Source organism: Arthrobacter sp. AOP36-C1-22, from assembly GCF_052377515.1.
In the GTDB taxonomy this organism is placed as follows: domain Bacteria; phylum Actinomycetota; class Actinomycetes; order Actinomycetales; family Micrococcaceae; genus Arthrobacter_H.
In genome coordinates this window covers 1-55954 of record NZ_JBQSWW010000023.1, presented here as the reverse complement: position 1 = coordinate 55954, position 55954 = coordinate 1, and the positions used below count along the sequence as shown (strand labels likewise).

56 protein-coding genes and 1 riboswitch are annotated in these 55954 nt (G+C 67.2%); of the genes, 31 read left to right on the top strand and 25 right to left on the bottom strand.

The window, feature by feature from the left end; all coding sequences use genetic code 11:
• Positions 1–91 precede the first annotated feature (91 nt).
• Both ACT3S6_RS12510 and ACT3S6_RS12505 read left to right on the top strand, forming a co-directional pair.
• A complete protein-coding gene (locus ACT3S6_RS12510) occupies positions 92–466 on the top strand; it encodes an SIP domain-containing protein (RefSeq protein ID WP_180993131.1) in 375 nt (124 codons plus the stop codon).
• A gap of 7 nt (positions 467–473) precedes the next feature.
• Positions 474–1067, top strand: a complete 594-nt coding sequence (locus ACT3S6_RS12505) for a TetR/AcrR family transcriptional regulator (protein WP_165770476.1) — start codon at positions 474–476, stop codon at positions 1065–1067.
• Positions 1068–1536: 469 nt separating this feature from the next.
• On the opposite strand, the gene ACT3S6_RS12500 is transcribed toward ACT3S6_RS12505, so the two are convergent.
• The 3 genes from ACT3S6_RS12500 to ACT3S6_RS12490 form a co-directional block, all read right to left on the bottom strand.
• Positions 1537–2220 (bottom strand): hypothetical protein, encoded by a 684-nt coding sequence (locus tag ACT3S6_RS12500; protein ID WP_096157945.1) that lies wholly within the window; start codon positions 2218–2220, stop codon positions 1537–1539.
• A 28-nt stretch (positions 2221–2248) separates the two neighbouring features.
• Entirely contained in the window at positions 2249–3253 is a 1005-nt protein-coding gene (dprA, locus tag ACT3S6_RS12495) for a DNA-processing protein DprA (RefSeq protein ID WP_165770477.1), read from the bottom strand.
• 82 nt (positions 3254–3335) lie between these two features.
• Positions 3336–3632: a helix-turn-helix domain-containing protein gene (locus ACT3S6_RS12490; RefSeq protein WP_096157947.1), complete on the bottom strand. Its 297-nt coding sequence runs from the start codon at positions 3630–3632 to the stop codon at positions 3336–3338.
• A 350-nt stretch (positions 3633–3982) separates the two neighbouring features.
• Between ACT3S6_RS12490 and ACT3S6_RS12485 the strand changes: the two genes are divergently transcribed.
• Both ACT3S6_RS12485 and ACT3S6_RS12480 read left to right on the top strand, forming a co-directional pair.
• Entirely contained in the window at positions 3983–4681 is a 699-nt protein-coding gene (locus tag ACT3S6_RS12485; RefSeq protein ID WP_443383808.1) for a dienelactone hydrolase family protein, read from the top strand.
• A gap of 60 nt (positions 4682–4741) precedes the next feature.
• On the top strand, positions 4742–5173 hold the full coding sequence (locus ACT3S6_RS12480; RefSeq protein ID WP_086994058.1) for a universal stress protein: 432 nt from the start codon (positions 4742–4744) through the stop codon (positions 5171–5173).
• 90 nt (positions 5174–5263) lie between these two features.
• On the opposite strand, the gene ACT3S6_RS12475 is transcribed toward ACT3S6_RS12480, so the two are convergent.
• The gene (locus ACT3S6_RS12475; protein ID WP_443383811.1) at positions 5264–5665 is read right to left on the bottom strand and encodes a DUF5997 family protein; all 402 of its coding nucleotides are present in this window, start codon (positions 5663–5665) and stop codon (positions 5264–5266) included.
• A 45-nt stretch (positions 5666–5710) separates the two neighbouring features.
• On the opposite strand from ACT3S6_RS12475, the gene ACT3S6_RS12470 reads away from it, so the two are divergent.
• A complete protein-coding gene (locus tag ACT3S6_RS12470; protein WP_443383814.1) occupies positions 5711–6469 on the top strand; it encodes a substrate-binding domain-containing protein in 759 nt (252 codons plus the stop codon).
• 57 nt (positions 6470–6526) lie between these two features.
• Here ACT3S6_RS12470 and ACT3S6_RS12465 read toward each other — a convergent pair whose 3' ends face one another.
• Together ACT3S6_RS12465 and ACT3S6_RS12460 are read right to left on the bottom strand one after the other, a co-directional pair.
• Positions 6527–7927, bottom strand: a complete 1401-nt coding sequence (locus ACT3S6_RS12465) for a GntP family permease (protein WP_443383817.1) — start codon at positions 7925–7927, stop codon at positions 6527–6529.
• A 24-nt stretch (positions 7928–7951) separates the two neighbouring features.
• Positions 7952–8494 carry a gluconokinase gene (locus tag ACT3S6_RS12460; RefSeq protein WP_443383820.1) on the bottom strand — a complete coding sequence of 181 codons (543 nt, stop codon included), beginning with the start codon at positions 8492–8494 and terminating at the stop codon, positions 7952–7954.
• A gap of 130 nt (positions 8495–8624) precedes the next feature.
• Here ACT3S6_RS12460 and ACT3S6_RS12455 point away from each other — a divergent pair, with 130 nt between their 5' ends.
• A complete protein-coding gene (locus tag ACT3S6_RS12455; RefSeq protein ID WP_443383823.1) occupies positions 8625–9350 on the top strand; it encodes a FadR/GntR family transcriptional regulator in 726 nt (241 codons plus the stop codon).
• Positions 9351–9367: 17 nt separating this feature from the next.
• Here ACT3S6_RS12455 and ACT3S6_RS12450 read toward each other — a convergent pair whose 3' ends face one another.
• Both ACT3S6_RS12450 and ACT3S6_RS12445 read right to left on the bottom strand, forming a co-directional pair.
• Positions 9368–9514, bottom strand: coding sequence for an MFS transporter small subunit (locus tag ACT3S6_RS12450; RefSeq protein ID WP_443383826.1), 147 nt, complete (start codon positions 9512–9514; stop codon positions 9368–9370).
• Entirely contained in the window at positions 9511–10902 is a 1392-nt protein-coding gene (locus tag ACT3S6_RS12445) for an OFA family MFS transporter (protein WP_443383829.1), read from the bottom strand. Before ACT3S6_RS12445 ends, ACT3S6_RS12450 begins: the two co-directional genes overlap by 4 nt.
• 129 nt (positions 10903–11031) lie before the next feature.
• On the opposite strand from ACT3S6_RS12445, the gene ACT3S6_RS12440 reads away from it, so the two are divergent.
• From ACT3S6_RS12440 to ACT3S6_RS12420, 5 genes are all read left to right on the top strand, one after another.
• Positions 11032–12297, top strand: coding sequence for a carboxylate--amine ligase (locus tag ACT3S6_RS12440; protein ID WP_444555219.1), 1266 nt, complete (start codon positions 11032–11034; stop codon positions 12295–12297).
• 57 nt (positions 12298–12354) lie between these two features.
• Positions 12355–13164, top strand: a complete 810-nt coding sequence (locus ACT3S6_RS12435) for an enoyl-CoA hydratase/isomerase family protein (protein WP_444555218.1) — start codon at positions 12355–12357, stop codon at positions 13162–13164.
• 3 nt (positions 13165–13167) lie between these two features.
• Complete coding sequence (locus tag ACT3S6_RS12430; RefSeq protein WP_444555217.1) at positions 13168–13992, top strand: alpha/beta hydrolase family protein; 825 nt, start codon at positions 13168–13170, stop codon at positions 13990–13992.
• Between the two features lie 82 nt (positions 13993–14074).
• Entirely contained in the window at positions 14075–14989 is a 915-nt protein-coding gene (locus ACT3S6_RS12425) for a carbohydrate kinase family protein (RefSeq protein WP_444555216.1), read from the top strand.
• Between the two features lie 28 nt (positions 14990–15017).
• A complete protein-coding gene (locus ACT3S6_RS12420) occupies positions 15018–15827 on the top strand; it encodes a Cof-type HAD-IIB family hydrolase (protein ID WP_444555215.1) in 810 nt (269 codons plus the stop codon).
• Between the two features lie 22 nt (positions 15828–15849).
• Here ACT3S6_RS12420 and ACT3S6_RS12415 read toward each other — a convergent pair whose 3' ends face one another.
• A complete protein-coding gene (locus ACT3S6_RS12415) occupies positions 15850–16533 on the bottom strand; it encodes a nitrilase-related carbon-nitrogen hydrolase (protein WP_444555214.1) in 684 nt (227 codons plus the stop codon).
• A 32-nt stretch (positions 16534–16565) separates the two neighbouring features.
• Between ACT3S6_RS12415 and ACT3S6_RS12410 the strand changes: the two genes are divergently transcribed.
• Positions 16566–17411, top strand: a complete 846-nt coding sequence (locus tag ACT3S6_RS12410; RefSeq protein ID WP_444555213.1) for a glycerophosphodiester phosphodiesterase — start codon at positions 16566–16568, stop codon at positions 17409–17411.
• On the opposite strand, the gene ACT3S6_RS12405 is transcribed toward ACT3S6_RS12410, so the two are convergent.
• From ACT3S6_RS12405 to thiE, 4 genes are all read right to left on the bottom strand, one after another.
• On the bottom strand, positions 17408–18406 hold the full coding sequence (locus tag ACT3S6_RS12405; protein ID WP_444555212.1) for a phosphotransferase: 999 nt from the start codon (positions 18404–18406) through the stop codon (positions 17408–17410). The genes ACT3S6_RS12410 and ACT3S6_RS12405 overlap by 4 nt on opposite strands.
• Positions 18407–18415: 9 nt before the next feature.
• Positions 18416–19732 carry a uracil-xanthine permease family protein gene (locus tag ACT3S6_RS12400; RefSeq protein ID WP_444555211.1) on the bottom strand — a complete coding sequence of 439 codons (1317 nt, stop codon included), beginning with the start codon at positions 19730–19732 and terminating at the stop codon, positions 18416–18418.
• Positions 19733–19853: 121 nt separating this feature from the next.
• The gene (gene thiD / locus ACT3S6_RS12395; RefSeq protein WP_444555210.1) at positions 19854–21353 is read right to left on the bottom strand and encodes a bifunctional hydroxymethylpyrimidine kinase/phosphomethylpyrimidine kinase; all 1500 of its coding nucleotides are present in this window, start codon (positions 21351–21353) and stop codon (positions 19854–19856) included.
• Entirely contained in the window at positions 21350–22024 is a 675-nt protein-coding gene (gene thiE / locus ACT3S6_RS12390; RefSeq protein WP_444555209.1) for a thiamine phosphate synthase, read from the bottom strand. The genes thiD and thiE overlap by 4 nt, the downstream gene beginning before the upstream one ends.
• A 56-nt stretch (positions 22025–22080) precedes the next feature.
• A riboswitch (TPP riboswitch) is annotated at positions 22081–22181 on the bottom strand.
• Between the two features lie 79 nt (positions 22182–22260).
• On the opposite strand from thiE, the gene ACT3S6_RS12385 reads away from it, so the two are divergent.
• A complete protein-coding gene (locus ACT3S6_RS12385; RefSeq protein ID WP_444555208.1) occupies positions 22261–23700 on the top strand; it encodes an aldehyde dehydrogenase family protein in 1440 nt (479 codons plus the stop codon).
• Between the two features lie 105 nt (positions 23701–23805).
• Here the strand turns inward: ACT3S6_RS12385 and ACT3S6_RS12380 are convergent, their stop codons facing one another.
• From ACT3S6_RS12380 to ACT3S6_RS12350, 7 genes are all read right to left on the bottom strand, one after another.
• Entirely contained in the window at positions 23806–24720 is a 915-nt protein-coding gene (locus ACT3S6_RS12380) for a glycine betaine ABC transporter substrate-binding protein (RefSeq protein ID WP_444555207.1), read from the bottom strand.
• Positions 24721–24765: 45 nt separating this feature from the next.
• A complete protein-coding gene (locus ACT3S6_RS12375; protein ID WP_444555206.1) occupies positions 24766–25617 on the bottom strand; it encodes an ABC transporter permease in 852 nt (283 codons plus the stop codon).
• The gene (locus ACT3S6_RS12370) at positions 25618–26907 is read right to left on the bottom strand and encodes a quaternary amine ABC transporter ATP-binding protein (protein ID WP_444555205.1); all 1290 of its coding nucleotides are present in this window, start codon (positions 26905–26907) and stop codon (positions 25618–25620) included.
• A 316-nt stretch (positions 26908–27223) separates the two neighbouring features.
• On the bottom strand, positions 27224–28888 hold the full coding sequence (gene pgm, locus ACT3S6_RS12365) for a phosphoglucomutase (alpha-D-glucose-1,6-bisphosphate-dependent) (protein WP_444555204.1): 1665 nt from the start codon (positions 28886–28888) through the stop codon (positions 27224–27226).
• Positions 28889–28997: 109 nt separating this feature from the next.
• Positions 28998–30452, bottom strand: a complete 1455-nt coding sequence (locus ACT3S6_RS12360) for a peptide MFS transporter (RefSeq protein ID WP_444555203.1) — start codon at positions 30450–30452, stop codon at positions 28998–29000.
• 63 nt (positions 30453–30515) lie between these two features.
• Positions 30516–31925 (bottom strand): amidase, encoded by a 1410-nt coding sequence (locus tag ACT3S6_RS12355; protein ID WP_444555202.1) that lies wholly within the window; start codon positions 31923–31925, stop codon positions 30516–30518.
• Positions 31922–33955: an ABC1 kinase family protein gene (locus ACT3S6_RS12350; protein WP_444555201.1), complete on the bottom strand. Its 2034-nt coding sequence runs from the start codon at positions 33953–33955 to the stop codon at positions 31922–31924. Before ACT3S6_RS12350 ends, ACT3S6_RS12355 begins: the two co-directional genes overlap by 4 nt.
• A 101-nt stretch (positions 33956–34056) precedes the next feature.
• On the opposite strand from ACT3S6_RS12350, the gene ACT3S6_RS12345 reads away from it, so the two are divergent.
• Both ACT3S6_RS12345 and pheA read left to right on the top strand, forming a co-directional pair.
• Positions 34057–34383 (top strand): rhodanese-like domain-containing protein, encoded by a 327-nt coding sequence (locus ACT3S6_RS12345; RefSeq protein WP_444555200.1) that lies wholly within the window; start codon positions 34057–34059, stop codon positions 34381–34383.
• Positions 34380–35315: a prephenate dehydratase gene (pheA, locus tag ACT3S6_RS12340; protein WP_444555199.1), complete on the top strand. Its 936-nt coding sequence runs from the start codon at positions 34380–34382 to the stop codon at positions 35313–35315. The genes ACT3S6_RS12345 and pheA overlap by 4 nt, the downstream gene beginning before the upstream one ends.
• Before the next feature lie 16 nt (positions 35316–35331).
• Here the strand turns inward: pheA and ACT3S6_RS12335 are convergent, their stop codons facing one another.
• Positions 35332–36384 carry a diacylglycerol/lipid kinase family protein gene (locus ACT3S6_RS12335; RefSeq protein WP_444555198.1) on the bottom strand — a complete coding sequence of 351 codons (1053 nt, stop codon included), beginning with the start codon at positions 36382–36384 and terminating at the stop codon, positions 35332–35334.
• A 40-nt stretch (positions 36385–36424) separates the two neighbouring features.
• Here ACT3S6_RS12335 and serS point away from each other — a divergent pair, with 40 nt between their 5' ends.
• Together serS and ACT3S6_RS12325 are read left to right on the top strand one after the other, a co-directional pair.
• Positions 36425–37711, top strand: coding sequence for a serine--tRNA ligase (serS, locus tag ACT3S6_RS12330; RefSeq protein ID WP_444555197.1), 1287 nt, complete (start codon positions 36425–36427; stop codon positions 37709–37711).
• A 148-nt stretch (positions 37712–37859) separates the two neighbouring features.
• Positions 37860–38696 carry an HAD family hydrolase gene (locus ACT3S6_RS12325; protein WP_444555196.1) on the top strand — a complete coding sequence of 279 codons (837 nt, stop codon included), beginning with the start codon at positions 37860–37862 and terminating at the stop codon, positions 38694–38696.
• Here the strand turns inward: ACT3S6_RS12325 and ACT3S6_RS12320 are convergent.
• Positions 38693–39358, bottom strand: a complete 666-nt coding sequence (locus ACT3S6_RS12320; RefSeq protein WP_444555195.1) for a hypothetical protein — start codon at positions 39356–39358, stop codon at positions 38693–38695. The two genes, ACT3S6_RS12325 and ACT3S6_RS12320, sit on opposite strands and share 4 nt — an antisense overlap.
• 89 nt (positions 39359–39447) lie before the next feature.
• Positions 39448–39936, bottom strand: a complete 489-nt coding sequence (locus tag ACT3S6_RS12315) for an inorganic diphosphatase (RefSeq protein ID WP_444555194.1) — start codon at positions 39934–39936, stop codon at positions 39448–39450.
• 128 nt (positions 39937–40064) lie between these two features.
• Between ACT3S6_RS12315 and dacB the strand changes: the two genes are divergently transcribed.
• The 14 genes from dacB (at position 40065) to panC (ending at position 53694) form a co-directional block, all read left to right on the top strand.
• Positions 40065–41603 carry a D-alanyl-D-alanine carboxypeptidase/D-alanyl-D-alanine endopeptidase gene (gene dacB, locus ACT3S6_RS12310; protein ID WP_444555193.1) on the top strand — a complete coding sequence of 513 codons (1539 nt, stop codon included), beginning with the start codon at positions 40065–40067 and terminating at the stop codon, positions 41601–41603.
• A 94-nt stretch (positions 41604–41697) separates the two neighbouring features.
• Positions 41698–42843, top strand: coding sequence for a zinc-dependent metalloprotease (locus tag ACT3S6_RS12305; RefSeq protein WP_444555192.1), 1146 nt, complete (start codon positions 41698–41700; stop codon positions 42841–42843).
• 2 nt (positions 42844–42845) lie between these two features.
• Positions 42846–43895 carry a tRNA lysidine(34) synthetase TilS gene (gene tilS / locus ACT3S6_RS12300; RefSeq protein WP_444555191.1) on the top strand — a complete coding sequence of 350 codons (1050 nt, stop codon included), beginning with the start codon at positions 42846–42848 and terminating at the stop codon, positions 43893–43895.
• Between the two features lie 60 nt (positions 43896–43955).
• Positions 43956–44507 carry a hypoxanthine phosphoribosyltransferase gene (hpt, locus tag ACT3S6_RS12295; protein WP_444555190.1) on the top strand — a complete coding sequence of 184 codons (552 nt, stop codon included), beginning with the start codon at positions 43956–43958 and terminating at the stop codon, positions 44505–44507.
• Positions 44508–44657: 150 nt separating this feature from the next.
• Positions 44658–46778 carry an ATP-dependent zinc metalloprotease FtsH gene (gene ftsH / locus ACT3S6_RS12290; protein WP_444555189.1) on the top strand — a complete coding sequence of 707 codons (2121 nt, stop codon included), beginning with the start codon at positions 44658–44660 and terminating at the stop codon, positions 46776–46778.
• 25 nt (positions 46779–46803) lie between these two features.
• Complete coding sequence (gene folE / locus ACT3S6_RS12285; RefSeq protein ID WP_444555188.1) at positions 46804–47415, top strand: GTP cyclohydrolase I FolE; 612 nt, start codon at positions 46804–46806, stop codon at positions 47413–47415.
• A 6-nt stretch (positions 47416–47421) separates the two neighbouring features.
• Positions 47422–48363, top strand: coding sequence for a dihydropteroate synthase (folP, locus tag ACT3S6_RS12280; RefSeq protein WP_444555187.1), 942 nt, complete (start codon positions 47422–47424; stop codon positions 48361–48363).
• A gap of 2 nt (positions 48364–48365) precedes the next feature.
• Positions 48366–48761, top strand: coding sequence for a dihydroneopterin aldolase (folB, locus tag ACT3S6_RS12275; protein WP_444555186.1), 396 nt, complete (start codon positions 48366–48368; stop codon positions 48759–48761).
• Entirely contained in the window at positions 48758–49264 is a 507-nt protein-coding gene (gene folK / locus ACT3S6_RS12270) for a 2-amino-4-hydroxy-6-hydroxymethyldihydropteridine diphosphokinase (protein ID WP_444555185.1), read from the top strand. Before folB ends, folK begins: the two co-directional genes overlap by 4 nt.
• Positions 49265–49270: 6 nt before the next feature.
• Entirely contained in the window at positions 49271–49774 is a 504-nt protein-coding gene (locus ACT3S6_RS12265; protein ID WP_444555184.1) for a DUF3180 domain-containing protein, read from the top strand.
• Positions 49755–50267: a PH domain-containing protein gene (locus tag ACT3S6_RS12260; protein ID WP_444555183.1), complete on the top strand. Its 513-nt coding sequence runs from the start codon at positions 49755–49757 to the stop codon at positions 50265–50267. The genes ACT3S6_RS12265 and ACT3S6_RS12260 overlap by 20 nt, the downstream gene beginning before the upstream one ends.
• Positions 50264–51826, top strand: coding sequence for a PH domain-containing protein (locus ACT3S6_RS12255; RefSeq protein ID WP_444555182.1), 1563 nt, complete (start codon positions 50264–50266; stop codon positions 51824–51826). Before ACT3S6_RS12260 ends, ACT3S6_RS12255 begins: the two co-directional genes overlap by 4 nt.
• Positions 51819–52694 carry a Rossmann-like and DUF2520 domain-containing protein gene (locus ACT3S6_RS12250; protein ID WP_444555181.1) on the top strand — a complete coding sequence of 292 codons (876 nt, stop codon included), beginning with the start codon at positions 51819–51821 and terminating at the stop codon, positions 52692–52694. The genes ACT3S6_RS12255 and ACT3S6_RS12250 overlap by 8 nt, the downstream gene beginning before the upstream one ends.
• 34 nt (positions 52695–52728) lie before the next feature.
• Positions 52729–53694, top strand: a complete 966-nt coding sequence (panC, locus tag ACT3S6_RS12245; RefSeq protein WP_444555180.1) for a pantoate--beta-alanine ligase — start codon at positions 52729–52731, stop codon at positions 53692–53694.
• 2 nt (positions 53695–53696) lie between these two features.
• Here the strand turns inward: panC and ACT3S6_RS12240 are convergent, their stop codons facing one another.
• Positions 53697–54581 (bottom strand): phosphotransferase family protein, encoded by an 885-nt coding sequence (locus tag ACT3S6_RS12240; protein WP_444555179.1) that lies wholly within the window; start codon positions 54579–54581, stop codon positions 53697–53699.
• A complete protein-coding gene (locus tag ACT3S6_RS12235) occupies positions 54578–55606 on the bottom strand; it encodes an NAD(P)H-dependent flavin oxidoreductase (protein WP_444555178.1) in 1029 nt (342 codons plus the stop codon). Before ACT3S6_RS12235 ends, ACT3S6_RS12240 begins: the two co-directional genes overlap by 4 nt.
• Positions 55607–55954: the final 348 nt, after the last annotated feature.

The window sequence follows — 55954 nt, the reverse complement described above, 5'->3', positions numbered from 1 at the left end:
GGTCAGAAACCTGCAACTCGGAGACGAAATCACCTGGTGCGGACTGGAAGCGCCACGCTCGTTCCGCTGGGCACCCCATCCGCGAATCCTAGTGCTGGGAGATGCCACTACGCTCGGCCTGTGGCGATCATTCCTAGAACACCCTTCAGTCACAGCTGGCCGCACACAGGTAGTTGGTGCCGTCGAAGTCCCAGATGGTGACCAACACGGCGCAAAAATCATCACACCCGGTCTGGAGGTCATCACCGCCATAGATGTTCCCGGAGCAGCGCTCGATACATGGCTAGAGCAACACCTTGCCGACCAGGAAGACCAGTTGTCACTCGATACGACGCATGCGTATCTGGCTGGACATGGGCGTAGCCTCCAACGTTTGCGTAGTGCCCTGCAACGCGCAGGAATGCGGCGCGCCCACATCCATACTCACGCATACTGGACAGACAAGACCCCCGCTATGCCAAGGTAGATGCATCATGCCGAAAATCTCAGACAGTTATCGAACCAGTCGGCAGAAGGTCATTCTTGACGCTGCCGTACGCTGTTTTGCTCGCAGCGGTATCGCGGGCACCACGATGGCCGACATCCAACGCGAATCTGGTATTTCGATTGGAGGCATCTACCGGTACTTTCCAGGAAAACAGGACATTCTCCTTGAAATTACCCGGCAGGATCAAGAATACCTCAATGCCACTCTCATCGACGCCATCACTATCGCCGAAAGCCCTCGTGAGTGCTTACCTGCACTTATGAAGGCACTGACCCAGTATCGCGACGAGCACCCCGTTGATGTCAACCGACTTGCCGTATCAAGCTGGCTCGAAGCCTCCAGCAACAATGAGTTGCAGGAACTACTCGCCACATCATTCCGCACCGTCACAGACGTGTTCTCCCAACGCCTCACCGACTGGAGCTTTCCAGAAGACGATCATCCCACACTCATTAACACCATTCGTGTCTTCGTGTTTGGTCATATCGCATTGAATGTTCTCGACGGCAAGTCAGCAGGCCCGGTGTCACTTGATGTCCTGAGTATGTTGCCATCTTTCCTGCCCGATCGCGCCATATGATTCCGAAGCCTCACCTAACCGTTCTATACTTCGGGATCATTTGGGTTTCGGCTATCCCCTCCCAGTGAAGATGTAACAGGTCGCAATACTCCCGCTGGGCTAGGGGCATACTCCCAGCGGGAGCGCGGCAGCGGCCGTCTAAGGCGGGGTTCCTTCTGCCTGAGGTCCGTCGGAGAAAAGATGAGCAAACAAGGCGACTTTCAAATGTGTGTCGCCGTCACCCGAGCGTGACGGCATGACCGTCCGGCAGCATCTTGGGTAGTCCTTCAAGGTTCTTTGTCGCCAGACCTGAAAGAGGGCTGCCGTCATGTGCCGACTACTCTGGGCCGCAAGCGTTCACTGAACCGCCCTGTTTGATGGAGGGGTATGACTTAACACGAAGGAGAGAATGAAGTCATGCCCGCAATGAAGAGGTACGACGATGTTACCCGTCCGCAGTTCACCGACCTGCAGACTCGAACATCCGAGGCTACTGGTCTGTCGGACGCGGCCGGTCGCCCTCTTCCAGGAGGTGCTCCCACACGGCGGGCTCCACAATGTCAGGGATGACCCGGTCGAGGCGACCAGTGTCAATGACGTACTCGTGTTCGCTGCGAGTCTTATGGAAGCTGGCGAGCACCGCCTCCCGCTGCACCGTCGCCTCATAGATTTCGTGGTGGCGACCGCCGATCGCACCGAGCCGGGTGGCGAACCAGTGCGCCCGCTCGAAACTCGTTGTCCACGACAGTCCCGTCTGGTGACCCTCCGCAGCGGCACGAAACAGCTGCACCGTCCCCGGCAGCCGTGCCCGATCGCGCACCTCGGTCTCGTGCAAATAGTGATCCTCGTCGACACCCGCGAGCTCGAACAGTTGCACCCACACCTCATGATCCGCAGCCCGCCCCGGCCACTCACACGTCGTCCACGTATCCTCAAGCCCCCTACGAAGCTCCCGGTCAGAGAGCGCCCCAGTGATCACCGCGGCGAACAGCACTCCCGGTTTGTCGTTGCGGCCGATCCTCGCCGAAAGATCCGCCCAACCCACCCGTGGGGCATGCGCGTTACCGAGTCGTCTCATGAGGCCGCCCCCTTCCAGCAGTTGCGACACGTGGTCTTCGAACAACTCTTGCCCATACGGGCCGAAATGTCGCCCGTCATTCAATGATCGATCCATCACCGTCAGCTCATCCCTTCGACCTTGTTTAACGGCTGGGTCCAGTAGTGCGGGCGGGAGAAGACGAGCTTGAAACCTGCGCCGACGCGGTATCAGGTGTCAGAGTTCTCCCAGGGTGGGCTCCGGCGCGTTGCAGCATCATGGTGACGTCGTCGACCCTCGTGACGATTTCTGCGATCCCATCACGCATCAGACGGTGGCTGCCTGCCGACGAAGCGCTGGTGATCGGCCCCGGTACCGCGCCCACGCACCGCCCGAATTCTGCTGCCTGCGCTGCCACCGACAAGGCGGACGATCTCACACCCGCTTCCACAACCACGACAGCCGACGACAGTGCAGCGATCACCCGTCCTCGCTGCAGCAGCCTCCACCTCGTCGGAGTCGCCTCCGGCGGCACTTCGCTGACCAACGCGCCAGTTGTGGCGATCCGCTCAAACAGTTGCTTGTGCCCCGATGGGTACAAGCGGTCAAGCGCGCCAGGGAGAACAGCGACGGTCGGCCCACCTGCCATCAGCGCGGCACGATGCGCGACAGCATCGATGCCATAAGAGCCGCCCGACACCACGACCTGACCCTGCTCAGCGACACCATCGGCAAGCTCCCCAGCCACATGCGAGCCATAACCGGTCGCTGCCCGCGCGCCAATGATCCCTACCGAGGCCTCAGCAGACAGATGCTCCGCGTTGCCCAGCACCCACAGTGCCAGCGGCGCGTGATCACCCAAAATGTTCATCTCTTCTGGCCATTTTGAATCATCTGGAGTCAGGAGCTGGGCACCGATCTGCTCGGTAGTCTCAAGCGCATCACGGGCGCGATCCATATTCAAACGAGGGCTGACCCGTTTGCGCCAATGATCCACAGCACCACCCTCCGAACCATCGGCCCCGGGAGCTACCAGCGCGAGTTGCACTGTCTCGGAGGCCCCAAAGTCATTCACCAACCGTCCAGTGACACGATCCCCAGGCTCAGATGCGTACGCGAGCATCACCCTCGCCAGATGTTCGTCATTCGGCGCCTCTGTCAAAGCAGTCATGATCATCCTTTCCTCGCAGCGACCTCTACAAAGGAGGTGCGGATGATGCACAACGAGATCGACTGGCCTGCTATGGCTCTTATCACTGGCTCGAGAGTTTTCGACCAACCCGTCGGACGTTGTCGCGAAGTTCAACACCAGCCTTCTTCAATGCTCGCCACACCATTGAATGACCGACGCCAAGGTCGGCGGCTACTTCTCGGATGGTCTGTCCCGATTCGTATCCACTGACGGCACGTACCACCTGTTCATCATCAAGCCCCTTCCGCCGGATTCTGACTCCGGCTTCATCGAGCTTGCGCCGCACAGTCTGCTTGCCGAGCTTCCATTCACACGCGATGGTGTAGAGCGACGCACCTGCTTTATACGCCGCAATCATTTGCTGTAAGTCCTCAGCGGGGAACGGGGTTACAGCCGTCCCAATTGGCGTCACCACTGGGCCACGATTGTCACTCCGAGGTACAGATACACTTGAATCACACCAATCTTCTCCATCAGAAGATCCGCGTGAAATCAACGATTTCAAGGTGGCGAACGAGGTTACAGTTTCGTCCCGCTTGGGGCACGAGTTTGGATGAAATGTCCTCCTCCCGGAATCCCGGGAGGAGGACATTTTTCGTGGAGGGGACCACCGGGGCCTGGACTTGTACGCCCGGGGAGGAGACCCGGAGGCATGATCTGCATAGACTGGGAAAGCGAACCAGATCGTCGACGAGCAGGAGTGCATCCGTGGCTGAACCGTCAGCTCATCAGAATGTCGCGTTCCCTTCCAACGGGCAGGACGCCCATGGCTATCTGGCCGAGCCCGCTTCGGGGAGCGGACCGGGGGTCATCGTCATCCAGGAATGGTGGGGCCTGACGGATCATGTTCGCGACGTCGCGGATCGTCTGGCAGCCGAGGGTTTCGTCGCCCTCGCCCCCGATCTGTATGGAGGCTGGATCACCCACGACGGTGCCGAAGCCGGGGAGATGATGCAAAAGCTGCCCGAGGCCGAGGGCGCCCGGTTGCTGGCCGGGGCCGTCGACTACCTGTCGGGGTTGGAGAAGGTCACCAGTGAGAAGGTCTCGGCCATCGGCTTCTGCATGGGTGGTGGCTTCGTGTTGGCGCTCGCGGCGCAACAGGGGGAACGGATCGCTGCGGCCGTCCCGTTCTACGGCGTGGGCCAGGCGGTGCCCGAGTCGTTCACCGGCGTGAAGGCGGCCGTCCAGGGACATTATGCGACCGAGGACGGGCTCTTCCCGGTGGAGCAGGCCAAGGAGCAGGAAGAGCAGCTCCGCGCCGAATCCGAGTCCGAAGTCACATTCCACTACTATGAAGCGCCTCACGCGTTCCATAATGATGAGGACCCCCAGGGGAACTATCGTCCGGAAGCGGCACGATTGGCTTGGGAACGGGCCGTTGGTTTCCTGCGGCAGAAGACCAAGTAGACCAAGCAGGACCAAGGGGTGTCGGCGCCAACGGCGTCACACCAGACAGGGAGGAAACACATGTCAGGAACAGTCATCGTCGGTGTCGACGGCAGCGAGACCGCGAATAAGGCGGCCACGCGTGCTGCGACCGTTGCGGCCGGCCTGGGCGCGAACCTCGTGGTGATCACCGCCCACACCAAGGACAACACCGAAGTCGTCCAGATCGGCAGTGATACGTGGATCCTCGACGACGCGGAACAGGCACAGAAGCTGGCGGAGAAGTCCGCCACCAAGCTGCGTGAACTGGTCCCGGGGGCCACGATCAAGGCCTCCGCCGTCAAGGGCAAGCCGCAGGATGCCCTCGTGGAGGAAGCCAGCAGGCTGGGAGCCCAGCTCATCGTCGTGGGCAACGTCGGGATGAAGGGCCTGGGGCGAGTGCTCGGAAGCGTGGCCTCCAGTGTGGCCCTGAACGCCCCGTGCGATGTCTACATCGTGAAGACCGCCAACTAGGCACCGTCTGGTTCGCCCGAAAACGGCGCCCTCCCCCTCTGGGGATGGGCGCCGCTTTTTGTTAAGGGTCGACCACGACGATGGGTCCGGTCAGCTGCCCGGGGTCTCGCGTGCCGCCGCCTTGCGGGCGTCGGCTTCCTTGATGCGGGCTTCTTCGGCGCGGACCTCGGCCATGTTGGTGCGCTCGGCCTGCAGCCATTCGGGCCGGTCGGCCAGCAATTCGTCGATCTGCGCGGTGGTCAGTGCTTCGTCGATGCCGCCCCGGGCGAGCCCGGAGATGCTGACGTTGAGTTTGCGGGCGATGACCGGGCGCGGGTGCGGTCCGGTCCGACGCAACTCGACCAGCCATTCGGGCGGTTCATTCATCATGTCGTCCAGGGCGTCCCGGGTGAGGGGACCATCCTGGAACTCGGCAGGCGTGGCGGGAAGATACACACCAAGCTTCTTGGCGGCAGTGGCCGGTTTCATGCTCTGCGAGGATTTCTGGGTCATGGTCCCAGCCTACCGGGCGCGGAGGGTGCCGGTAGGCTAGCGGTCGTGGCTGAACTGAGAATTGCGTTCGTGCCGGGCGTGACCCCGGATAAGTGGCTGGATCGTTGGCGGGAGCGTCAACCCGGGGTTCCGGTCCAGGCGACGATGCATGACATCGGGGACGATCCGCGGGGGCTGCTGGCCACCGGTGACGCGGACCTGGTGTTCATGAGGTTCCCCGACGGAGTGAACCCCGCGGACGGGATGACCCACGTCATCCCGCTCTACGAGGAGCTGCCCGTGGTGTGTGCCCCGCGTGAACATGCCTTGGAGTTGTACGACGACGAGGTGCCGTTGGAGGAGCTGGCCGAGGAGACCTGGTTGGACCTGGCCGACTATCCGCCACGGGTCGGGGGAACGGCGATGGCCCTGGAGGTCGTCGGTGCCGGGACCGGCTTGGTGATCGTCCCCCAATCCGTCGGACGCCTGTACCGGCGCAAGGACGTCGTGCAGAAGATCGTGACGGGGGCCCCGTCCACCCGGATCGGGGTCGCCTGGCTCAAGCCTGTCGGTGATGAGCCGGAGGACCCCCGCGTGGAGGAGTTCATCGGCATCGTCCGTGGACGTAGGGCCAATTCCTCCCGGCAGCCCTCGGTGCAGGAGCGGGAACGTTCCGCGGCCGCCCAAGCCCAGCGACGCCGGCAGCGCGGCGACCAGTCCGCCGCGGGTGCGCCGCGACCCGGAAGCGGGAAGAAAGGTGGAGGTCCCGGCGGGAAATCCTCCGGCGGCAAGCGCCGCGGCGGCCCGGCCCGGGGGCGTCGCTAGCACCTCGGGTCCGGCCATCCCGGCGGAGTGGCCGGGATGGCCGGTGGACCTGCCGCGCTACCCGAGTGAAGCGAAGCCGAAGATCACTGCCGCGAAAGCAAACCCGACCACGCCGATCAGTGTCTCCAACACGGTCCAGGTCTTCAGGGTCGTCTTGACGTCCATGTCGAAGAACCGTCCAACCAGCCAGAAGCCCGAGTCGTTCACATGGGAGATGATCACCGAGCCGGCGGCCACGGCCACCACCATGGTCGCCAACTGGATGTCGTTCAGGCCGGCGACCGCCACGGCGGGGGCCAGCAGTGCGGCGGCGGTGGTCAAGGCCACCGTCGCGGATCCCTGGGCCACGCGCAGGATGCCCGAGATGAGGAAGCCGGCCAGGATCAATGGCACCCCCAGATCGCCCAGCACGTCGGACAGGGCCTCGCCGATGCCCGAGGCGCGCAGGACGCCGCCGAACATGCCACCGGCACCGGTGATGAGGATGACCGAGCAGACCGGGCCCAGGGCCTTCTCCATGACCTGTTCGATGGCGTTCTTGCTCATGCCCCGACGCATGCCCAGCACGAGGGAGGCCACCAGCAGGGAGATCAGCAGCGCCACCGGCGTTTCGCCGACCGCGCGCAGCAGCTGGAACCATGCGGCGTCCTGGGCTGCCTCGGGCAGGACCTGGGCCGAAGCCAGGGTGTTCAGCCCGGTGTTCATGAAGATCAGCACCAGGGGCAGCAACAGCACGGAGATGACCGTGCCGAAGGCCGGCGGGTTCGACTCGTGCTCGGCATCGGCTTCGCCCAACAGGCTCGGGATCGGCAGTTCCCATCGGCGTCCGGCCCACTTGCCGTACAGGTAGCTGGCCAGGTACCAGGTCGGCAGGGCGACGATGAGCCCGATGAGCAGGACGAATCCGACATTGGCGTCGAAGAATTCGGCGGCCGCCACCGGGCCCGGGTGCGGTGGTACGAAGACGTGCATGACCGAGAAGGCACCGGCGGCGGGCAGGCCGTAGAGCAATACGCCGCCACCCAGGCGTCGCCCGACGGCGAAGACCACCGGGAGCATCACGACCAGTCCGGCGTCGAAGAAGATGGGGAACCCGAAGAGCAGCGAGGCCACGCCCAGGGCCAGCGGGGCGCGCTTCTCACCGAATTTGCGGATCAGGACGTCGGCGAGGACCTTGGCCCCGCCCGACATCTCCACGATGCGTCCGAGCATGGCGCCCAGTCCCACCAGCAGGGCCACAGAGGCCAGTGTGGAGCCGAATCCGTCGGTCAGCACCGAGACGACGCTGCCGGCGGGGATGCCGGTCGCGAAGGCGGTCAGCAGGCTGATCAGGATCAGGGCGACGAAGGCGTGCATCCGTAGTTGGATGATGAGCAGGAGCAGAACGACGATCGCGCCGGCGGCAATGCCGAGCAATGGTCCCGCACCCAGGGTCTGGGTCCAGTTCTCGAGGGTCATGGGTTCTCCGGTCGGGGTGGGGTTCTATTGCTCGGTCGGGTTCTTCGGGTCCAGGTCCAACGAGGACAGGGCCCGGGCCAGGAGGTCCTCGGCGCTGCTGTCGTTGGCCAGGGTGAAGCCGTCCTCGTCGGATTCGAGGGGTTCAAGGGTGTTCAGTTGGCTGGGCAGGAGGGTCCCGGGCATGAAATGCCCGGTTCGTTCCCGGATGCGTTCGGCCAGGATGTCGGGATCGACCACGACGTGCACGAAACGCACGACGCCGTCGGCCTCGCGCAGCAGGTCCCGGTAGCTGCGTTTCAGGGCCGAACAGGTCATCACGGTCCCTGGACCCGGGGTGTGGTCCATCCAGTCGCGCAGCACTGCCAACCAGGGCCAGCGATCGTCGTCGGTCAGGGGGGTGCCGGAGGCCATCTTGGCGACATTGGTGGCCGGATGGAAGTCATCGGCTTCGGCCATGGGCCAGCCGAGGCGGTCGGCGAGCAGGCTGGCCAGCGTGGTCTTGCCGGAAGCGGATACGCCCATCACCACCAGATGGGTGGGAGGCGGTTGGGGTGCCTGAAGCGGCATGTCTACTCCTGGAAGGACGTCGTTGGCCTGGGCCCGGCGGACCGGCTGAATAAAAGATAACACCTTATGCCCGGACGTGGATAGTGTCCCCGGTAACCGTGATGTGACCGGGCGTCATAGGATGATGACCATGCAGATCCCCTCCGGAGCGACCGTGCTCCAGGAACCGATTGTCGAAACCCTGGGGCGGGAAATCGTCGATGGCGTGCTGGCCCCCGGGGACCGGTTGACCCTCGATGCCCTGCAATCGCGTTTCGGGGTCTCCCGCACCGTGATGCGCGATTGCATGCGGGTCCTGGAGTCACTGCGATTGGTCTATGCGAAACGACGGATCGGCCTCGTCGTCCAGGAATCGCGGTTCTGGAACGCCTATGACCGCCGTGTCATCCGCTGGCGCCTGTCGGGGCCGGGCCGGGAACGGCAATTCACCGAGCTCACGGAGCTGCGGGTCGCCGTCGAACCCCTGGCCGCCGCCGGAGCCGCGCGGCGTGCCCCGTCCCAGGCCCGCGAGGAGATCGTGTCCCTGGCGGCGCAGCTGCGCCGGTTGGGGGAGGAGGGTGACCTGGAAGGCTTCCTCGCGGTGGATATCGCCTTCCATGCCCTGCTGCTGCGCGCCAGCGGCAACTCGATGTTCGCTGAACTCGACGGGGTCGTTGCCGAGGTGTTGTCGGGGCGGACCCATCAAGGCATGATGCCCTTCCACCCGCGGGAAAAAGCCCTGGCCGAACATGAGGCCGTGGCGGCCGCGGTGGCCGCGGCCGACGGGCCCGGCGCCGAACGTCACATGCAGGTCCTGGTCGACGAGGTCCGTGCTGCCCTGGAGGACCGGTTGCACGACGGGCAACTGCCCGACTGAGCGTTCGGTCCCCGGGGCTACTGGAACAGCTGGCCCACGCGGGAAAGCGTGGTGACCACACCGTAGAGCAGCGGGACACCGACCAGCATCCACCCGAAGACCAATCGGGCCGGGGCGACGTTGACCGGAATGTCCTCGGGGGTGCTGGATCCTGTGGTGCTCACGGGGCCTCCTCGGCGGTGGTGCTGGCGGTTTCGCGTTCCGGTTCATGGAACGTCGGGTCGACTGGACGGATGAGTGCGGCGGCGACGAATCCGATGACGAGCAGGACCACCATGGTCAGCAGCACCGGCAGGTAGTTGTGGGCATTCATCGTGCCCGGTTTGCCCTGGGCATCCAGCAGGCCGTTGACGATCAACGGGCCGGCGATCCCTGCTGCCGACCACGCGGTGAGCAGGCGTCCGTGGATCGCCCCGACCTGGAAGGTGCCGAAGAGGTCCTTCAGGTAGGCGGGGGCCGTGGAGAATCCGCCCCCGTAGAAGCTGATGATCACGAAGGCCAACAGAATGAAGAGCAGGGTGCTCGATCCTCCGAAGAACGCCAGGATGACATACAGCACCGCGCCGACACCCAGATAGATCATGTAGATGTTCTTGCGGCCGATGACATCCGAGGTGCTCGACCAGAGGAAACGTCCCGCCATGTTGCCGATGGAGAGCAAACCCACGAAGCCCCCGGCCACCCCCGCGGAGACCGCCGAGATGCCGTTCCCGGCCCGGAAGAAGTCCTGGATCATCGGTGAGGCCTGCTCGAGGATTCCGATGCCCGCCGTGACGTTGAGGAACAATGCCGTCCAGATCAGCCAGAACTGGCGGGTCTTGATGGAGTTGGCCGCCGAGACATGGTTGGTGGTGACCAGTTGCGAGTGCTTCACCCGTGACGGGTCCCAACCGTTGGGTCGCCAGCCGTCGGCCGGCACGCGGATGCTGAACACCCCGTACATCATGACCAGGAAGTACACGAGGCCCAGGGTGACGAACAGCCGCCCCACGGCGTCGCCGCTGGCCACCCATCCTTCGGTCCCCGAGGCGGGATCGAAGGCTTTGAGTAGTTGGGTGGACAGCGGTGAGGCGATGAGTGCTCCACCGCCGAACCCCATGATCGCCATGCCGGTGGCCATGCCCGGGCGGTCGGGGAACCATTTGATCAAGGTGGAAACGGGCGAGATGTAGCCGATGCCCAGGCCGATACCGCCGAATACCCCATAGCCGAGGTAGACCAGCCAGAGCTGTCCGGAGAAGATCCCCAGCGCCCCGAGCAGGAATCCTGCGGCCCAGAAGGTGGCGGCAACGAACATCGATTTACGCGGTCCGGACCGTTCGACCCAGGTGCCCATGACGGCTGCGGAGAGCCCCAGCATCACGATGGCGATGGAGAAGATCACCCCGATGGCCGTTTGCGAGGCCTCGAAATGTCCGATCAGCGCGGTCTTGTAGACACTGGTCGCGTAGGCCTGCCCGATGCACAGGTGCACCGCCAATGCCGCCGGCGGGATGAGCCACCGGTTGAACCCCGGTGGAGCGATGGAATGCGATCTATCGAGGAACCCCATGGAACCTGCCTTCCCTGCCGTGGAACCGCGGATGGCTGCTTCTGGCCATTGTGCTGTAGGTCACGTGTTTTGCCTAGTGGCAGTGGCACCGGTTCGGAGCGGGGGACTGATCCGGATAGATTGGAGCCCATGCGTATTTTGGATTCACAGCCGTTCGTCCCGGTCATCCTCGGCGGGGACATCGGCACCTATTCGCTGGCCCGCGAGTTCCACGAGGCCTACGGGGCGGTCAGCGTGGCGGTTCCTGCGGGCGAGAACGGGGTGCTCCAGCACTCCGTCGCCATCGATATCCGCCCGGCGGGAAGCATGACCGACGGGGCCCGCGTCGTCGAACACCTCCTGCAGGTGGCCCGTGACCTCACCGCGGACGGGGCGCGCCCCCGGCCCCTGCTGCTCTGTGGTTCGCTGGACCTGCATATCGGGATCATCACCGACCATCGCGCAGAACTCGAGCCCTGGTACACGATTCCGTACCCGGAGTCGGCGACCATCGAACGGGCGGCGCTGAAACAGAACTTCTATGCCCTGTGCGCCGAACTGGGCATCCCGCATCCGCGGACCATCGCCTACGATCCCGTCGCCCCGCAACCCCTGCCCGCCGATCTGCCGTTCCCGCTCATCGGCAAGCCCGCCGACAGCAGTGCCTGGGTGCACGCCAAGTTCGCCGGCAAGCAGAAAGTCCACACCCTGGCCACCCGCGGGGAGCTCGATGACCTGCTGGCGCGCATCCGGGCTTCGGGCTACACCAGCCCCTTCATCCTCCAGGAACTCATCGGAGGCGGCGACACGAACATGCGCCTATGCACTTTCTACTCCGACCGGGACGCCCGCGTCCGCTTCGCCGCCTACGGGGAAGTCGTCGTGGAGGAACACGCCCCCTTGGTGCTGGGCAATTCGGCGGGTATCGTCACCGCCGTCAACGCCGAGTTCATCGATCAGGGCCGCCGCATCCTCGAGCACCTCGGATGGACCGGATTCTCCATGTTCGACGCCAAACTGGACCCGCGGGACGGGCTGGTGAAATTCTTCGAACTGAATCCGCGGCTGGGACGCAACCATTACTACATGACCGCTGCGGGCCACAACGCCGCCCGCTTCTACGTCCGCGAGTACCTCGGGGCGGAGTACGACGACGGGGAGCTGCCCGCCGCGGACCCCGACGCCGCCCCGCTGGTCGCCGATGCCCAGGTGCTGTCCACGGTGTTGCCGCTGGCCTTGCTGCGCAGACACCTGCGCGGACCCGTGGGGGAGAAGGCCCGCGAACTGATGCGCGCCCGCCGGGTCGCCAATCCGTTGCTCTACCGCGCCGAACGTCATCCCCGTAGGCTTTGGTACATTGCGCTGACCTCGCTGAACCAATTCCGCAAGTTCAGCCAGCACCCGCCGCGACTCTGACATGCTGGGGGGACTGGCGCCCCGCGCCGGTCAATGACGACCCGGAAGGAAGCACACATGGATTTCGGTAGCTACGAGACGCTACTTCTCGAAACGGACGGCTCCGCACTGGTGGTGACCGTGAACCGCCCGGAGGCCATGAACGCCCTGGCCTCGGCAGTGGTCGAGGACCTTTTGGCCTTGACGGAAAAACTCGCGGCCGTGGGCATCGACGCCCAATGGCCCATTCGCGGCATCATCCTCACCGGGGCCGGCGAGAAGGCCTTCGTCGCCGGGGCCGACATCCGTGAAATGACCTCGATGAGCTCCGATGCCGCCGAGGCCTACGCCCGGCAGATGCATACGGTGACCACCCGGCTCGAGGCCCTGCCCGTTCCGGTCATCGCCGCCGTCAACGGGTTCGCCCTCGGCGGCGGGTGCGAACTCGCGCTGGCCTGCGATTTCATCTACGCCGGGGCCCGCGCCAGCTTCGGGCAGCCGGAAGTCAATCTGGGCCTGGTCCCCGGGTTCGGCGGTTCGGTGCGCCTGCAGCAGCGGGTCGGCCTCGGCCACGCCCGCGAACTCATCTACACCGGACGCCGGATCAAGGTCGACGAGGCCCTGCGGATCGGCCTGGCCAACGCCGTGTTCGACGACGCCGAGGCCCTGCTGGCCGGCGCGAAGGCCACCGTGGAGGAAATCGCGGCCAAGGCCCCCACCTCGGTCGACAACACCAAGCGGGCCCTGAACCGGATCAACGGCCTCCCCGTGGCCGCAGGGCTTGAGGCGGAAGTGGACAGCTTCCGTGAGGCCTTCGCGACCGAGGACTCGGTCGTCGGGCGGGCCGCCTTCCTGGCCAAGGAGACCCCCGACTTCCCGGGGCGCTGAGCCATGGCAGCCAACGACGCGGCGACGGCCGGGCGCGCCCCGGATTCGGTCCACCACTACGGGCCGAATCCGAGCCAGTATGCCGAACTGTATGTGCCCGAGGAGAGGCGCCTGCCCGGGGTCATCGTCATCATCCACGGTGGATTCTGGCGCGATACCTACGACGCGTCGCTCGGGCACCCCCTCGCCGCCGACCTGGTCCGGCGGGGCTGGGTCGTCTGGAACCTGGAATACCGGCGGACCACCGAGGGCGCAGAAACGGGCCCTGATACCGGGGGGTGGCCCCGGACCTTCGAGGATGTTTCCGCCGGCATCGATGCGCTGGGCCCGGCGCTGGCCACGGCGGGACTGGAACAGGGCCACGTCGTCGTCCTGGGCCATTCGGCCGGAGGCCATCTCGGGGCCTGGGCCGCCGGACGGCATAAGCTGCCCGCCGGGGCGCCGGGAGCGGATCCGGCGGTGACGGTCGATGGCGTGGTCAGCCAGGCGGGGGTGCTGGAATTGTGGATGGCGAATTGGCTCAAACTCAGCCATTCGGCGGCCGTGAAGCTCATGGGAGCCACCTCGGAGGAGGACCCGCGGCGGTGGCAGCTGGCCGATCCGGTACGGATGCTGCCCATCGGGGTCCCGGTCATCGCCGTGCACGGAAAATCCGATGCGGATGTCCCCTCGGCCCTGTCGCGGGCCTATACCGACTCGGCACGGGCCCAGGGCGATCCGGCGCGGATGGTCTTCACGACCGGCGACCACCAGGCGATGATCACCCCCGGGACCCCGGCATGGGATGCTTGTCTGGTGGCCTTGGCCGAATTGGCCGTTCCTGCCTAGCAGGGTCAGGCGACGGCGCACGGGAACACCGTCCGGTGGGGCGTCTTGAGGCATCCACCGAGAGCAAAGGTAAGGTTGAGTAGTGCTGACTGTTATGGGCGAAGCCCTCGTTGACGTGCTGTCCGGCGGCATCGCCGCGCCCCAGGCCTATGTCGGGGGCAGCCCGATGAACGTGGCGGTGGGACTCGCACGGCTGGGCCACCCCGTGTCCTTCGTCGGACGCTACGGCGATGATGAATACGGGGCCATGATCCACGAGCACCTGCGCTCCAACGACGTGCAGGAGGTCCTCCCCGCCGATGGGTTGCCGACCTCCACCGCCCGCGGCACCCTGGATCCGGTCGGGGCGGCCAGCTACGAATTCGACATGGTCTGGGACCTGTCGGCCTTCGACCCGGCATCCTCCGACGTCCTGGCCGATAGCCAGCTGCTGCATACCGGCTCGATCGCCACCGTCCTGGAGCCCGGGGCCGGAACCGTCAGGGCCGCCGTCGAACGAGCCCGACCGCATGCGACGATCTCCTACGACCCCAATGTGCGGCCCAGTTTCGTCACCAATCATTCCCAGGCGATCGAGGACGTCGAACGCTTCGTCGCCCTCAGCGATGTGGTGCGGGCCAGTGACTCCGATCTGGCCTGGCTCTACCCCGAGCGCAGCGTTGAGGAGACCGCGCACGCCTGGCTCGAACTCGGTCCGGCCATGGTGGTGGCCACCTACGGCTCCGGCGGCCCGTGGGGCGTGGTCGCCGCCGGGGAGGCGCGGACCCAGGCCCCGGTCGTCGATGTCGCCGACACCGTGGGGGCCGGTGACTCGTTCATGGCGGCCCTGCTGTCCACGCTCGTGGACCGCGGGCTGGTCGGGGCGGCGCACCGGGAATCCCTGCGCGGGCTTTCGGTCGGCCAGCTCGAGGAGATCCTGGACTATGCCGCCCGGGCCGCGGCGATCACCGTGTCGCGCGCCGGCGCGAACCCTCCGCGCCGCGACGAGATCTCCTGACCGATCCACCGATGAGCCAGGAACATCCATGCGACTGATCGCCAGCGACCTCGACGGGACGATCCTGCACGCGGACGAGACCATTTCCGCGCGGACGGTCCAGGCCTTCGCAGCGGCCCGGCAAGCAGGGATCCATGTCGTCTTCGTGACCGGGCGGCCCTTCCGCTGGCTGAGCCCCGTGCAACGCGCGCTGGGCCATCTGGGGACGGTCATCTGCTCCAATGGCGCCCTGGTCTACGACCTCGAGGGCGAACGGATCCTGGGCAGCCACCAGGTCCCCGGCCCGGCGGTCGGCGAGGTCCGCCGGCGCATCCAGGCCCTCGAGCCCGCAGCGACCTTCGCCGCGGAGACCTTATCGGGGCTCCTGCTCGAACCCGGATTCCTCCAGGCCGGGGAAGCGGCCCGCTTGCCCGTCATGGCCGAGGCGCCCTTCGACGTGGGCCGTCTGGAAGCCGAAGGCGTGGTGAAACTACTCGCCAAGACCTCCGCCTATGAGGCCGAGGCCTTCCAATCACTGGTGGAACCCGAGGTCGCCGATTTGGTTTCGGTGACCCATTCGGCCCCCGGCGTCTCGCTGCTGGAAATGTCCCATCCCGGGGTCAACAAGGCGGTCACCCTGGCCGAGTATGCCGCGGAACTCGGGGTCACCGCCGCCGAGGTCGTGGCCTTCGGAGACATGCCCAATGACGTGCAGATGCTCGCATGGGCCGGCCGGGGTTACGCGATGGAGTCGGGGCATGCACTGGCGAAGGCCGCGGCGGGGCGCACGACTGCCTCGCTGCAGGAGGATGGGGTCGCCCAGGTCATCGAACGCCTGCTCTCCGGGGAGCCGCTCTAGGGAAGGCTCCGCAGCGGTCGGCTCAGGAGCCGATGTCGGAGGGATGCGTCGGCTCCGGGCCGGACCACCAGGAATCGGGGATCCTGGGCAAGGGGCGCAACAGCGCCTCGGGCAGGGGCCCCGATTGCGGGAACGGCACCCCCGTGTTCTTCGCCGACCACTGGCCGGCGGGCACGACGGCCGCCTCGCAGGTCCCGGCCTCATTCAGGACCAGGAGGGTCCGGACCCCGTGGTCGCGTAGGTAATAGCCCACCGATGGATCCCGGGCATCGGCGGAAAAGAGCAGGGCCACCGGCGAGTCCACGCCCGACACGGAATATACCGCTTCAGGAATAATCGGTGGGGCTCCCTCCCATCCGCAGAAGCCGCGGGCCACCTGCCAGTCGGCCAGATGACGTTTGCGGGTGTGGGCCACCAGGGCCCCATGGGCATCCCACCAGTGGGCCCCGACGAAGATCCTGTCCCCGGTCGCCTCAACGGTGGAGGCCACCAATCCCACCCCCGAGGTCGCCGCCACGCCGCGCAGCCTCTCGCGTAGGATCGCGGAGCCGGTGCCTGCCTCGGCGGTGACGAAGAGTTCCGGGGTGAGCAGCAGGGAGGCACCGGCCTGGGCGGCCGTGTCGGCCCAGACGCGGAGGCGCTCGAAGTTGTCCTCCGGGTCCGGCCCGGGGGCGGCGCAGGCATGGTGTACTTTCGCTACCCCCACCGGGGACCTCCTTGGACGGTAGAGTCGGCGCTGTGAGAACTCGTCAAGCGCGCAGGTTCCCCTACCTGCATCCTACTGGTGGCCCCGCCCGGCAGGGAGGCCCGTTGGCCTTTGCCCATCGTGGTGAGGCACTGACCGGGGGTGAGAACACCATGGAGGCCTTCGCGGCGGCGGTGGAGCGCGGCTTCGGTTACCTGGAACTGGATGTGCACACCACCCGGGACGGTGTGGTGGTCGTCTTCCACGACGAGGAGCTCGAACGGGTCAGCGACGGCCGGGGGGCGGTCGCCGACCACGATCATGCCGATATCGCCGCCCTGCGCGTCTCGGGACGCCGGATCCCCCGTTTCGAGGACGTGCTCGCCGCCTGGTCGGACGTCAGGTTGAACGTTGATATCAAGGACGAGGCCTCGGTGGGCCCGTTCGCCGCACTGGTCAACAAATATGCGGCCCACGACCGGGTGCTGGTGGCTTCGTTCTCGGACGCCCGGCGCCACCGGGTGCTGCGTCTGCTGGATGCCCCCGCGGCATCAAGCCCGGGGTTGGTGACCAGCGCACTGGCCGTCCTGTTGGGCAAGGTCGGGCTGTTCGCGCTGCTGCGCCCGCGGCTTCGCGGGGTCGCCGCCCTGCAGGTTCCCGAACGCCAGGGGCGACTGCGCGTGGTCACCCCGCGTTTCCTGGCCCAGGCCCACCGCGAGGGCATCCAGGTGCACGTCTGGGTGGTCAACGAGCGGGAGGACATGGACCGGCTGATCGACCTGGGTGTGGATGGGATCATGACCGACCGGGCGGATGTCCTGGCCGCGGCCCTGGAGGCCCGCGGGTTCTGGCCCCAGCGTGAAGCCGCAGATAAGAAACCTGCGGATCCAGGCTCCTAGAGGGTCAGGGGGGTGACCAGCTCGGCCAAGGGCCGTAGGGCCTGGACCGCATAGTGTTCCATATCGGCCTCGCTGGCTCCGGCGAGCATCGCCAGCCACGTCCCGTGGGACTGCAGCTTCCCCAGCCGCAAGGCGGGTTCGACGAGCCGCTCGAGCTCGGCCGGGGTGCCGTATTCCTCCCACTCCTGCAGGTAGGCGGCCACCGCCCGGCGGATCCGTGGATCGGAGGGCGTGGTCTTCAGCTCCTTGGACATCGTGGCCAGGGGAACCGCCAACGTGGAAAACGGGTGGGCCCAGTACGCGTCCCCGAGGTCGATGAAACGCAACGGTTCCTCGCTGGAGGCCGGCAGGAAGACGTTGTTGCGATGCAGGTCGTTGTGGTCCAGCGACAAGGGCACCGCGGCGTCGGCCAGGAAACCGCACATATCACGCACCGGGCCGAGCTGGTCGTCCAGTTCCTCGGCATCGCGGGCCGGAAGATGCAAGGGGTGCCCGGTGGGCAGGGAGGCGTGGAACATGACCTGGTCATCGATGTATCCGGGCATATGCCGGGGATCGAATTGGGTCAGACCCGCATCGAAGAGCGTGTCACCGTGGGGGAGGAGGGTCTTCTGCAGGCGGGCGACATTGCGCAGGATCCGCTCCCAGAGCTGGTGGTCGGTGCTGGGGATCCTGGCCATCGTCTCCCCGTAGTCGGGGGAGATCATCCAGCCGCGCATCGGCTCCACGGCCAGCGGCATGACCAGCTGATCGGGGGCCAGCCCCGCGGCCGCCCGGGTGACGGCGACTTCGGCCTGTTGGCCGGGGTTGATGGCCTTGACGTACAAGGTGCCGTGATCGGTGGGGACGAGGACCTGGGTGGACCATAAGTGGATCGGCCCGCGTTCGAGCGGGCCGGTGCGGCGCAGGTCGTAGGCGTCGAGCACCATCGAGACCCAGCCTTCGATCTCCTCGAGCCAGTCCTCGGTACCCCAATAGTCATTCCAGTGCGCCACGGGCCGATCCTAGCCGAGTTTGCTCGGTGTCGCGCCGGTGTACTCCGGGGCGTCGGTGGGCTCGGTGCCACGGACCCGGGCGATGGTGCGCATCCCGTGGTAGATCACCACGGTGGCCACCGTGCCCAGGGCGATGCCGCCGAACTGCATGGTCCCCACGGTGATGGTCGGGTCGGCGATGGCGATGATCAGTCCGGTCCCGGCGGTCATGAGGTTGATCGGGTTGGAGAAGTTGACCTGGTTCTGCACCCAGAGCCGGGCACCGATGATGCCGATCATCCCGTAGAGGACGATTCCCGCCCCGCCACTGACCCCGGCGGGGATCGAGGAGATGGCGGCACCGAACTTCGGCAGGAACGCCAGCAGCATGGCGGTCGCCGCGGCCACCCAGTAGGCGGCCGTGGAGTAGACGCGGGAGGAGGCCATGACCCCGATGTTCTCCGCATAGGTCGTCGTGCCCGAACCGCCACCGAAGCCGGCGACGATGCTGGCGATGCCGTCGCCCATCAGGGCCCGGCCGTTGACGTCGTCCAGGTCCCTGCGGGTCATCAGCGCCACGGTCTTGACATGGCCGATGTTCTCGGCGACAAGGACGAAGACGACCGGGAGGAACAGGGCCAGGGTGTCCAGGTGGAATTCGGGGAACGCGAAGGGCGGCAGGCCCAGCCACCCGGCCTCGTTGACGGCGGTGAAGTCGATCTGATGCTGGGCCAGGGCGATCAGGTAGCCGACGATGATCCCCACCAGGATCGACAAGCGCCCCAGCAGGCCACGGAAGAGGACCGCGGTGAAGACGATGGCGGCGACGGTGGAGAATGTGGTCAGCGGGACCGACTCGATGGCCTCGGTGGTCGATCCGGCCAGATTCAGTCCGATGAGCGCGACGATCGTGCCCATGACCACCGGAGGCATCAGGGCGTGGATCCACCCGGTGCCCGATTTCTGCACCACCAGCCCGATGATGAACAGGGCCGCACCGGAGAAGACGACGCCGCCCAGGGCCCCGGCGAAACCATGTCCCGACATGGCGGCGGTCACCGGGGCGATGAACGCGAAGGAGGAGCCCAGGTAGCTGGGTACCCGGCCGGCGGTGATGAGCAGGAACAGCATGGTCCCGACCCCGGAGAAGAACAAGGTGGAGGTGACCGGGAAGCCGGTCAGCGCCGGTACCAGCACGGTGGATCCGAACATGGCCATCACGTGTTGGACGCCGATGCCGGTGGTCTGGAACCAGTTCAGCCGTTCATCGGGGGCCACCACGGTGCCGGGTCGAATCGTTGTGCCGTCGCCGTGGACCGTCCAGCCGAAGCCGGGGAAATTGCTCATGGGTGTCCTCCATCGGGGCCCTGCGGGTTGGTGGGGCCTCACCGGTGCGGGGCCCCACGGAATCCTACCGCCCCCGACCCCGGGGCGGCGGGGTCGGGCCCCCTGCCGGGGTGCGCCGGCATCAGCCGATGGCCGCCACCGGCATGGGGAGGGAGGCCGATCGCGGGGCGGCGTCTTCGGGGGTCTGGGCGAAGAAGGACAATTCCTGCCGGCTCGATTCGTCGAAGGCGCGACGCATCCCGGCCAGGGTGGTGGAACCCGCCCGCAAGGCCACCTTCTGGACCAGCGCGATGGCCTCGCTGGTGGCTTCGTCGAACTCGGGGGAGGAGTAGGCGGCGAGCCAGTCGGCATAGGGGTGGCCCGGGTGGGCCGCGGCGGCCAGCCGCTGGCCGATGTCCTGGTAGAGCCAATAACAGGGCAGGATGGCCGCCACGAGCTTGGGATAGGAATCGCCGGAGGCCACCAGGTGGTTCAGGTAGGCCGAGGTGGTGGGGCTGGGTTCCGGATCGGGGGCATCTCCGAGCCGGTGCAGATGTAGATTCGCCTCCTCCTCGAGGGCGCCGACGGCCCCGGAAGCCCAGAACTGCTGCTCTTCGCGGTTCGGCGCCAACTCGGCGGCACGGGAGAGGACCCGGGAGTAGGTCCGCAGGTACAAGGAATCCTGGGCCAGATAGAAGTGGAAGTCCTCCGAGGGCAGGGTCCCGTCCCGCAGCGCACGGATGAACGGCAGATCGTCGATCCCCGAACGCAGCGGTGCCAGATCGTTCCACCAGGTGCCCAGCAAGGCCCCCGTCGTCGGGATCGCCGCACCGTCCCAGAGCGCCCCGAAATGATTCACCGGACCATGTCCTTCGCCGACCTCGAGTTCATCGGCACGGTGCAGGGCGCCTTCAAGCCACCCGCGGGCCAGCCGCAGGGCATCCCCCCAGTCCCCGCAGCGGGCCCACAGGGTAGCCAGCGCCGCGGAGAGCGAGCACCCGGTCCCATGGGTGTTCGGGGTGTCGATGCGGTCACCCTCCACGGCAGCCATGACGCCGTCGGGGCCCACGAGGGCATCCGGGCACCGGCTGCCGGTGAGGTGGCCGCCCTTGGCCAGGACCAGGACAGAATACCGCCTCGCGAGCCGGGCTGCCTGGTCCAGGACGTCGTCCCACCGGGTGCAGACCGGCTCCTCGAGCAGTGCCGCCAATTCCGCGGTGTTCGGGGTCAGGACATCGGCCCACGGGAGCAGCCGACGCAGGGCCTCCTCGGCGTCGTGCTCCAATAAGCGGTCCCCGGACGTGGAGATCAGCACCGGGTCCACCACGACGGTGGTGCCCGGGCGGGTACCCAGCCAGGCGGTGGTGGCTTCGATGACCTCGGCGGAGGCCAGCATGCCGATCTTCACCGCATCGATCCGGATATCGGCGGCGACCGTCTCAAGTTGCCGGGTGAGGAATTCCGCCGGAGGGGTATGGACCCCGGTGACCCCCCGGGTGTTCTGGGCGGTCAGTGCGGTGATCGCCGCCATCCCGTAGCCACCGCAGGCGGCAATCGATTTCAGGTCGGCCTGGATCCCGGCCCCGCCGGAGGGGTCGGCCCCGGCGATGGACAGGATGTTGGGGGTGTTCGGGGCGCTCATGCGGTCTCCGTTCGTGCTGCCCGGGTCCATTGCTGAACCAGGGCGGCAGCAGAGTCCCGGGGTTCGGCGGCGGAGCAGATGGCCCGCACGACGGCCATGCCGATGGCCCCGGCGGTGTGCGCGTCCGCGGCGTCGCCGGAGCCCAGCCCGCCGATCGCCACGCAGGGCAGCGGGGCCCGGGAGATCAACGAGGCCAGGCCGGGGAACCCCAGCGGGGTCGGGTGGTCCTTCTTGGTGGGCGTGGCCCGGACGGCCCCGGTGCCCAGATAGTCGATGGTGCCTGCCGGCAGTTCCGCTACTGCCGCGAAGTGGTCCTCGGTGCTGGCGCTGAGCCCCAGCACGGCATCGGGTCCGATGAGGGACCGGACGAGTTCGGCGGGCAGGTCCTTCTGGCCGATATGGACCCCGTCCACGCGGATCCCTGCCGCACGGGCCGCCAGGTAGACGTCCACCCGGTCGTTGAGCAGCAGCAGGGCCCGGCCCGCGGTGTGTTCGGCGCAGGCGGCCGCCTCGGCCAGGAATTCGCGGGCGGACAGGTCCTTGCAGCGCAGCTGGATGGTCCCGACCCCCGCGGCGACGGCCTCGGCCACGATGGTGGCCAAGGGCCGTCCGGCCGTGCTGGTGGAGTTGGCGACGAGGTAGATCCCGCTTCCGGGAACCGGCGCGCTCATGCGAGCACCGCCTCAACAAAGCAGTCGGTGGGTGAATGGGCCAAGGTGGGCGCATGTTGGTGCATGGGCGACATCCCTCCGCTAGTACGAACTAGATCAGGTTCTTGCCGGGTGTGCTCTCAGTCCGCGCCGGTGGCGGACACCCCGTGTCAGTGATCGTGAGCCTACAGTCCCCCACTGGGGGCGGCAAACCCACCGGCTGCCCCGCCGGCGGTGTCCACGTTAGTGTCGTACCCATGGCCATGAACCGACGTTCCCGTCCCCCAGCAGTTTCCGCGCCCGTCGTGCCGGCGGGCCCCGACGCCGAACTCCCGGCCACCGCGGCCCGCCGGCTGCGTGATGCCGCCGACTCCCGGCTGGCCCACCCCCGCAGGTTCCGCAGCGCCCAGCTCAAGGCACTCGAACGGCTGATCCAGGATCAAGAACAGACCCTATGTGACGCGTTGATGACGGATCTGGGTAAACCGGCGGCCGAATCCCGGCTGACCGAACTGGATCGGGTGAAGGCCGAAATCGATCATGCCCTGTTGCACCTGGGCGACTGGATGGCGGATGAGGCGGTGAAGGTCCCGCTGTCGCTGCAACCGGCGTCGGCCCGCGTCCAGGCGCGTCCGTTGGGCATGGTCCTGGTGATCGCCCCCTGGAACTATCCGGTCCTGTTGCTGCTCGGCCCGCTGGTCGGTGCCCTGGCGGCAGGGAACACGGTGATCCTCAAACCCTCCGAACTGGCTCCGGCCACCTCGGCGGTCATGGCCGCCCTCATCCCGCAGTACCTGGATCGGCGCGCTGTCGCGGTCCTGGAGGGGGCCGCGGAGACGACGAGCGAACTTCTGGAGATGGACTTCGACCACATCTTCTACACCGGAGGCGAACGGGTCGGGAAGATCGTGGCCCGGGCCGCGGCGGAAACGCTGACCCCGGTGACCCTGGAACTGGGCGGGAAGAGTCCGGCGGTGGTCGCCGACGGGAACTTCCCCGCCATCGCCCGGCGGTTGGCCCACGGGAAGTTCATGAATGCCGGACAGACCTGTGTCGCCCCGGACTACGTCCTGGCGGTCGGGGCCACGGCGGCGGCCGAACTGGAAAAGCAGCTGCCCAAGGCCATCGGCGCGTTCTATGGGAAGGACCCCTCGGGCAGCAAGGACTATGGACGGATCATCAACGCCTCGCACTTCGAACGTCTGGAATCCTATCTGGGGCAGGGACGGGTGGTGGCCGGGGGGACCAGCGACGCGGAGGCGAGGTACATCGCCCCCACGGTCCTGGCTGACGTCGACCCGGCGGCCCCGGTGATGACGGAGGAGATTTTCGGTCCGATCCTGCCGATCATCCAGGTCGACCGCTTCGATGATGCGGTGCGGTTCATCAACTCCCGCCCCTCACCGCTGGCCGCCTACCTGTTCAGCGAACGCCCGCGCCTGCACACCTCCTTCGAGGACCAGGTGCGGGCCGGGGCGATCGCCCATAATGTGTGCAGCATGCACCTGGCGGTCCCCGCGCTGCCCTTCGGCGGGGTGGGGGCCTCGGGGACGGGGAACTACCACGGCAAATTCGGGTTCGATACCTTCAGCCAGCAACGTCCGGTGCTGTCCAAGACCGCGATGCTCGATACGTTGCGGGCCGTCTACCCGCCCTTCGGCTGGGCCAAGCGGAAGATCATGCGTTCGATCGGCTGATCCGCCCGGCCGAGTGCCCCGACAGACGAAGGGCCCGGACCGCATTCAATGCGGTCCGGGCCCTTCGCTACGGTCGGTGCCATGGCACCTGCCGATGGATCGTGGCTACTTCTCGGTCAGCGAATCCACGTAGTCCTGGTTCTCGGAGATCCACTTGTCGACGATCGGTCCGTAGTCATCGGTGTCCGTGTCGTTGAACATGGCGTTCTCCAGGGAGAACAGGTGGTCATCGTCGATCGTGAAGTCGTTCAACCACTCGGTCAGTCCCGGGTAGGTGTCGGCGAAGTCGGCGTTGCCGTAGGAGGTGATGGTTTCCGCGTCGCCCATGGCACCCTTGGGATCCTTCAGATCCTTGATCGGGAACTCGTCGTAGGCCCAGTGCGGGCGCCACAGGGTGACGACGATGTCCTCATCGGCGTCCGTGGCCTTCTTCAGCTGGGCCAGCATGGCCGGGGTGGAGGAGGTCTTGAAGTCCATCTTCTCCAGGCCGTAGTCCGGGATGGCCGCCTTTTCGGTGGTGTCGGTCAGCCCGGCGCCCGGGTCGATGCCATAGATCGTGTTGCCGAACTTGTCGGCATTGGCCGCCAGGTCCTCGAGCGAATCGATCGGGGCGTCTTCGTTGACCGCGATGGTCAGCTTGGCATCGTCGTACCAGGTGCCCAGCTTGGTCATGTCGTCGCCGTACTTCTTCAAGTACTTCTTGTGCGTCAGCGGCATCCAGACGTCCATGGTCAGGTCCAGGTCACCGGAGGCGACACCGGCGAAGACCGGGCCGGCATCGGCGTCGGTGAGTTCGACGTCGTAGCCCTTCTTGTCCAGGATCTGCTTCCAGAGGTTGGACACGGCCACGCCTTCGTCCCAGCCGGCCATGACGCCGATGTTCAGCGCGGCCTGGTCGCCGTTCTCAGGCGAGTCGGGGACCTCGGATTCGCTGCTTCCGGTGTCGCCGCTGCCGCAGGCGGTCAGCGCGAGGGCCGCCGTGGCGGCGATCCCCATCATTGATGCGAATTTCCTTTGCATTGTTCATTTCCTTTCTTCGCGCCCCGCCAGCGGGGCGTAGGGTCGTTAGCCGTTTTTCGCCGGCACGTTGGATTGGCCCAGGGAGGCGGTGATGCGGTCCAGGAAGATGGCCAGAATGACCACCGACAGACCTGATTCGACACCCAGGGGAGTGTTCAGGGTCGTCAGGGAGGCGTAGACATCCTTGCCGAGACCACCGGCGCCGACCATGCCGGCGATGACCACCATGGACAGGGAGAGCATGATGACCTGGTTGATGCCGGCCATGATGGTCGGCAGCGCCAGCGGGATCTGGATCTGGCGCAGGATGCGTCCCGGGGAGGCGCCGAAGGCCTGGCCGGCCTCGACGACCTCGGTATCGACGCTGCGGATCCCCAATTCGGTGAAGCGGGTGCCCGGCGCCATGCCGAACACGATCGTGGCCACGATTCCGGGAACGACGCCGATCCCCAACAGCAGGATCGCCGGGACCAGGTAGACGAAGGCAGGCATGGTTTGCAGGAAGTCCAGGATCGGCTTGACGACCGCCGAAACGATCTTGGATTTGGCGGTGAGGATGCCCAGCGGAACACTGATGATCACCGCGACGATGCTGGCCACCAGGACCAGCGACAGGGTCTCCATCGAGTGCTCCCACTGGTTCATCCCGTAGATCAACAGCAGTCCGATGACCGTACCGATGGCCATCTTCCAACTGCGCAGGAGCCAGGCCAGCAGGGCCAGCACGAGGATGACGACCCAGAACGGCGGAGCGGTGAGGATCCACGCCAGCCCGTCGTACCAGTTCTGGAAGAAGGACTTGATGAGGTTGAAGAGCCCGCCGAGGTTGGCGATGAACCAGTTGAGGACCACTTCGCCCCAGTGGCCGACGGGAATGCGGAATAGCTGATCGGTCATTTAGAGGGCACCTCCTTCGTCGTCGGATGCAGCCGCGGGGGCATCGGTGTCTTCCGGCTGGTCGGCGGCGACCACCGGGACGCTGCTGGTGGTCGAGGGGACGTTGCCCAGCGCGGAGAGGAGGGTGGCGCGGGCGATGGCGCCGATGAGCCGGCCCTCGTCGTCGACGACCGGCAGGGGTACCGGCGACTCCACGGAGCGGCCGAACAGGTCGTTCAGCGCCGTCTCGGCGGTGACCGGGTCATTGCCGACGGTGATGATTTCTTCCAGGTCGGTACCTCCGCGTTCGAGCAGGCCCATCACCTCGCGGTCGCGGACGGCTCCGAGCAGCTTGCGCTGCCGGTCCAGCACGAAGGCGGCCGAGGTCTGCAGTTCGCGCATGGTCCGCAACGCATTGCGGGCACCACCGGAGAGGTTGACGACGGAACGCGGGGTCTCCATGACCGTTCCGGCGGTGAGCACCCGGGTCCTGTCGACGTCGCGCACGAAGGCTGAGACGTAGTCGTTCGCCGGGCGGGTGAGGATGTCGTCGGGGGTGCCGATCTGGACGATCTCCCCGTCGCGCATGACCGCGATCCGGTCCCCGAGGAACATGGCCTCGTTCAGGTCGTGGGTGATGAAGACGATCGTCTTGCCGAGTTCGGCCTGCAGTGAGGCCAACTGCTCCTGCATATCGCGACGGATCAGCGGGTCGAGTGCCGAGAAGGCCTCGTCCATCAGCAGGATGTCGGTTTCGGAGGCCAGGGCGCGGGCCAGGCCCACACGCTGCTGCATGCCGCCGGAGAGTTCGCTGGGGTATTTATCGCCCCACCCCTTGAGTCCCACGACGTCCAGGATCTTCTGGGCCCGGGTGGTGCGCTCCTGCTTCGAGATGCCCTGGATCTCCAGCGCGTAGGCTGCGTTCTGCATCACGGTGCGGTGGGGCAGCAGGGCGAAGTGCTGGAAGACCATGGAGATGTGCTTCTGGCGGACCTGGCGCAACTTCTTGGCCGAGACCTTGGCGATATCGGTGTCACCGACGACCACCGAGCCGCTGGTCATGGGCCAGAGCCCGTTGAGCATGCGGATCAGCGTCGACTTGCCCGAGCCCGACAGGCCCATGACGACGAAGATCTCGCCGGGCTTGACGTCGAAGCTCGCGTCGATGACGGCGGCCGTTCCCAAGGAAGCGACCTCCTGGCGGGTTTTTCCGTTCTTCAGGAGTTTGACGGCCTCGTTGCCCCGACGGCCGAAGACCTTGTACGCATTCGAGACGCGTAGCGCAGGTTGCCCTGTGTCAGTAGTGTTCACGTTTTCCCGTCCACGGCCTGGGTCCGGGTGGAGGCAGACCGATTTTTCGGCGACCCGCCCCGACAGCAAATCCCGCGGGTGCCTTCAACGGCGGTGTCCCACGGGTCGAGATGAAAGGGCGAGTAATTGGCTTTCAGCCTTAACGCTAACAAGAGGATGTTCGCCTGCAGCCGAAAACCAGCCTTTGACCGGGCTTACACCGACCCGTTGGTCAAGTGCATCCCTTGTGGGACAAGGGATGGAGCGAAGTTATGGCATTGTAACGGAAGGGGTTGTCAAAATCTCCGCAAACGAGTGGTTTTCATCATTTCGACGGTCAAGAGGCCGAACCGATGATCGCGTCGACCAGGGCCTTCGCCTCCCGTTGGACCTGATGCAGGTGATCGTCTCCGGTGAAGGACTCGGCATAGATCTTGTAGACATCCTCGGTGCCCGAGGGGCGGGCGGCGAACCAGGCGTTCTCGGTGGTGACCTTCAGCCCGCCGATGGCCGCACCGTTTCCCGGAGCCTCGGTCAGCCGGGCGGTGATCGGTTCCCCGGCGAGGGTGTCGGCGGTGACATCGGCGGCGGACAGGCGGCCCAGGGCCGTCTTCTGTTCGCGGGTGGCCGGTGCGTCGATGCGTGCATACGACGGCGCACCGAAGGCCTCCGTCAGCCGCCGGTAGTGCGTGCTGGGCGAGGAGCCGGTCACGGCCTGGATCTCGGAGGCGAGCAACCCCAGCAGGATCCCGTCCTTGTCGGTGGTCCACGGCGACCCGTCGAAGCGCACGAAGCTCGCTCCGGCGGATTCCTCGCCGCCGAAGACCCCGGTTCCGTCCAGCAGGCCCGGAACGAACCATTTGAAGCCCACCGGCACCTCGACCAGTTCGCGGCCGAGGGAGGCGGCCACCCGGTCGATCATCGAGGAGCTGACCAGGGTCTTGCCGACTCCGGCCCCGGCCGGCCACTGCGGGCGGTTCCGGTACAGGTAGTCGATGGCCACCGCGAGGAAATGGTTCGGGTTCATCAGACCGGCATCGGGGGTCACGATGCCGTGGCGGTCGGCGTCGGCGTCGTTGCCGGTGGCGATGTCGAAGTCGGCGCCGCCGTCGCGTACCGCCGAGATGAGCCCGGCCATGGCGAAGGGGGAGGAGCAGTCCATGCGGATCTTCTCATCCCAGTCCAGGGTCATGAAGGCCCAGCGAGGATCGACTGCTGGGTTGATCACCGTCAGGTCCAGCCGGTGGCGTTCGGCGATGGCCCCCCAGTAGTCGACCGAGGCCCCGCCCATCGGATCGGCGCCGATGCGTACGTCGGCGCCGCGGATGGCTTCCAGGTCCAGCACGGAAGGTAGCGCGTCCACGTAGGCGGCCATGAAGTCGTGGGCCCCCAGGTTCGCCGCCCCGCGGGTCCTGGCCAGCGGGATCCGCTTGACCCCCGACAGGTTCGAAGCCAACAGCTCGTTGGCGCGTCCGGCGATCCAGGAGGTGGCCTCCGAATCGGCGGGTCCGCCGTGCGGTGGGTTGTATTTGAACCCGCCGTCGGTGGGCGGGTTATGCGAGGGGGTGATGACGATCCCGTCGGCGCGTCCGGTCCCGCCGGACAAGAGCCGGTTGTGGGTGAGGATCGCATGGCTCAGCGCCGGGGTGGGCGTCCACCGGCCCCGTGCGTCGACCCGGACGTCCACGTCATTGGCGACCAGGACCTCCACTGCGGTGTCCTGGGCGGGATCCGAGAGGGCATGGGTGTCCTTGCCCAGGAACAACGGACCGGAGATGCCCTGGGAGGCGCGGTACTCGACGATGGCCTGGGTGATGGCCAGGATGTGGCGTTCGTTGAAGGAACCCTCCAACGACCGGCCGCGGTGGCCGGAGGTGCCGAAGGCCACCCGCTGGGCGGGATCTTGCGGATCGGGAATCCGGTCGAAGTAGGCCGACCGCACGGCATCGACGTCGATCAGGTCCTGGGGCAGCGCGGTGGTTCCCGCTCGGGTTTCGGCCATGGATACAGCTAACCAGATGAACCACGGAAAAGCCCCGGCCCGCGGAAATGAATCCGGGGCCGGGGCTCGGGGCCAAGGCGGTGGGGCCGCCGGCCGGGGTGTGCGTCGGCTACTTCACGCCGGACATCAGCTTCTTGATCGGCTTGACCGCGAGCATCAGGGCCACGCCCAGCACGATGGCGGTGACTCCGAGGGTCAGGAAGTACGGAATCTCGTTGCCCTTGGTGTAGAAGCCGGCCAGGATGCCCGCCAGGGTGGTGCCCAGGGAGACCGAGAGGTAGAACAGGGCCACCATCTGGGTGGTGAACACGACCGGTGCCAGCTTGGTGGCCACCGACAGTCCGATGGGGCTGAGCAGCAGTTCGGCCATGGTGAACAGGAAGAGGATCCCGGCCAGGGCGAGCAGGGGGGTCTTCTCCAACGAGTTCAGGGGGATGAAGACCAGGAACGCTATGCCCATGATGATCAGCGCGCCACTGAACTTCAACGCCGTCGAGGGTTGCTTGTCACCCATCTTCGTCCAGATTCCGGCGAAGACCGCGGCGAAGACGATGATGAAGACCGGGTTGATCGACTGCGTCCAGCTCGGAGGCATGGTCCAACCGAAGAGGTTGCGGTCAAGCCGTTCCTCGGAATAGACGGCAATGAAGGTGAACTGCTGCTGGAACAGGGCCCAGAAGGCCGCCGAGGCGATGTAGAGCGGGATGAACGCGGTCACCCGGCGCCGTTCGATCTCATTGACGTTCTTCGAGGACAGGATCACCACGAAGTAGATGATGCTCGCTGCCACGACGATGATGGCGATCATGGTGGCCAGGTTGTCCGCATGCACCAGGCCGGTGGTCAGCAGGACGATGATGACCGCCAGTCCGATGACGGCGCCGATCCCGTAGCGCAGGCGCTGCTTGGGCGGCAGCGGGTCGGTCACATGGTGGGTTTCCTCGGGCAGGTTCTTGCGGCCGAAGGCGTAGATGGCCAGGCCCAGTGCCATGCCGATGGCGGCGAGACCGAAGCCGTAGTGGAAGCCCAGGCGGGTCTGCAGCAACCCGGTGAGCAGTGGCCCGACCAGGGCGCCGATGTTCACACCCATGTAGAAGATCGAGAAGCCGGCATCGCGGCGGGGGTCCTTCTCCGTGTACAGCGAACCGACCAGCGAACTGGCGGTGGCCTTCAGCCCACCCGAACCCAGGGCCACCAGCAGCAGGCCGATGGTCAACCCGACGACGCCGGGCAGGGCCGCCAGGGCGATGTGCCCGAGCATGATCATGATGCCGGTGTAGAACAGCACCTTCTCGGAGCCCAGGAGTCGGTCGGCGATCCAGGCCCCGAAGATGGTGCTGAGGTAGACGGTGCCGCCGTAGGCGCCGACCAGGCTCAGGGACAGCCCCTGATCCAGTCCCAAGCCGCCCTTGGAGACCTCGAAATACATGTAGTAGGCCAGGATGCCTTGCATCCCGTAGAACGAGAAGCGTTCCCACATTTCGACGCTGAAGAGGTTGAACAGCATCCGTGGGTGGCCGAAGAAGGTCTTTTCGGCCGTTTCCTGCGGAGATTGAGTGGTCATTTTCAATATTTTGCGCCTGTGTGGGCTGAAACGCCTAGTTATGTGAACCAGGTCACGGTTTGATCACGTGGTCATGATCCGGGCCCCGAGGGCCAGCAGGTCGGCCTCCGACCCGTGCGCGCCGATCAGCTGGACGCCCATCGAGAGTCCCGAGGCCGTCCGGGAGGTGGGGACCGTCAGGGCCGGGACCCCGGCGACGTTCACGATCGACGTGTAGGGGGTGTAGCGGCACTGCAGCTCGTAATCGAGGTCGGCGTCGTGGGTGGTGAACCATCCGATCGGCCGCGGGGTCAGGGCCATGGCCGGGGTCAGGACGGCGTCGTAGTGCCCCCATTGGGCCCGGCAGTCCTCGGCGATCCGGACCAGGATGGCCGCTGCGGCGTATTTATCCGCATCACTGCGTCCGATCGCCCGGGCGCGGAAGGTGCGGGTGAGTTCGGTCAGTACCGGGGCCGCGGCCTCGGGGAGGTCTGATTCGGCCAGTCCGGCGGTCCAGATGGCTTGGAAGGCCTCGGGGAAGCGGTTGTCGTAGCGGATGTCCGCCTCCTCGACCCGGTGCCCGGCGGCCTCGAGCTTCGAGATCCCCGCCTGGAAGGCCGTCTCGGCTTCGGGATCCAGTGCGACCTCGTAGCGGCGGTCGAAGGGCGAGGAGCGGCTCACCCCGATCCGCAGGGCCCGCCCGTGGGCCGGTTCGGCGCGCCGGGCGGCCTCGCGGTAGCCGGTGGACCCGGTCAGCGAATCCATGAGTAGTCCGGCGTCCTCGGCGCTGCGGGCCAGCGGGCCGGACACCACGAACCGTGGTGCCCCGAACCGGTCGACCCGGCCGTTGGCCAGATCGGAGGCGATGGTGCCCAGCCCCGGTTTCAGTCCGATGAGCCCGCAGGCCGATGCCGGGATGCGGACCGAACCCCCGCCGTCGTTCCCCGGGGCGAATGGCAGCAGCCGCGCGGCGACGGCGGCGGCACTGCCCCCCGAGGACCCGCCGGCGGAGCGGGTCGGATCCAGCGGGTTGCGGGCCGGGGCGGCGATGAGGTTCTCCGAATAGCAATTCAAGCCGAATTCGGGGATTTGCGTCTTGCCCAGGGACAGTGCCCCGTCGGTGCGCAGCCGGGCGACCAGCGGACTGTCCTGGGTCGCGGGGGATGAGGGCACCGCCGCGCTGCCGAAGGTCGTGGGGGTGCCCTCCACGTCCCAGAGGTCCTTATAGGCCACCGGCATCCCGTGCAAAGGCGGGAGGGCCCGGCCTTCGCCGCGGGCCCGCACGCCCTCGGCATCGGCGGCATCGGCGGCGTCCAGCGCCTGCTCGGCGGTGATGGTGATGAAACTGCCCAGCCGGGGATTGGCCTCCTCGATCCGGGACAGGAAGTGTTCGGCCGCCTGCCGGGCCGAGAGTTCCCCGCTGGTGAGCAGACGGCCCAGTTCGACGGCGGTGAGATCGTGCAGTTCGGTGCCTGGAGCATCGGGGTGGGTCATCGGTTCGCCTTCCGGGAGTCGTATTCGTCGTCTCGGTCGCGCTGGAAGACCAGCACCACCGAGCGCAGGGCCAGGATGAAGCCCATGAACAGCAGGATGTAGCCGAAGAACGCGTGCATCCTGATGCTTTCGGTCAGGAAGGGCCCGGATTCGGTGGTGATCAGGACGATCGCCGCCAGGGTCGCGGCGCCGGCCAGCAGGGCCACGACCACCTGTTGGACCAGCCGGTTCAGGAACCCGCGGTCGGCCGGGTGGGCGAGCACGCGCACGTTCACCGACAAACGCCCCTCTTCGACGTCCTCGGTGATCTTATTGAGCCGCCGGGGCCACTCGCGCAGCGTCGGCAGCAAGGACATGGCCTGGATCTCGAGCTGATCGCGCAAGGATCCGGGACTGAAATGGGAGCCGATGATCTTCCGGCCGGCTTCCCGCGCGGCGGCGACCACGTTCAGACCGGGTTCGATCAGCATCAGGGTCCCCTCCAAGGCCCCCAACGCCCGCAGTGCCGCCGCGACCTGGGTGGGCACGGAGAAGCCGTTGCGGACGATCAGCGAGAACAACGCGGTGAACATCTCCGAGCCGCCCTGGCCGCCGAACCCGTGGCGGTACCGCACCAGCAGCTGGCCCAGTGCGCGTTCGAAACCGCGTTCGTCGAAATCCTCGGGCCGGTCCAGCAGCCCCAGCAGGGCATCGGTGGCCAACTGGTTGTCGTTCTTGTCGATGGCGAACAGCAGCAGGTTCAAGGACTGTTGGCTGGCCGGGTCCAACCGCCCCACTGCCCCGAAGTCCAGCAGGGCGAGTCCGCCGTCGCCGGTGATGAAGATGTTTCCCGGGTGCAGGTCGGCGTGGAAGACACCGTCGCCGGAGATCTGATGCAGGGTGGCGTTGAGCAGCTCCTCGGCCAGGGCCCGGCGCCGTCCGGGTTCCATCGTGGCCAAGGTCGCCTCGGCCGAGCCCACCGGGTGTCCGTCGAGCTCATCCATCACCAGCAGCCGGGGGCCGCTGAATTCGGTGTGCACCCGGGGGACGGTGATCCGGAAGCCCCGCAAGGAGGTCTCGATGGCCAACATGTTCTCCGCCTCGATGCGGTAGTTCAATTCCTCGCTCAACGATTCGGAGAAGCCCCGGGCCAGGGAGGCCACGCCCAAGCGGCGGGCCCACGGGGCCGAGCGGCCCAGCCAGTCGGCGATCTGCACCACGATGGCGCGGTCGCGTTCGACCTGCACGAGTGCGGAAGGGCGCTGGACCTTGATGACCACCGCGGTCCCGTCGTGCAGGGTCGCCCGGTGGACCTGCGCGACGGACGCGGAGGCCAGGGGTTCGTGCTCGATCGTGGCGAAAGCCTCCTCGGGTGAACGGCCCAGGCTCCGGGCCATCGCGGCTTCCACCACCGGCCAGGGCTCGGGGGTGGCTTGGGTCTGCAGATGGGACAGTTCTCGGATATAGGGCTCGGAGAGCAGGTCGCGCCGGGTGGAGAGCATTTGCCCGAGCTTGACGAACGTCACCCCGGCCTCATTCAACGCCTCGCGCAGCGAGCGTGCGGTCTGTTCCTGCCGGGCATCGGCGTGACGGCGGTTCAGGCCGCGGGCCTGGGCGAGCAAGCCATGCCGCACGGCGATCCGCATCACCTGGACATAGCGGGCGCTCTGCGACCTGCGGGTCCTCCACCCGGTGAACAAGCGGATGGGGGAGGGCAGGGTCCCGGTGGGAAAGGTGATTTCCAGGACCATCAGCAGGGCGACGCCCAGGGCGAAGATCCAGATCAGGGCCAGCGCGGCGAACATCAGGGCGACCACGGGAGAGACCTGCAACTGGGTGTCGTCGGGGACGTAGGCCGCCCGGAAAAGGTAGCGCACCACGAAACTGAGGCCCACGGACATGAGCAGGCCCACCGCAATGGAGCGGGGCCAGCCCACGGGGACCCCCAGGACCCTGCGGGAGACCCCCGCGACGATCCACGCCTGGAGGATCAGGAAGAGGGCACCGAGCAGGACCGTCACCGTCCATCCCACGCCGTCAAGTGCCGTCATTCCGGCATTCGGATCCATATCAGCCCTTCATGATTCGGGGTGGCGGTCCCTCCCCACTATAGGCTGGGGATCGACGCAGGAAACCGTTGAAAGGATTAACGATGAGCGAGTTCGAAACCGTGGAAGTCGCCGGCGTTCCGGCCGGGGCCAAGGTCCTGGACGTCCGTGAAGACTACGAATGGGCGGAGGGCCACGCGGCGGGGGCCGTGCACATCCCCATGGGTGAGATCCCGCAGCGCCTGGAGGAACTGGATCCGGACGAGGACACCTATGTCATCTGCCGCACCGGGGGGCGTTCGGCCCAGATTGCCGGGTGGCTCGTCGGGCAGGGGTATTCGGCCCTGAACATCGCCGGCGGCAGTGGTGCCTGGCTCGAGGCGGGTCTGCCGATGAAGAGCGAGAACGGCCAGGATCCCACCGTCCGATGAACTACACCTACCTGGGCCCTGCGGGGACCTTCACCGAGCAGGCGCTCCTGCAGGTCCCCGGGGTCCGGGACGGGCGGCGGGTCTCCTCCACGAGTGTGAACCTGGCCCTGCAACGCGTCAGGGACGGGGCCTCAGATGCTGCCATGGTGCCCATCGAGAACTCCGTCGAAGGAGGCGTCTCGGCGACCCTGGATGCCATCGCCGGCGGGGGCGCCCTGCAGATCGTGCGCGAGGTCCTGGTGCCCATCAGCTTCGATCTGGTCGCCCGGGAAGGCATCACCTCGCTGGATCAGATCCACACCGTGTCCACGCATGGGCACGCCATCGCCCAATGCCGTGGCTGGGTCCAGGAGCATCTGCCCGACGCCGAATTCGTGCCGGCCTCCTCCACGGCGGCCGGGGCGTTGGGGCTGCTTGATCCGGACTGCCGGTACGACGCGGCGATCTGCTCGCCGCTGGTGCTGGAACAGAACGACCTGAAATTGATGCACCGCGGCGTCGAGGACAACACCGGCGCCGTCACCCGGTTCGTGCTGGTCACCCGGCCCGGGCCGGTCCCGGAGCCCAGCGGCAACGACAAGACGACGGTGGTCATCCCGCTGCCCGAGGACCATCCGGGGGCCCTGATGGAGATCCTCGGCCAATTCGCCGCCCGCGGGGTCAACTTGAGCCGCATCGAATCCCGTCCCACGGGGGAGGGGCTGGGGTCCTACTTCTTCTCCATCGACGTCGAAGGCCACCTTTCCGAGGCCCGGGTGGCGGACGCCTTGGCGGGCCTGCACCGGATCAGCCCGCAGATCCGCTTCCTCGGCTCCTACGCCAACGCCAACGGTGTCAGCGGACCCGCACCGACCCCGGCCCGGCACAACACCGATGAGGCCTTCACGCAGGCGCATGCCTGGGTGGGGAAACTGCTGGCCCCCCCGCAATAGGTCCGATCCGCCGGGATCAGACGGTCGGGACCCTGACCTTCAAGGCCATCGGCAGGTTTGTCACGGTCACGGCGGTGATCATCCCGGTGGTGTCCCCGTCGAGCTGCGACCCGATTTCCTCCAGCGAGGCGATGTGGATCCGCCGGGCCTGGAAATATTCGATGACCGGGATCGCCCGGCGGTGCCGCAAGGCCGTCTTCGCCGCGATCCACGCCCAGCCCATGGCCGAACGCGGGCTCATGACCACCAGGTCCAGGACCCCGTCGTCGATCTTGGCATCCGGGACGAAGTCCAGTCCCGCCTGCAGCTTGCCGACGTTGGCGAAGATCAGCGAACGGATCTCCCGGTGGATGGGTTCCTCGTCGTCCAGGGTGATCGTCACCGGACGCCGTTTGCCCGGCAGATGGCGCATTCCGGCTTCGGCATAGGCCAGCGGGCCGACCATCGCCTTCAGGTCGGCCCGGGTGTCGGCCATCATCTCGGCGTCGGTCCCGACCCCGGCCATGACCAGGAAGACATGGGTGTCGATGGTGCCGTCCGCCCGTTCCAGCTCCATCCGGGCGGCGTCGATGCCGCGGGTCCGCCCCTGCAGGGCGGTGTGGACGCAGGAGCCGATGTCCTCGACATCGAAACCGAGGTTGCGGGCCAACAGGTTCCCGGTGCCCAACGGCAGGATCGCCAGGGAGGCCCCGGTTCCGGCCAGCACCTCGGCGACCGCCCGGACGGTCCCGTCGCCGCCGGCCACGATGACCACATCGCATCCGGCGTCCAGGGCCTGCCGGGCCATGCCGTACCCCGGGTCCTCCGCAGTGGTCTCCAGGACCAGGGGCTCGTCCATGCCGGTGGAAGCCCAGGCCAGCATGAGGGCCGACCGGACCGAATCGGCGTTGTTCTTGGTCGGGTTGATCACCAGGGCGCTGCGGGCGGTGAGGGCCAGGGCCTCGGAAACCACCGGGGTGGAGGCGATGCCCCGGACCTTGACCCGGAGCCGGCCCACGGCGACCAGGCTGGCCGCGGCGATGAGCAGGGCGACGATGACGAGGAGGAGGGAAAGATACTCGATGGGCATGATGCTCCATACGATAGCGGGGATTCGGTAACCTGTAGTGGTGATCGATGTTAAAGAGCTCGTAGAGAACCCCGTAGCCTTCCGTGCCTCCCAGCGATTCCGCGGGGCCGACGAATCAGTGGTGGACCGGATCATTGCGGCGGATTCGTCCCGCCGCACCGCGATCACCAGTTTCGAGAACCTACGCGCCGAGCAGAACGCGTTCGGGAAGAAGGTCGCTGCGGCGAAGGGCGAGGAGAAGACCGCGCTGCTGGCCGAGGTCAAGGAGCTGGCGGCTCGAGTCAAAGCAGAACAGGCGACCGCCGACGCCGCGGCCCAGGAGCTGCTGGCCCTGCAGCGGTCGGTACCCAACCTCATCCAGGAGGGTGCCCCGGCCGGCGGGGAGGATGATTTCAGTGTCATCAAGACCGTCGGGACCCCCCGCGATTTCGGCCCCGAGGGATTCGCCCCGCGCGACCACCTGGAGCTGGGTGAACTGCTGGGGGCCATCGACATGGAACGGGGGGCCAAGGTCTCCGGTTCGCGCTTCTACTTCCTCAAGGGCGTCGGGGCCCGGCTGGAGATCGCGCTGATGAACATGGCGCTGGACCAGGCCATCGCCCAGGGCTTCATCCCGATGATCACCCCCACGCTCGTCCGCCCCGAAACCATGCAAGGCACCGGCTTCGACGTCGAGCACGACGACGAGATCTACCGGCTCGAACGAGACGACCTGTACCTGACCGGCACCTCGGAGGTCGCGCTCGCCGGCTACCACGCCGACGAGATCCTGGACCTCTCCGCCGGGCCGTCCCGCTACGCCGGCTGGTCCACCTGCTATCGGCGTGAAGCCGGTTCCGCGGGCAAGGACACGCGCGGGATCATCCGGGTGCACCAGTTCAACAAGCTGGAGATGTTCATCTACTGCCCCATCGAGGAGGCGGCCGCCGAACACCAGCGGCTGCTGGCCTGGGAGGAGGAGATGCTGGCCAAGGTCGAACTTCCCTACCGGGTCATCGATACCGCGGCGGGCGATCTGGGCATGAGCGCGGCGCGTAAATTCGATTGCGAGGCCTGGGTCCCCACGCAGGAGGACTACCGTGAGCTGACCTCCACCTCGAACTGCACCACGTTCCAGGCCCGCCGCCTGAACATCCGTGAGCGCACCACCGATGCCGACGGAAAGCCGGGCAAGACCCGATCGGTGGCCACGCTGAACGGCACCCTGGCCACCACCCGGTGGATCGTGGCGATCCTGGAGCACCACCAGAACGCCGACGGTTCGGTCACCGTCCCGGCGGCACTTCGCCCCTACCTGGGCGGAATGGAAGTCCTGCCGGTCCTCTGACCCGCAGCGCAGCCGGCCACCGGTGCCCCCGCCCCGCGGCGGGGGCACCGGTGCGTCGAGCGCAGGTTCCCTGATCGTCACCGGATGTTCACCCGACACCGCGGATGGGGCCCTATCCAACCATCGCCGGTGATGATTGGCTAGAGTCATGACCATGATTACGAATACCGGCATCGAAGACCGGGTAATAACCACCCAACCGAAGATGGTGTGCCTGGACGTCGACGGCACCCTCGTGGACCACTACGGGCACATGTCCGACACCGTGAAGGAAGCCGCCCGCGACATCGTGGCGGCAGGACACGAGGTGATCGTCTCCACCGGACGCTCGCTGGGGGCCACCTTGCCCATCGTCCAGCTGCTGGGCATCACCTCCGGCTACGCCGTCTGCAGCAACGGCGGCCTCACCGTGCGGATCGACACCTCCGTGTCCCCGGGCTACGAAGTGATCGACCGCAGGACCTTCGACCCGGCGCCGGCCCTGCGGGCGCTGCGGAACGCCCTGCCGACCGCCAAGTACGCCCTCGAAAGCGACCAGGGGGACTTCCTGGCCACCGAACGCTTCCAGGACGCCAGCTTCGGGGTCCGGGCGAAGGCGGTGACGTTCGAACAGATGATGGAAGCCACCGCGGTGCGTCTGGTCGTCTTCTCCAGCGACGATTCCTCCGAGGACTTCGTCGAAGCCGTCCAGACGATCGGCCTGCAGGGGGTCGCCTACTCCGTGGGGTGGACGGCCTGGCTGGACATCGCCGCCGAAGGCATCACCAAGGCCAGCGCCATCGAGGCGCTACGGGGCGAACTCGGTTTCGAGGTCCAGCACACCGTGGCCGTCGGGGACGGGCGCAACGACATCGAGATGCTCGGGTGGGCCGGACGGGGAGTGGCCATGGGCCAGGCCCCCGACGAGGTCAAGGCGGCCGCCGACGAGGTCACCACGACCGTCGACGAGGACGGCCTGGCGAACGTGCTGCGTAGCCTCCTCTAGGCCCCTGCGGCGGGTCGGTCCGGTTCCCTGCCGGGATCATAGGGGTAGGTGGCCGCCGGCAGCCGGTCGGGCCCCGCCACGAGCGACAGCAGCCGGGCCACCGCCGGACGGCAGGCCCACTCCTCGTTCCAGTTCGACCGGACCACCGCCTTGGAGACCGCTTGGGCGGTGATCCCCAGTTCCGTGGCGATCGCCTTCTGCTGGCCGCGGACCCCGGGGATCATCAGATCCAGGACGGACCATTCGGCTTCGGTCCTGGTAGCGACGATCCGACCGACCAGCCGGGCCACCGCCTCCGCTTCGGAGGCCACCTCGGAGTCGGGGCCGGCGACGGCCAGGGGAATGCGCTCACCGGTCTTCTGGGCCCGGTTCACGGCTCGCCGGGCATAGACCAGGCCGAAGCCCTCGGCGTCGGCGATCAACTCGGGAAACGGTGCCTGCACCGGGCCCACGCCGATGCCCACATGCCACCGGTGTTGCCGCAAGGCGGTCAACGCCGCCTCGAGGGCGTGCTCCGGGGTGGTCAGGACGCCGATGGCCTCGTCGCCGAAGGAGCGTTGGAAGGGCACCAGCGTCGGGATCGGCGCGAGCGAGGCGATCAGCTCCTCGACCCGGTCTCCGACCTCGCGTGAATCGCGTTGATTGATGGTGAGGACGAACATGGCACCAGTCTGCCCGACGATCAACCGTTGACGGTTGATTCGGCGGTCGTGCCGTCGACCGGATCCACGCTGGTCCAGCGGAGGGGCTGCTAGTGGCCGGTGGTGGCGAACCGTTCGATGGAACGGGTGAGTTCGGCTTCGGCCGCGGCGCGGCCCTCCCAGCCCTCGGCCTTGACCCACTTGCCCGGTTCCAGGTCCTTATAGTGCAGGAAGAAGTGCTCGATCTCCCGGATCAGCCACTGGTCCACATCCTCGAGTTCGCGGATGTGGTCGTAGCGCTTATCCGCCGGGACGCAGATCAGCTTGGCGTCCCCGCCGCCGTCGTCGGTCATGTTGAAGACGCCGATGGGACGCGATTCCACCAGCACGCCGGGGACCAGGTCGATGCCCGGCATCCAGATCAGTGCGTCCAGCGGGTCGCCGTCTTCGCCGAGGGTGTCCTCGAAGTAGCCGTAGTGGGTCGGGTATTGCATGGGGGTGAACAGCACGCGATCCAACCGCAAACGGTGCGTTTCGTGGTCGATCTCGTACTTGACGCGGGATCCGGTGGGGATCTCGACGGTGACGTCATGGTTCATGGGGTCCTCGACTTTCATGCGGTGGGGCGGGCCGGACGCAGGAAACGGCCGCGCGCCGTCTAGGCTTAAAGCTGCTGCCTCCAGAGTATAGGGCGGCGAAGGGCAACCACTACTCGAGGAAGAAGCCGATGAAACGCTCCCTGCGGACGCTGACCTCCTTGCTGCTGGTCGTGGTCATGGGAGTCCTGGCCGGGGTGCTGGTGCTGAACCTGCTGCCCGCCTTCCCCGGTCTCGCCTCGGCGGTGGACCTGCCGTCGATCCCGAACTCGTCCACGGCGCCGACCGAACCGCCGGCCGAACCCTCCGCGGCGGTGCCCAGCGTGGCCCCGGCCACGGCAACCGCCCTGGCCCCCCTGGACGGGGACGCGGAACGCCCCGAGGCCGCGGTGCTTAAGAAATCGCTGGATGCCGCGTTCAAGAAGACCTCGGGAGGCAGCTTCACCGCGGAGGTCACCGATCTGTCCACCGGCAAGGTCCTCTACAGCCGCAAGGGAGACAAGACCAGCGCCCCGGCGTCGAACCTGAAGATCCTCACCGCCGTCACCGCCCTGAAACAGTTGGGCGGGGAAACGACCCTGCCCACGACGGCGGTCCTGGGCGCCGATGACACGGTGGTGCTCGTCGGGGGTGGGGACGTGCTGCTGGGGGCCGGCCGCTCCGAGCCCGACGCCACCGTCAGCCGTGCCGGATTGGCGACCCTGGCCCGGCAGACCGCGACGGCATTGTTCTCCTCCGGGAAGATCGCCCCCGGGAAGAAGACCGAACTGGACGTCGTGGTGGATGACACCCTGTTCACGGGGGCGGCGCTGAACCCGGTCTGGGACGAATCGTTGATGACCACCTCGAACATCTCCGCGGTCCAGCCGCTGGCCATGTACGGGGCCCGCCAGGACGGCGGGGCCAAGAGTGCGCGGGTGCCGGATCCGGCGATGACGGCCGCCACCACGTTCCGCACCGCACTGTCCAAGGCGGTGGCCGCCGAACAGAAGAAGGCCGATGCGCAGCAGAAGAAGGACCCCGCCAGCGCCTCCCCGGCGGCCGCCGGCCCCCCGAAGCTGAGCATCGGCAAGAAGGTCGTCCGCGGCGAAGCAGGAACCGGGGCCACCGAATTGGCGCAGGTCCGTTCGGCGTCGGTGCTGGAACAGCTGGCCTTCATGGGCAAGGAGTCGGATAACTACGTCGCCGAGACCATGGGCCGGCTCGCGGCCATCGCGGCCGGCCGGGCGGCCACCTTCGGCGGGGCCACCGACACATTGCGGGCCACCGCCGAATCCTTGGGCGTGGAGGTGGAGGGCCTGTCCCTTTCCGATGCCTCGGGCCTGTCGGACCGCAACCGGTTGAGCCCCCACCAGCTCACCGACATCATCCGTGCCGCCGCGAGGTCCACGGACCCGGATCTGCGCGACGTGTCCTACCTGTTGCCGATCTCCGGGGCCACCGGGACGTTGGAGGACCGGTTGACCTCGAAGGCGACCCGCGGGCAGATCCGCGCCAAGACCGGCACGCTGACCGGGATCGCCACCCTGGGCGGGACCGTCGTCACCGCCGACGGGCGGGTCCTGGTCTTCGCCTTCTTCGGCCACGGATTCGACGGCGGGCTGGGTCCGGCACGGGACGGGCTGGACCGGGCGGCCGGGGTGCTGGCCGGCTGCGGGTGCACCACCTGAGCACCTGCCCGCCCGGGACGCCGGCCGGCGGCCGTGGCTACGCCTGAAACGAAATGACGGACAGCGTGGGTCCGCCCGTGGTGAGATGGGACGCATGGGAACTTCCGCCACGAACACGCAGCTCATCAACTGGGACGCCGCCGGGACCACGGCCGAACGCCTGGCCCGCCCCGGCCCGAAGCTGGACTCCGGGCAGATCGACACGGTGGTGGAGGACCTGCGGGTGAAGGCCGACGCCTCCGTGGAACACGTCCACCGGATCACCGGGCTCGAGGCCGCCCGTGACCTGCGCGACTCCACCGTGCTGGTCGTGGATCGCGGGACCTGGGCGCGGGCCAATGTACAGAGCTTCGAAGGGCTGCTGGCCCCGGCCATGGAACGCCTGCTGGCCTCCCAGGAAGGCAGGATGTCACCGGCGGCCATCGCCGTCGGCGGTCGCACCGCAGGCGTCGAACTCGGCGGCATCCTGGCCTTCCTCGCCTCCAAGGTGCTGGGCCAATACGATCCGTTCGCCGGGCTGCTCGGCGGGGGACCCTCCGGCGGACGGTTGCTCATCGTGGCCCCGAACATCGTGGAGATCGAACGTGAACTCAAGGTCGACCCCGCGGATTTCCGGCTCTGGGTGTGCCTGCACGAACAGACGCACCGCGTCCAGTTCGCCGCCGCCCCCTGGTTGCGGGCCCACCTGCAGGAGACCATCGCCGAAATGACCGGCTCACTCATGGACTCACCCGGTGGTCTGGCCGAACGGCTCAAGGCCGCCGGACAGGACGCGATGTCCTCGCTGGGCCGCAAGGGCCAGGACGCGGGGACGACGGCGGGGGCCCCGGCGGGACCGCAGTCCTCGGCCGGGCTGCTCTCGGCGCTGCAGGATCCCGAGGGGCGGGCCCTGATGAGCCACCTCACCGCGGTCATGTCCCTGCTGGAGGGCCACGCCAATGTCGTGATGGACGCGGTGGATTCCTCGATCGTGCCCAGCGTGAAGACCATCCGTCAACGCTTCAACGCCCGCGGCGGCAACCGCGGGGCGATCGAGACGTGGATGCGCAGGTTCCTGGGCCTGGAGGCCAAGATGCGCCAGTACCGGGACGGGCAGCGCTTCGTGGGGGCCGTGGTCGACCAGGTCGGGATGGAGGGGTTCAACCTCGTCTGGGAGCACGCCGGGAACCTGCCCACCGAACACGAGATCCACCATCCCCGGGAGTGGATCGAGCGCGTGGTCCCCAGCACGGCAGGGTAGCCGTGGGAGGCCATCTTCCCCCGGCCCTGGCCAGGGCCCGCCGGGCGATCCTGGACAGCGTGGGATCCCCCGACCCCCAGCGACCTCCGGCGTTCGTGCTCATCGGCTGCAGCGGCGGAGCCGACTCCCTGGCCCTGGCGGCGGCCGCCGCCTTCCTGGTCGGCAAACAGCAGCTGCGTGCGGGGGCGGTCATCGTGGACCACGGGCTCCAATCCGGAAGCGCCGACGTCGCCGAGACGGCGGCAACCCAGCTGCGGGGGCTGGGACTCGAACCGGTCCTGGTGCGCAGGGTCGCCCCCGAGGGGTCCTCCGAAGCCGACGCCCGCCGGGCCAGGTATGCGGCCTTCGACCAGGCGCTCGCCGACACCGGGGCTTCCGCGCTGTTGCTGGGCCATACCCTCGACGACCAGGCGGAACAGGTGCTGCTGGGCCTGGCCCGGGGATCGGGCCCCCGGTCACTGGCCGGGATGCCCGCCTCCCGCGGCCCGTACCTGCGCCCGCTGCTTCGGTTGCGCCGCACCGATACCGAAGCCATCTGCGCCCATGAAGGCCTCGAGTACTGGGTGGACCCCAGCAATGCCGACACCTCGCTGCTGCGCAACCGCGTCCGGCACGAACTGCTGCCCCTGCTCGAGGACTCGTTGGGTCCCGGACTATCCGAGGCGTTGGCCCGCACCGCGATCCTGGCCCGCCGCGACGCCGACCACCTCGACGCCGAAGCCGCCGAGGCCCTCGCCCGGCTCCGGCTGCCCTGCCGCGACCCGGCCAGCGTGCTGCTGGACCTGACGCTGTTGCGGGGGCTCGGCCAGGCGTTGCTGGGCCGGGTGTTGCGCAGCGCCGTCGTGCACTGTGGTGCCCCGGCGCCCGGATTCGAACGGGTGGCGGCCTTGGAGCAACTGGTCGGCGACGGCCGATCCGCGGGCCCCGTCCAATTGGACGGGCATGCCCGGGCCAGACGCCACCGGCGCGGAACCCACCCGGAAACGGCCCGCGCCGTCATCGCGATCACCGGCCCCGGTTCTGCACCGACGCCCGGGCTGTGGCAATCTTGAACCCTAAGGCGCACTCCCTTTAAGCCGTTGCGCAGGCACAACCGATCACAGGAGCCATTCGTGGATTCGAACGACGTCACCGCCGACCTGGCACACGTTCTATACACCAAGGAAGAAATCCAGGAGAAGATCAACGAGCTGGCCGCCCGGATCGACGCCGATTACGCCGGTCGCGACATCCTGGTGGTCGGCGTGCTCAAGGGCGCGGTGATGGTCATGGCCGACCTCGTGCGGGCCCTGCACTCCCACGTGAACATGGACTGGATGGCCGTGTCCTCCTACGGTTCGGGAACCCAGTCCTCCGGCGTCGTCCGGATCCTCAAGGACCTGGATACCGACCTGTTGGGCAAGCATGTGCTCATCGTCGAGGACATCATCGATTCCGGCCTGACCCTGTCCTGGCTCAAGGCGAACCTCAACTCCCGCGGCCCGGCCTCGGTGGAGATCTGCACGCTGCTGCGCAAGCCCGAGGGCGCCAAGGTCGAGATCGACGTGAAGTACGTCGGCATGGACATCCCCAACGAATTCGTGGTCGGCTACGGGCTGGACTTCGATGAGAAGTACCGCAACCTGGACTTCATCGGCACCCTGGCCCCGCACGTCTACCAGTAGGACGACGGCGGGATCCTTACGCCGTCAGGGGAACTCCCGGGCGCGCTCGGTCGTGGTTAGACACGAGGGTGATCTGATAGGGACACCGAATACTTTTCCGGACGACACGTCGTCCGCGACCAGGAGGGATGGGGGTCGGGCCCCCAACGCATGAACGTCAAGAAGATCTTCAACAGCTGGGCCGTCTGGGTCCTGATCGGTGTTGCGGCACTGCTCATCTTCCTGCCGAGCCTCACCGCGGGGAACACCGGCCGGGTGGATACCAGCGTCGGGCTGGAACTGCTCAAGAACGACAAGGCCTCCGAGGCGAAGATCTACGACGGGGACCAACGGGTCGACCTGTCGCTGAAGGACGACTTCACCCTCGACGGCGACGACCTGGGCAAGAAGGTCAGCTTCTTCTACTCCACCGCCCGCGCCACCGACGTGGTCCAGGCGATGGACGACGCCAAGCTCGACGGGTTCACCGACCAGCCGGTGGAAAGCAACTGGTTCGTGAGCATGCTCGGGTTCATCATCCCGTTCCTGCTCATCGCCCTGCTGTTCTGGTTCCTGCTCTCCCGGGCCCAGGGTGGCGGCAACAAGGTCATGAAGTTCGGCAAGTCCAAGGCCAAGCTGATCACCAAGGACATGCCCCAGGTGACCTTCGTGGACGTGGCCGGCGCCGAGGAAGCCGTCGAGGAACTCCACGAGATCAAGGAGTTCCTCGAGGAGCCCGCCAAGTTCCAGGCCGTCGGCGCCAAGATCCCCAAGGGCGTGCTGCTCTACGGCCCCCCGGGTACCGGCAAGACCCTGCTCGCCAAGGCGGTGGCCGGGGAAGCCGGCGTCCCGTTCTACTCGATCTCCGGTTCGGACTTCGTGGAGATGTTCGTCGGCGTCGGTGCCTCCCGCGTGCGTGACCTCTTCGAGCAGGCCAAGACGAACTCACCGGCCATCATCTTCGTCGACGAGATCGACGCCGTCGGACGCCACCGTGGTGCCGGGGTCGGTGGCGGCAACGACGAACGCGAACAGACGCTGAACCAGCTGCTGGTGGAGATGGACGGCTTCGACGCCAACACCAACGTCATCCTCATCGCCGCCACCAACCGCCCCGACGTCCTGGACCCGGCCCTGCTGCGTCCGGGCCGCTTCGACCGTCAGATCCCGGTGGAGGCCCCCGACCTGGTCGGTCGCGAACAGATCCTCAACGTCCACGCCCAGGGCAAGCCCATGGCGGACAACGTCGACCTGAAGGCGGTGGCCAAGAAGACGCCCGGATACACCGGTGCCGATCTGGCCAACGTGCTCAACGAGGCGGCCCTGCTGACCGCCCGCTCCAATGCCCAGCTGGTCGACGACCGCGCCCTGGACGAGGCGATCGACCGCGTCATGGCGGGACCGCAGAAGCGATCCCGGCTGATGAAGGAGCACGAACGCAAGATTACCGCCTACCACGAGGGCGGCCACGCCCTGGTCGCCGCGGTCATGCGCCAGACCGCCCCGGTGACGAAGGTGACCATCCTGCCGCGTGGCCGGGCCCTGGGCTACACGATGGTGGTGCCCGAGGACGATAAGTACTCGATCACCCGCAACGAACTGCTGGATCAGATGGCCTACGCCATGGGGGGCCGGGTCGCTGAGGAGATCATCTTCCACGACCCCTCCACCGGGGCCTCGAACGATATCGAGAAGGCCACCGGGACGGCCCGCAAGATGGTCACCGAATACGGCATGAGCGAACGCGTCGGCGCCGTGAAGCTCGGCTCCGCGGGCGGGGAACCGTTCATGGGACGTGACGCCGGACAGGACCGGGGGTACTCCGATGCGATGGCAGGGGTCATCGACGACGAGGTCCGCGCCCTGATCGACGCGGCCCACGACGAGGCCTATGCGGCGCTGACCGAGAACCGCCACGTCCTGGATCGTTTGGCCTTGGCTCTGCTGGAGAAGGAGACCCTGAACCAGAAGGAGCTCGCCGAGATCTTCTCCGATATCGTCAAGCAGCCCGAACGGGTGGTCTGGCTCTCCAAGTCCAGCCGTCCGGTCCACCCCGAGGGTCCCGTGCTCTCCCCGCTGGAACGCCGGCAGGCCGCCGAACGTCATGAAGGGTCATCCGCAACCGAGGACGAAGGCCACGCCGACGCCGTGGTGGATCCGGGGTCGGGCCCGTCGCTGCCCGGCGGGAACCCGGGTCCCGATACCGGGGCGGACGGTGGATTCGGCCCCGGAACCGGAGGCGGGGACACCCCCGGCCTGCCCGGTGCCGATGGACCCGGCAACCTCGACTGAGCCCACTCAGGCTAGGATCTAGATCGTGAGCACCCTAGAGGAAGAAGGCACCGTCGTGTCCGAAACCGCCAGTCCCGTGGACCAGGAACGCATTGCCGCCGCGGTGCGGGAGATCCTTTATGCCATTGGCGAGAATCCGGACCGGGATGGGTTGGTGGAGACCCCCCAACGGGTCGCCAAGGCCTATACCGAGTTCTTTGCCGGGCTGCACGGGGACCCGGCGGACTTGTTGTCGACCACCTTCGACATCGACCATGACGAGCTCGTGCTGGTCAAGGACATCCCGTTCTACTCCACCTGCGAACACCACCTGGTTCCCTTCCACGGCAGCGCCCATATCGGGTACATCCCGGGGCCCGACGGGAAGGTCACCGGGCTGAGCAAGCTGGCCCGGCTGGTTGAACTCTATGCACGGCGCCCCCAGGTCCAGGAGCGGCTGACCACCCAGATCGTGATGGCCCTGATGGACCATCTGCAGCCACGCGGTGCCATCGTCGTGATCGAATGCGAACATATGTGCATGTCCATGCGGGGCGTGCAGAAGCCCGGCGCCAAGACCGTCACCAGTGCCATGCGCGGGCAGTTGCGCGATCCGGCGACCCGCGCCGAGGCGATGAGCCTCATTCTCGGAAAGTAGGTCACCATGTCCCTCGGAGCAATCCCCGGAACCGGTCCCGCCACCTCCCCGCTACCGGTCATCCGTGCCGTGAAGTCGGCGAAGAACGTCGCGCAACTGCCCAAGGACCGCACGTTGGTCATGGGGATCCTCAACGTCACGCAGGATTCCTTCAGCGACGGCGGGAAATACCTCAAGACCGATGACGCGATCCAGCACGGGCTCCGCATGCTCTATGCCGGGGCGGACATCATCGACGTCGGCGGGGAATCCACCCGCCCCGGTGCCGACTACGTGGACCCCTCCGCCGAGCAGGGGCGCATCGTCCCGGTCATCGCCGCCCTGGTCAAGGCCGGTGCGATCGTCTCCGTGGACACCATGCACACCGCCACCGCCCGCGCGGCCCTGGACGCCGGGGCACAGATCATCAACGACGTCTCCGGGCTGACCCATGAGGCAGACATGCCGGCGCTGGTGGCCGAACGCAAGGTCCCCTACGTGCTGATGCACCGCCGCGGGGACCAGCAGACGATGGTCTCCGAAGCCAACTACGATGACGTCGTGGCCGAGGTCGTCAACGAGCTGAAGACCGTACGCTCCACGTTCACCGACGCCGGGGTCGCCCCCGAGCACATCGTCATCGACCCGGGACTGGGCTTCGCCAAGGATCCCGAGCACAACTGGGCGCTGCTGCAGGCCATCCCCGAGTTGAAGGCGCTGGGGCACAAGGTCCTGATCGGCACCTCGCGCAAGAGGTTCCTCGGGGCGCTGCTGGCCGAGGCCGGCAAACCGGCGCCCCCGGCCGAACGCGATGTCGCCACGGCCGCCACCAGTGCCCTGGCAGCGGTCGCGGGAGCCTGGTGTGTCAGGGTGCACGACGTCGAAGGGACCCTGGACGCGCTGAAGGTCGCCGCCGCGTGGACCAACCCCGCCTCCGCCGGGTCCTCCTCCGCGCCGGCGGGAGCCTGATCATGGGTGGAGGTTCCTCTCCCGCGCCGACGGACGTCCGGGACCGAATCTGCCTCAGTGGCATCACCGCCATCGGCCACCACGGGGTCTTCGAACACGAGAAGCGCAACGGACAGCCCTTCGTGGTGGATGTCGTGCTGTATACGGACATCCGCCCCGCCGAAGCCTCGGACGAGGTGTCCGACACCGCCCATTACGGCGAATTGGCCGAGCGGGTCAAGGACGAGATCACGGCGGGCCCCTACAACCTGATCGAGAAGCTCGCGGGACGGCTGGCCAGCATGGTGTTGGCCGAGTTCGACGTCGCCGCGGTGGACATCACCGTGCATAAACCCAAGGCACCCATCGAGGTCCCCTTCGGTGACGTGAGCATCCACATCCATCGGGAACGGGAATGAGCACCCCGGTCCGGGCGGTGCTGGCGTTGGGCAGCAACTTGGGCGAACGCTCCTCCACCCTCACCGATGCCGTCGCCGAACTCGTGGCCGACCCCGCGGTCCGGTTGTGCCGGGTGTCGCCCCTGGTCCAGACCCGGCCCGTCGGTGGCCCCGGGGGCCAGCCCGACTTCCTGAACCTGGTGGTGGAGGTCGAGACCACGCTTGCGCCGTTGGATCTGCTGGCCTGGTGCCAGTCGGTGGAACAGGACCACCACCGCACCCGCGAGGTCAGGTGGGGTCCCCGGACCCTGGATGTCGACGTGATCATCTACGCGGACGTGGTCTCCGACGACGAGATCCTCACGCTGCCCCACCCGCGGGCCGCCGAGCGTGCATTTGTCCTGCAGCCGTGGGCCTGGATGGATCCGGAGGCAACATTGGGCGGACGCCCGGTGGCGGAACTGGCCGCCGAGGCCGCCGATCTTCAGGGGCTTAGCCTCTACACCGCCGGCGAGGACGGCTGAATCCCGATGAACACCATCCGCCCGCTCTGGTTGCTGCTGATCTGCCTGGGATCGGCCCTGGCCGGTTGGACGGCGCAGCTGCTGCTGACCACCAACGGCTTCACCTCCCCGGTGCTCCAATGGCCGTCGCTGGTCACCATGGTCGCCGGCATGGCGATCACCTTTGCGTTTGGGCTGCGGGTCAGGCGCTATACCCAGGGCAAGCTCAAGCGCCGCCTCGACCCGTTGCAGGCCGCCCGGACCCTGGTGCTGGCCCAGGCCACCGCCTACGCCGGTTCGCTGATCGGCGGATGGCATATCGGGTTGCTGCTGGATGTGCTGCGCGGCGCCGGCTGGGGCAACCAGGTGGTGATCTCATCCCTGGTAATGATTATCGGTTCGCTCGTGATGGTTATCGTGGGGTGGGTCGTGGAGCAGTTCTGCAAGCTGCCTCCCGAGGACCCATCGGCCCCCGGGGCGGGGAGCCGGAAACGGGAGGAAGACGAAGGGTATGCCGCAGGAACCAATTGATCCCCAGGGCCTGGTGTTCCAGCGGGTCTCGCCTGCCTATGCGAAGGTGCGTTTGGTCGGCTGGGCGATCTCGGCGTTGGTGACCTGGGCCGTGCTGGCCGTGCCATTGGTCCTGATGCTGACCGGCGTCTGGTCCGGTTACCCGGCCTGGCTGGCCTGGGGGCTGCTCGGGGTGGTCGTCGTCTTCGACGTGGTCCGCATGGCCATCATCCCCCGGCAGGTTCGGGCCATCGGCTACGCCGAACGAGACGACGACCTGCTCATCCGTTCGGGCTTGATGTTCCAACAGGTCCTGGTCGTCCCCTACGGTCGGATGCAGTACGTCGACGTCGCGGTCGGGCCCATCGACCGGGCCCTGGGCCTGTGCAAGGTCCAACTCCATACCGCCTCGACCACCGCCAAGGCGGAGATCCCCGGGCTGCCCTCCTCCGAGGGGACCCGCCTGCGTGAGCGTCTCTCGGCCCGCGGCGAGGCGAGGCTGGCCGGACTGTGACCGGCGATCAGGCGTCGATGACCGAGGCGGAGGAGTCGGCCCCCTGGCGTAGGGTCCACCCGGTTTCGCCGATGGTCAGGGGCTGGCTCGTCGTGGTGGCGTTCCTCTATTTCTTCGGCCAGAATTCGCTCAACAACATCTTCAGTGCCGGTGAACTGCCCCCCGAGGCGGATAAGGACTGGAGCTTCACCCCCAGCGTGCTGCTCGTCGTCGCCGGAGGCATCGGCATCCTGGTGTTGATCATGGCCGGTTTCTTCCTGTCCTGGTACTTCACCAAATACCAGGTCACCGCCAGGCACGTGCACGTGAACTCCGGCGTCGTCTTCCGCCAACAACGCCAGGCCCGGATCGACCGGGTCCAGGCCATCGACATCGTCCAGCCGCTGGTGGCCCGCATCTTCGGCCTCGCCGAACTGAAATTTGAGGTCGCCGACTCCGGATCCACGGCCATGCGGCTGGCCTATATCAAGCTGGACGCTGCGAAGGTCCTCCGCAATGACATCCTGGCCCGCGCCGCCGGACTGAAGCAGGAACGTGAGGCCGGCCCCGCCGGCGTCGTCCCCGCTCCCGGGGTCCCCGGGGCGGAGGGCCCGGCGGCGCGGTCCGCCGAACCCGCCTCCGCAGGACCCGCCCCGGCCCCGGGACCCGCCGGCGGAGAGCCCGTGTCCCCGGAGGCTCCCGAACGCACCGTGGCCGTGGTCCCGCCCCCGCGATTGATCGCCGCGACCCTGCTCTCCCCGTGGCTGGCGGCGGTGCTGCTGTTCGTCCTCAGCATGATTGTCGCCACCGTGGCCTCCGACGGCGAGATCAGCTTCTTCTTCGTCCTCCCGGGTCTCATCGGCGTCGTCCCCGTCCTGTGGGGCCAGTTCAACCAGGGCTACAACTTCCGCGCGGCCATGAGCGAAGACGGTTTGCGACTCAGCTACGGACTGCTGGAGACCAGCCACCAGACAGTACCTCCCGGCCGGGTGCAGGCGGTCATGGTCACCCAAGGGATCATCTGGCGGCGTTTCGGCTGGTACAAGGTCGTCGTCAACGTCGCCGGCTACGGCAATCAGGAAGGGGCGCTGCGTTCCACCCTGCTGCCCGTGGGCACACGGCAGGACGTGCTCAACGTGTTGTCCGTCGTGCTGCCCGAACCGGGGACCGAACGGCCCGCCGAACTGGTCGGGGCGGGGATCGGGGGCTCCGGAAGTGCGGAGGGGTTCATCACCTCCCCGCGCAGTGCCCGCTGGCTTTCGCCGTTCGCCTACCGCCGACAGGGATTCGCCGTGACCGATACGGCCTTGTTCTCGCGGGCCGGAGTGCTCACCCATTCGTTGGTGATCATCCCGCATGAACGCATCCAAGGCATCTTCCTCACCCAGGGGCCGTTGAACCGCCCGCTGGGACTGACGGGAATCGAATTCTGCACCACCGACGGACCGATCTCACCGAGGGTGAAGCAGATGTCGCTGCGGACCGGCCGTGAACTGTTCATGTCCCAGGCCTCCCGGGCGGCCCGGGCCCGCCGACTGAAGGACCGAGACCATTGGCTGGAAGAGGAAAATCATGAGTAAACCAGGACGTCTGGGCGTCGGCATCATCGGGGCCGGCAAGGTGGGGGCCGTCCTCGGGGCCGCCCTGCGATCAGCAGAACATGCCGTCGTGGGGGTCCACGCTGTCTCCGAAGCCTCGCGGGACCGCGCCGAGATCCTGTTGCCGGGGGTTCCCGTGTTGGAGATCCCCGAGATCGTCCGACGCTCGGAGCTGGTGTTGCTGGCCGTACCCGATGATGCGCTGCATCCTCTGGTGGAGGGCCTGGCCGAGGCCGGACACTGGCAGCCCGGCCAGCTGGTCGTCCACACCTCGGGACGCTACGGCACCGGGATCCTCGCTCCCGCCCAGGCGGCCGGGGCCATCCCGTTGGCCATCCATCCGGCCATGAGCTTCACCGGGATGTCCCTGGACTTGGTGCGCCTGAACGAATGCATGTTCGGGGTCACCGCCGCCTCGATGGTCCTGCCGATCGCCCAGGCCCTGGTCGTGGAGATGGGGGCCGAGTCCACGGTGATCGCCGAGGAGGACCGCGGGATCTACCATGCGGCGTTGGCCCACGCCTCCAACCACCTGGTCACCCTGGCGGGCCAGTCCTCCGAACTGCTGCGTCGCATCGGCGTGGAGGCCCCCGACCGGGTGCTGGGACCACTGATGCGCGGATCGTTGGAGAACGCGTTGGCCTCGGGGGAGGGCGCGCTGACCGGGCCCGTGGCCCGCGGCGATACCGGGACGATCACGGCGCACCGGGCCGCCCTGGCCACCGGGGAGGTGCCCTCCGACATCCGGGACGCCTATCTGGCGATGGGTCGGGCCACCGCCCAGCGGGCCCTGGAGAGGGGACTGCTCAACGAGACCCAGGCGGCCACCATCCTCGATGCCTTGTCCTGAGACGGCCGGGCCGTTGCGGGGATAGACTCGTCGCGTGAATACCACAGCACCGCCCCCCGGTGACGCAGGCGCCTTGGGCGCCACGCGTCCGCTTCTGGTTCGAACCGCCGCCGAACTGGCCGCCCTGGGCTCGAGGCTCCTGGCGCAGGCACCCGCCACGGACGGGCCCCGACGCCTGGGGCTGGTCCCCACGATGGGCGCCCTGCACGCGGGGCACGAACATCTGGTAAGTGCGGCCCGCGCGGAGAACGACGTCGTGGTCGTCTCGGTGTTCGTCAACCGCCTGCAATTCGATGATCCTGCCGATTTCGAACGCTATCCCCGCGACCTCGAGGCGGATCGCGCACTGCTGGCCTCGGCCGGGGCGGATATCGTCTTCGCCCCCGAGGAACCGGAGATCTATCCCGGAGGTGCGCCGCTGGTGCGTCTGTCCAGCGGGACGCTGGGGGAGAAGTTCGAAGGCGCCTCACGGCCCGGCCACTTCGATGGCATGCTCGCCGTCGTCGCCAAATTGCTGCATATCGCCCAGCCCTCCTCCCTGACCCCGGTCCCGGTGGAGTACAGCGCCTACTTCGGGCAGAAGGACGCCCAACAGCTGGCCATCGTGCGCCGCCTGGTCACCGATCTGTCCTACCCGGTGCGCATCCGAGCCGTCCCGATCGTGCGGTCCGCCGAAGGCCTGGCGCTGTCCAGCCGCAACCAGTTCCTCACCCCCGAACAGGCCGACGCGGCCCTGGTCCTGAGTCGGGCCCTGTTCCTGCTGGCCGATCGTGCCGCGGCCCACGAGGCGTTGATGATCGACGAGGCGGAGGACCTGATCGGCAGCCAGCCCCTGGTGGAGCTGGATTATCTCGAGGTGGTGGACCCCGACACGTTGGAACCCCTGGCCTTCAACTGCCGCGAAACCCCGTTCACCGGAGGCGCGCTGGTCCTGGTGGCCGCGCGGACCGGCCAGGTGCGGTTGATCGACAACATGCTGCTCGGCGACGCCGCGGACTGACCTCAGTGCGGGGGGAACCCGCTGCCCTGCAGGGTCCGGGCCAGCATGCCCCGGCCCTGCTCCTCGAAGGCCTGGTCACCGACCTGGTGCGCCCAGACGACCGTCCCCAATGACTGCATGAGTTCGTCGAGCAGGCGGCCCGCGTCCACGGTTCCGGCAGGAGGCACCGCCCCCTTCGGACGGTAGCCCTGCCGGAAGGCCTCCCGCAGCTGCGGACTCCCCAGGAAGTCACGATGTTCCATGCGGACCATATCGGTGTACCAGGGGCGCAGCCCGGCCCGCCCGAAGTCGATGATCGCGATCCGGCCGTCGGGACGACCGATCCAATTCCGGGGGTGGTAGTCGCCGTGGGTGGGGACCACCTCGACGGGTGAGGGGGTGAAGGCATCCAACCACCGCTGCACCCGGGACAGCTGCTCGGGCGGGGCCAGCCCCGGGGCCCGGTCCAGCCAGGTCAGGGTCTTGGAGAGCACGGAGTGTTCATAGTGCCCATCCAGGACCGGAACGGTCCCGCGATGCAGCCGACCCAGTAGTTCCCCTGCCTGTTTGAAGACCAGGGGGTCGTGCTCGTACCGGGAGCCGGTAGCCAGCTCCCCGTCGATGAACGTCTTCACCAGGAGTCCGGCCCCGGCGTCGTAGCCGAGCATTTCCGGTACGTCGGAGGCCAGCGGCTGCAGCCAGTTGCGGTGGGCCCGGGCTTCCCGGTCGAGATGGTGCGTGTCCTGGCAGGCCTTGAGCAGCAGCCGGCGTCCTGCGTCGATGAACTCCAGGACCGTGATGCCGTAGGGCCAACTATGGTCGACGATCCCGTGGGCCCGCGGGTACAGCTGGTCCAGACGGGCCCGCTGTCGAGGCGAAAGCCCGGCAAGGCCCCAGGAAGATGTCAACGGCCTCGACTCCAGCGGGCGGCGGCGGTACCGAGATGGGTGCGGAAGCCGGCCAGTTCGGCGACGATGTCGGCGGCACCCTCCTGACCGGCGGTTCGGGAGACCGACTGTCCGGCGTAGACGGGGGCGGTGGACACATCGGCGTGGGTGCGGGCCGCCTTGATGGTTTCGGTGATCGAGGGGTCCTTGGCCAGGGCATCGACCAGGCCTTCTCCGTCCTGGGCCCATTGCTCGGTGAAATCGTTGCGTAACGCCCGGCCCCCGAATTCGGTGGGCCAGGGGATGCGTTGGGCGATATCGAAGACCCGGGTGAAGATCGTGTCGTCCAACTCGGCCGCGGCAATCGCTTGTTTGACCAGGTCATGGCTGGACGATTCGGTCGAGGCCGCGAAACGGGTCCCGATCCAGGCAGCCTGGGCTCCGGCGGCCAGGACCGCGGCAACACCCCGGGCGTCGGCGATGCCCCCGGCCGCGATCACCGGTTTGCTGGTTGCCGCCAGGGCCTGCTGCAGCAACGGCAACGTGGCCACGTCATTGCGTCCATGACCGCCACCCTCCCCGCCACGGCAGACGACGACGTCGATATCCGGCTCGAGGGCCCGCTGCAGATCGGCATCGTTTCCCACCTGCATCGCGCAGAGAGCCCCGGATTCCCGAATCAGCGCTGCGGCGGGGCCCGGGTCACCGAAACTGACGGAAACAAAGGAGGGCCCGTGGTCCAGGATCTCGTGCAGGGGGTCCAGGGAGCGTTCCAGGACCCAGGCCATCAACCCGGCACCCCAGGCGCGTCCGGGGGCGCGGGCCAATGTGGCTTGTTCGCTGATCCACTCCTTCGTGGCGGTGGAGCCGATCCCGATCAGGCCCAACCCCCCGGCGGTACTGACGGCGCCGGCCAAGGCTCCGCCGGCGGCACCGGCCATGGGGGCGTTGACCAGTGGGTGGTCAAGACCCAAACGCGCGGGCAGGTCGAAGGCGACCGTCGGGACATCGACTGGCTGATCCGGGGCATCATGAACATTGGGCATGGCCCCATTCTAGGGACGGGGCATGTGATGCAGGACTCAAATCTCGGAATCGCAGAAATCGACCTCCAGGGGGCCGAAGCCGCCTTGATTCCCGCGGAATCAAGGGGTTTTCGGCGAAGAGGGCCTCCGATTTGGTGGGGCACCCGAATCCGTGTAAAGTTTTCTGAGTCGCCGAGACGAGTACAGCGGAAACGCAGACGATCGGAAGGCGGCCACCTAACAAAATCAGTCCTGAATGGACCGGGGCGTTTTGCGCCCCGAATCCAGTCTGGATCGATTGCGTAGAGTACCGCAGAAACACCGGAAACGATGGATTTGCGGAGCGACACGCGGTAAGGTAAGTTAGAC

Bases quoted from the DNA above. Each gene is read 5' to 3' on its own strand.
- ACT3S6_RS12505 (WP_165770476.1), top strand. From the start codon at position 474: ATGCCGAAAATCTCAGACAGTTATCGAACCAGTCGGCAGAAGGTCATT.
- ACT3S6_RS12500 (WP_096157945.1), bottom strand. From the start codon at position 2,220: ATGGATCGATCATTGAATGACGGGCGACATTTCGGCCCGTATGGGCAA.
- dprA (WP_165770477.1), bottom strand. From the start codon at position 3,253: ATGACTGCTTTGACAGAGGCGCCGAATGACGAACATCTGGCGAGGGTG.
- ACT3S6_RS12490 (WP_096157947.1), bottom strand. From the start codon at position 3,632: ATGATTGCGGCGTATAAAGCAGGTGCGTCGCTCTACACCATCGCGTGT.
- ACT3S6_RS12480 (WP_086994058.1), top strand. From the start codon at position 4,742: ATGTCAGGAACAGTCATCGTCGGTGTCGACGGCAGCGAGACCGCGAAT.
- ACT3S6_RS12475 (WP_443383811.1), bottom strand. From the start codon at position 5,665: ATGACCCAGAAATCCTCGCAGAGCATGAAACCGGCCACTGCCGCCAAG.
- ACT3S6_RS12465 (WP_443383817.1), bottom strand. From the start codon at position 7,927: ATGACCCTCGAGAACTGGACCCAGACCCTGGGTGCGGGACCATTGCTC.
- ACT3S6_RS12460 (WP_443383820.1), bottom strand. From the start codon at position 8,494: ATGCCGCTTCAGGCACCCCAACCGCCTCCCACCCATCTGGTGGTGATG.
- ACT3S6_RS12455 (WP_443383823.1), top strand. From the start codon at position 8,625: ATGCAGATCCCCTCCGGAGCGACCGTGCTCCAGGAACCGATTGTCGAA.
- ACT3S6_RS12445 (WP_443383829.1), bottom strand. From the start codon at position 10,902: ATGGGGTTCCTCGATAGATCGCATTCCATCGCTCCACCGGGGTTCAAC.
- ACT3S6_RS12440 (WP_444555219.1), top strand. From the start codon at position 11,032: ATGCGTATTTTGGATTCACAGCCGTTCGTCCCGGTCATCCTCGGCGGG.
- ACT3S6_RS12435 (WP_444555218.1), top strand. From the start codon at position 12,355: ATGGATTTCGGTAGCTACGAGACGCTACTTCTCGAAACGGACGGCTCC.
- ACT3S6_RS12430 (WP_444555217.1), top strand. From the start codon at position 13,168: ATGGCAGCCAACGACGCGGCGACGGCCGGGCGCGCCCCGGATTCGGTC.
- ACT3S6_RS12420 (WP_444555215.1), top strand. From the start codon at position 15,018: ATGCGACTGATCGCCAGCGACCTCGACGGGACGATCCTGCACGCGGAC.
- ACT3S6_RS12400 (WP_444555211.1), bottom strand. From the start codon at position 19,732: ATGAGCAATTTCCCCGGCTTCGGCTGGACGGTCCACGGCGACGGCACA.
- thiD (WP_444555210.1), bottom strand. From the start codon at position 21,353: ATGAGCGCCCCGAACACCCCCAACATCCTGTCCATCGCCGGGGCCGAC.
- thiE (WP_444555209.1), bottom strand. From the start codon at position 22,024: ATGAGCGCGCCGGTTCCCGGAAGCGGGATCTACCTCGTCGCCAACTCC.
- ACT3S6_RS12385 (WP_444555208.1), top strand. From the start codon at position 22,261: ATGGCCATGAACCGACGTTCCCGTCCCCCAGCAGTTTCCGCGCCCGTC.
- ACT3S6_RS12380 (WP_444555207.1), bottom strand. From the start codon at position 24,720: ATGCAAAGGAAATTCGCATCAATGATGGGGATCGCCGCCACGGCGGCC.
- ACT3S6_RS12375 (WP_444555206.1), bottom strand. From the start codon at position 25,617: ATGACCGATCAGCTATTCCGCATTCCCGTCGGCCACTGGGGCGAAGTG.
- pgm (WP_444555204.1), bottom strand. From the start codon at position 28,888: ATGGCCGAAACCCGAGCGGGAACCACCGCGCTGCCCCAGGACCTGATC.
- ACT3S6_RS12360 (WP_444555203.1), bottom strand. From the start codon at position 30,452: ATGACCACTCAATCTCCGCAGGAAACGGCCGAAAAGACCTTCTTCGGC.
- ACT3S6_RS12355 (WP_444555202.1), bottom strand. From the start codon at position 31,925: ATGACCCACCCCGATGCTCCAGGCACCGAACTGCACGATCTCACCGCC.
- ACT3S6_RS12350 (WP_444555201.1), bottom strand. From the start codon at position 33,955: ATGACGGCACTTGACGGCGTGGGATGGACGGTGACGGTCCTGCTCGGT.
- ACT3S6_RS12345 (WP_444555200.1), top strand. From the start codon at position 34,057: ATGAGCGAGTTCGAAACCGTGGAAGTCGCCGGCGTTCCGGCCGGGGCC.
- pheA (WP_444555199.1), top strand. From the start codon at position 34,380: ATGAACTACACCTACCTGGGCCCTGCGGGGACCTTCACCGAGCAGGCG.
- ACT3S6_RS12335 (WP_444555198.1), bottom strand. From the start codon at position 36,384: ATGCCCATCGAGTATCTTTCCCTCCTCCTCGTCATCGTCGCCCTGCTC.
- ACT3S6_RS12325 (WP_444555196.1), top strand. From the start codon at position 37,860: ATGACCATGATTACGAATACCGGCATCGAAGACCGGGTAATAACCACC.
- ACT3S6_RS12320 (WP_444555195.1), bottom strand. From the start codon at position 39,358: ATGTTCGTCCTCACCATCAATCAACGCGATTCACGCGAGGTCGGAGAC.
- ACT3S6_RS12315 (WP_444555194.1), bottom strand. From the start codon at position 39,936: ATGAACCATGACGTCACCGTCGAGATCCCCACCGGATCCCGCGTCAAG.
- dacB (WP_444555193.1), top strand. From the start codon at position 40,065: ATGAAACGCTCCCTGCGGACGCTGACCTCCTTGCTGCTGGTCGTGGTC.
- ACT3S6_RS12305 (WP_444555192.1), top strand. From the start codon at position 41,698: ATGGGAACTTCCGCCACGAACACGCAGCTCATCAACTGGGACGCCGCC.
- ftsH (WP_444555189.1), top strand. From the start codon at position 44,658: ATGAACGTCAAGAAGATCTTCAACAGCTGGGCCGTCTGGGTCCTGATC.
- folP (WP_444555187.1), top strand. From the start codon at position 47,422: ATGTCCCTCGGAGCAATCCCCGGAACCGGTCCCGCCACCTCCCCGCTA.
- folB (WP_444555186.1), top strand. From the start codon at position 48,366: ATGGGTGGAGGTTCCTCTCCCGCGCCGACGGACGTCCGGGACCGAATC.
- folK (WP_444555185.1), top strand. From the start codon at position 48,758: ATGAGCACCCCGGTCCGGGCGGTGCTGGCGTTGGGCAGCAACTTGGGC.
- ACT3S6_RS12265 (WP_444555184.1), top strand. From the start codon at position 49,271: ATGAACACCATCCGCCCGCTCTGGTTGCTGCTGATCTGCCTGGGATCG.
- ACT3S6_RS12260 (WP_444555183.1), top strand. From the start codon at position 49,755: ATGCCGCAGGAACCAATTGATCCCCAGGGCCTGGTGTTCCAGCGGGTC.
- ACT3S6_RS12250 (WP_444555181.1), top strand. From the start codon at position 51,819: ATGAGTAAACCAGGACGTCTGGGCGTCGGCATCATCGGGGCCGGCAAG.
- ACT3S6_RS12235 (WP_444555178.1), bottom strand. From the start codon at position 55,606: ATGCCCAATGTTCATGATGCCCCGGATCAGCCAGTCGATGTCCCGACG.